Origin of the sequence: Luteibacter sp. UNCMF366Tsu5.1, from assembly GCF_900119235.1 — a bacterium.
Taxonomy (GTDB): domain Bacteria; phylum Pseudomonadota; class Gammaproteobacteria; order Xanthomonadales; family Rhodanobacteraceae; genus Luteibacter; species Luteibacter flocculans.
In genome coordinates this window covers 399,244-456,914 of record NZ_FPIS01000001.1, presented here as the reverse complement: position 1 = coordinate 456,914, position 57,671 = coordinate 399,244, and the positions used below count along the sequence as shown (strand labels likewise).

39 protein-coding genes (2 of these 39 only partly in view) are annotated in these 57,671 nt (G+C 65.5%); 17 read left to right on the top strand and 22 right to left on the bottom strand.

Annotated elements, in window-relative coordinates:
- Positions 1-625, bottom strand: partial view of a universal stress protein gene (locus BT115_RS01950; protein WP_072320864.1) — the 5' portion only. Its footprint begins 275 nt before the window's first position; only the first 625 of its 900 coding nucleotides appear in the window; its start codon is at positions 623-625; its stop codon lies beyond the left edge, outside the window.
- A 150-nt stretch (positions 626-775) separates the two neighbouring features.
- On the opposite strand from BT115_RS01950, the gene BT115_RS01945 reads away from it, so the two are divergent.
- A complete protein-coding gene (locus BT115_RS01945) occupies positions 776-1,198 on the top strand; it encodes a universal stress protein (RefSeq protein WP_072320863.1) in 423 nt (140 codons plus the stop codon).
- 4 nt (positions 1,199-1,202) lie between these two features.
- Here BT115_RS01945 and nhaA read toward each other — a convergent pair whose 3' ends face one another.
- Entirely contained in the window at positions 1,203-2,393 is a 1,191-nt protein-coding gene (gene nhaA, locus BT115_RS01940) for a Na+/H+ antiporter NhaA (RefSeq protein ID WP_255369339.1), read from the bottom strand.
- A gap of 279 nt (positions 2,394-2,672) precedes the next feature.
- On the opposite strand from nhaA, the gene BT115_RS01935 reads away from it, so the two are divergent.
- Complete coding sequence (locus BT115_RS01935; protein WP_143144433.1) at positions 2,673-5,306, top strand: bifunctional diguanylate cyclase/phosphodiesterase; 2,634 nt, start codon at positions 2,673-2,675, stop codon at positions 5,304-5,306.
- Between the two features lie 65 nt (positions 5,307-5,371).
- Here BT115_RS01935 and BT115_RS01930 read toward each other — a convergent pair whose 3' ends face one another.
- The 8 genes from BT115_RS01930 to BT115_RS01895 form a co-directional block, all read right to left on the bottom strand.
- Positions 5,372-5,830: a cupin domain-containing protein gene (locus BT115_RS01930; RefSeq protein WP_083527245.1), complete on the bottom strand. Its 459-nt coding sequence runs from the start codon at positions 5,828-5,830 to the stop codon at positions 5,372-5,374.
- Positions 5,831-5,957: 127 nt separating this feature from the next.
- On the bottom strand, positions 5,958-6,536 hold the full coding sequence (locus BT115_RS01925; RefSeq protein WP_072320861.1) for a DUF4142 domain-containing protein: 579 nt from the start codon (positions 6,534-6,536) through the stop codon (positions 5,958-5,960).
- Complete coding sequence (locus BT115_RS18340) at positions 6,529-6,855, bottom strand: hypothetical protein (protein WP_072320860.1); 327 nt, start codon at positions 6,853-6,855, stop codon at positions 6,529-6,531. Before BT115_RS18340 ends, BT115_RS01925 begins: the two co-directional genes overlap by 8 nt.
- 83 nt (positions 6,856-6,938) lie before the next feature.
- Positions 6,939-7,247, bottom strand: a complete 309-nt coding sequence (locus tag BT115_RS01915; protein ID WP_072320859.1) for a DUF3247 family protein — start codon at positions 7,245-7,247, stop codon at positions 6,939-6,941.
- Positions 7,248-7,315: 68 nt separating this feature from the next.
- Positions 7,316-7,822: a YciE/YciF ferroxidase family protein gene (locus tag BT115_RS01910; protein WP_072320858.1), complete on the bottom strand. Its 507-nt coding sequence runs from the start codon at positions 7,820-7,822 to the stop codon at positions 7,316-7,318.
- Between the two features lie 118 nt (positions 7,823-7,940).
- Positions 7,941-8,198, bottom strand: a complete 258-nt coding sequence (locus BT115_RS01905) for a hypothetical protein (protein ID WP_072320857.1) — start codon at positions 8,196-8,198, stop codon at positions 7,941-7,943.
- A 344-nt stretch (positions 8,199-8,542) separates the two neighbouring features.
- The gene (locus tag BT115_RS01900; RefSeq protein ID WP_255369338.1) at positions 8,543-8,950 is read right to left on the bottom strand and encodes a hypothetical protein; all 408 of its coding nucleotides are present in this window, start codon (positions 8,948-8,950) and stop codon (positions 8,543-8,545) included.
- A 10-nt stretch (positions 8,951-8,960) separates the two neighbouring features.
- Complete coding sequence (locus BT115_RS01895; protein ID WP_072322197.1) at positions 8,961-10,151, bottom strand: zinc-dependent alcohol dehydrogenase; 1,191 nt, start codon at positions 10,149-10,151, stop codon at positions 8,961-8,963.
- 229 nt (positions 10,152-10,380) lie between these two features.
- Between BT115_RS01895 and BT115_RS01890 the strand changes: the two genes are divergently transcribed.
- Positions 10,381-11,220, top strand: coding sequence for an SDR family NAD(P)-dependent oxidoreductase (locus BT115_RS01890; RefSeq protein ID WP_072320856.1), 840 nt, complete (start codon positions 10,381-10,383; stop codon positions 11,218-11,220).
- Positions 11,221-11,229: 9 nt separating this feature from the next.
- Here BT115_RS01890 and BT115_RS01885 read toward each other — a convergent pair whose 3' ends face one another.
- Entirely contained in the window at positions 11,230-11,739 is a 510-nt protein-coding gene (locus BT115_RS01885) for a ferritin-like domain-containing protein (protein ID WP_072320855.1), read from the bottom strand.
- Positions 11,740-11,938: 199 nt separating this feature from the next.
- Between BT115_RS01885 and BT115_RS01880 the strand changes: the two genes are divergently transcribed.
- From BT115_RS01880 to BT115_RS01870, 3 genes are all read left to right on the top strand, one after another.
- Entirely contained in the window at positions 11,939-12,829 is an 891-nt protein-coding gene (locus BT115_RS01880; protein ID WP_072320854.1) for a manganese catalase family protein, read from the top strand.
- A gap of 115 nt (positions 12,830-12,944) precedes the next feature.
- Complete coding sequence (locus tag BT115_RS01875; RefSeq protein WP_072320853.1) at positions 12,945-14,255, top strand: sigma-54-dependent transcriptional regulator; 1,311 nt, start codon at positions 12,945-12,947, stop codon at positions 14,253-14,255.
- 77 nt (positions 14,256-14,332) lie between these two features.
- On the top strand, positions 14,333-18,481 hold the full coding sequence (locus BT115_RS01870) for a CheR family methyltransferase (protein ID WP_083527242.1): 4,149 nt from the start codon (positions 14,333-14,335) through the stop codon (positions 18,479-18,481).
- 3 nt (positions 18,482-18,484) lie between these two features.
- Here the strand turns inward: BT115_RS01870 and BT115_RS01865 are convergent, their stop codons facing one another.
- On the bottom strand, positions 18,485-19,135 hold the full coding sequence (locus BT115_RS01865; protein WP_072320852.1) for a hypothetical protein: 651 nt from the start codon (positions 19,133-19,135) through the stop codon (positions 18,485-18,487).
- A 515-nt stretch (positions 19,136-19,650) separates the two neighbouring features.
- Between BT115_RS01865 and BT115_RS01860 the strand changes: the two genes are divergently transcribed.
- Positions 19,651-20,472 (top strand): alpha/beta fold hydrolase, encoded by an 822-nt coding sequence (locus tag BT115_RS01860; protein WP_083527363.1) that lies wholly within the window; start codon positions 19,651-19,653, stop codon positions 20,470-20,472.
- Positions 20,473-21,102: 630 nt separating this feature from the next.
- Here the strand turns inward: BT115_RS01860 and BT115_RS01855 are convergent.
- The 5 genes from BT115_RS01855 to BT115_RS01835 are packed head-to-tail and all read right to left on the bottom strand — an operon-like array spanning position 21,103 to position 29,457.
- On the bottom strand, positions 21,103-22,518 hold the full coding sequence (locus BT115_RS01855; RefSeq protein ID WP_072320850.1) for a family 4 glycosyl hydrolase: 1,416 nt from the start codon (positions 22,516-22,518) through the stop codon (positions 21,103-21,105).
- Positions 22,496-23,440 (bottom strand): carbohydrate kinase family protein, encoded by a 945-nt coding sequence (locus BT115_RS01850; RefSeq protein ID WP_255369337.1) that lies wholly within the window; start codon positions 23,438-23,440, stop codon positions 22,496-22,498. Before BT115_RS01850 ends, BT115_RS01855 begins: the two co-directional genes overlap by 23 nt.
- The gene (locus tag BT115_RS01845; RefSeq protein WP_177257351.1) at positions 23,419-24,783 is read right to left on the bottom strand and encodes an APC family permease; all 1,365 of its coding nucleotides are present in this window, start codon (positions 24,781-24,783) and stop codon (positions 23,419-23,421) included. Before BT115_RS01845 ends, BT115_RS01850 begins: the two co-directional genes overlap by 22 nt.
- Complete coding sequence (locus BT115_RS01840) at positions 24,764-26,647, bottom strand: glycoside hydrolase family 35 protein (protein WP_072320848.1); 1,884 nt, start codon at positions 26,645-26,647, stop codon at positions 24,764-24,766. The genes BT115_RS01845 and BT115_RS01840 overlap by 20 nt, the downstream gene beginning before the upstream one ends.
- A gap of 2 nt (positions 26,648-26,649) precedes the next feature.
- Complete coding sequence (locus tag BT115_RS01835; RefSeq protein ID WP_072320847.1) at positions 26,650-29,457, bottom strand: TonB-dependent receptor; 2,808 nt, start codon at positions 29,455-29,457, stop codon at positions 26,650-26,652.
- A 650-nt stretch (positions 29,458-30,107) separates the two neighbouring features.
- On the opposite strand from BT115_RS01835, the gene BT115_RS01830 reads away from it, so the two are divergent.
- The gene (locus BT115_RS01830) at positions 30,108-33,026 is read left to right on the top strand and encodes a TonB-dependent receptor (protein WP_255369336.1); all 2,919 of its coding nucleotides are present in this window, start codon (positions 30,108-30,110) and stop codon (positions 33,024-33,026) included.
- On the opposite strand, the gene BT115_RS18610 is transcribed toward BT115_RS01830, so the two are convergent.
- A complete protein-coding gene (locus BT115_RS18610; RefSeq protein WP_177257350.1) occupies positions 33,014-33,160 on the bottom strand; it encodes a hypothetical protein in 147 nt (48 codons plus the stop codon). The two genes, BT115_RS01830 and BT115_RS18610, sit on opposite strands and share 13 nt — an antisense overlap.
- A 238-nt stretch (positions 33,161-33,398) precedes the next feature.
- Here BT115_RS18610 and BT115_RS01825 point away from each other — a divergent pair, with 238 nt between their 5' ends.
- A complete protein-coding gene (locus BT115_RS01825; protein WP_072320845.1) occupies positions 33,399-34,700 on the top strand; it encodes an NAD(P)/FAD-dependent oxidoreductase in 1,302 nt (433 codons plus the stop codon).
- 58 nt (positions 34,701-34,758) lie between these two features.
- Here BT115_RS01825 and BT115_RS01820 read toward each other — a convergent pair whose 3' ends face one another.
- The 3 genes from BT115_RS01820 to BT115_RS01810 all read right to left on the bottom strand — a co-directional run bounded on the left by BT115_RS01820 (position 34,759) and on the right by BT115_RS01810 (position 38,811).
- Positions 34,759-35,619, bottom strand: a complete 861-nt coding sequence (locus BT115_RS01820; protein ID WP_072320844.1) for an aldo/keto reductase — start codon at positions 35,617-35,619, stop codon at positions 34,759-34,761.
- Positions 35,620-35,722: 103 nt separating this feature from the next.
- The gene (locus tag BT115_RS01815; RefSeq protein WP_072320843.1) at positions 35,723-38,011 is read right to left on the bottom strand and encodes a hybrid sensor histidine kinase/response regulator; all 2,289 of its coding nucleotides are present in this window, start codon (positions 38,009-38,011) and stop codon (positions 35,723-35,725) included.
- Positions 38,008-38,811 carry a response regulator transcription factor gene (locus BT115_RS01810; protein ID WP_218184705.1) on the bottom strand — a complete coding sequence of 268 codons (804 nt, stop codon included), beginning with the start codon at positions 38,809-38,811 and terminating at the stop codon, positions 38,008-38,010. Before BT115_RS01810 ends, BT115_RS01815 begins: the two co-directional genes overlap by 4 nt.
- A 148-nt stretch (positions 38,812-38,959) precedes the next feature.
- On the opposite strand from BT115_RS01810, the gene tviB reads away from it, so the two are divergent.
- The 4 genes from tviB to BT115_RS01790 all read left to right on the top strand — a co-directional run bounded on the left by tviB (position 38,960) and on the right by BT115_RS01790 (position 44,615).
- Positions 38,960-40,291: a Vi polysaccharide biosynthesis UDP-N-acetylglucosamine C-6 dehydrogenase TviB gene (gene tviB, locus BT115_RS01805; protein WP_083527360.1), complete on the top strand. Its 1,332-nt coding sequence runs from the start codon at positions 38,960-38,962 to the stop codon at positions 40,289-40,291.
- A gap of 14 nt (positions 40,292-40,305) precedes the next feature.
- On the top strand, positions 40,306-41,352 hold the full coding sequence (locus BT115_RS01800; RefSeq protein ID WP_072320841.1) for an NAD-dependent epimerase: 1,047 nt from the start codon (positions 40,306-40,308) through the stop codon (positions 41,350-41,352).
- A gap of 18 nt (positions 41,353-41,370) precedes the next feature.
- The gene (locus tag BT115_RS01795; RefSeq protein ID WP_072320840.1) at positions 41,371-43,032 is read left to right on the top strand and encodes a GMC oxidoreductase; all 1,662 of its coding nucleotides are present in this window, start codon (positions 41,371-41,373) and stop codon (positions 43,030-43,032) included.
- 182 nt (positions 43,033-43,214) lie between these two features.
- Positions 43,215-44,615, top strand: a complete 1,401-nt coding sequence (locus BT115_RS01790; protein WP_072320839.1) for a TIGR03013 family XrtA/PEP-CTERM system glycosyltransferase — start codon at positions 43,215-43,217, stop codon at positions 44,613-44,615.
- A 25-nt stretch (positions 44,616-44,640) separates the two neighbouring features.
- Here the strand turns inward: BT115_RS01790 and BT115_RS01785 are convergent, their stop codons facing one another.
- A complete protein-coding gene (locus tag BT115_RS01785; protein ID WP_072320838.1) occupies positions 44,641-45,306 on the bottom strand; it encodes a J domain-containing protein in 666 nt (221 codons plus the stop codon).
- 92 nt (positions 45,307-45,398) lie between these two features.
- Here BT115_RS01785 and BT115_RS01780 point away from each other — a divergent pair, with 92 nt between their 5' ends.
- From BT115_RS01780 to BT115_RS01765, 4 genes are all read left to right on the top strand, one after another.
- A complete protein-coding gene (locus BT115_RS01780; RefSeq protein WP_072320837.1) occupies positions 45,399-46,121 on the top strand; it encodes a hypothetical protein in 723 nt (240 codons plus the stop codon).
- 115 nt (positions 46,122-46,236) lie between these two features.
- Positions 46,237-46,488 carry a hypothetical protein gene (locus BT115_RS01775; RefSeq protein ID WP_177257349.1) on the top strand — a complete coding sequence of 84 codons (252 nt, stop codon included), beginning with the start codon at positions 46,237-46,239 and terminating at the stop codon, positions 46,486-46,488.
- Between the two features lie 541 nt (positions 46,489-47,029).
- Positions 47,030-53,683: a type I polyketide synthase gene (locus BT115_RS01770; protein ID WP_072320835.1), complete on the top strand. Its 6,654-nt coding sequence runs from the start codon at positions 47,030-47,032 to the stop codon at positions 53,681-53,683.
- Positions 53,680-57,671, top strand: the 5' portion of a protein-coding gene (locus tag BT115_RS01765; RefSeq protein WP_072320834.1) for a non-ribosomal peptide synthetase. The gene runs 2,359 nt beyond the window's last position; 3,992 of the gene's 6,351 nt are visible here — the first part of the coding sequence; the start codon lies at positions 53,680-53,682; its stop codon lies off the right edge, out of view. The genes BT115_RS01770 and BT115_RS01765 overlap by 4 nt, the downstream gene beginning before the upstream one ends.

Here is a 57,671-nt window from a genome sequence, read left to right as displayed (position 1 = left end):
CCATGACGATGTCCACGGTTTCCGCCGTCTGCAGCAGCGGCATGGCGTCGTGCACGGCGCGTGCGGCTTCGCTCGTGTCCGCCCATGCGATCACCACGTGTCGCGGCGGCAGGGTCGATGCCTCGGTCGTGCTCGGCACCATCAGTACCGGTCGCCCCGATTCCAGGAGAAGCGAACTGAAATAGCCGTGCGCGCGCGACGCATCCGCGGGCGCATCGGCTGGCCGCGCGATGACGCTCAGATCGGCATGGCGCGCTGCCGCCGCCGCAACGCCCGTCGGCGCATCGTAGAAGGATTCCACCACGCGCACGTGTCCCGCCACGCCCAGGGAGTCCAGGCGTCGCTGGAGTTCGACGCTCTGTCGCGCCGCCTGCTCGCGTAGCTCCACATACCATTCCATGCAGGCCGGGTCGGGCACGAACGACCAAGCGTCGGCCACGGGCAGGGGCAATGGCAGTACCTGGACCACATCGAGCTCCGCACCGTATCGGCGCGCAAGCGATGCGGCCACCGTCAACGAGGTCAGATCGGCCGGCAACCGGCTGACGACAACGGCGATATCGCGGAGAGCCTGGTGGCTCCCGGCCGGAGAGGTATGGGAAGGCGCGGTGGCGAGGCTGGACATGGCGAACTCCATCGGGTGAACGCGAGGTGCCACTGCGTTCTAACGCGGAGATCCCACGGGGTTCTTGATGCACGTCAACTGCCACCCGAACGACTGCGGGCACGCTATCGCCATGCCGGACGGCCGGCCCGTACTTCGTCAGGAGCCACCATGTTCGAGAACGTATTGCTGGTCACCGATGGCTCGCCCGGCGCCGCGCGCTGCGCGGAGCAGTGCGCGCAGTTGGCGGCGACGCTGCGTTGCCACCTGCAGATACTCCACGTCACCGCCCCTCTACCCGCGGTGCAGCTCGCTGCCGACCTGATCGAAGGTGGCGAGGTTGAACGACGGGCGAGCGAGCGAGCGGCGGAGTGCCTCGACAGCGCCGCTCGGATCGCTGCCGGGCACGGCATACGCGTCAGTACCCACCACGTCGTCGACGCGCGTTCCGCGATCGCGATCGTGGAAGAAGCGCGCCGCCTCGGCTGTCATCTGATCGTGATGCACGGTCACGCGGGCGAGGCCCGTTCCTTGCGCAACGTGGCCCGGGACGTGATCCTCGAAGGCGACACGCCGGTGATGGTGTTCCCGTAAGCGCTCACCCCGCCCGTCTCGAAGCGCTACGCAGCACCAGCCACCCTGCCAGCCCGGCCAGCACGGAGCCGGCCAGGATGCCGAGTTTCGCCTCGTCCTGGAGTTCCGGGTGCGTGGGAAACGCGAGCATGCCGATGAACAGGCTCATCGTGAAACCGATACCGCACAGCAAGGCGGTACCCAGCAATTGCACGGTGGAGGCCTCTCGGGGCATTTCTGCCCAGCCCAGGCGGATGGCGAGCCACGAGGTACCGAACACGCCGACCAGTTTGCCCACGGCCAGACCGAGACCGACACCCAAGGTCGTGTTCGCGAGCCATGCATCCACGCCGAGACCGGCAAAGGAAATGCCCGCATTGGCGAAGCCGAAAAGCGGCAGCACCGTGATCGGCACCAGACGATGGAGAGCATGCTCCAACCGGAGCAAGGGCGAATGCGTGCAGTCGCCGTCGGACGGAAGGCGACCCTCGCCATCGCGAAGCGGAATGCACAGAGCGGTGGCGACGCCCGCCAGCGTGGCATGCACCCCCGACGCGTGGACGCATATCCAGAGCACCACGCCCAACGTCAGATACGGCCAAAGGCTGCGAACGCCGAGACGGTTCGCGACGGCCATCGCAGCGACGACGGCTGCAGAGAGACCGAGATATAGAAGATCGAGCCCAGGCGTGTAGAACACCGCGATGATGATGACGGCACCAAGGTCGTCGATGATCGCCAACGCGGCAAGGAAGGCCTTGAGCGACGCCGGCACGCGGCTTCCCAGCAGTGCCGCGACCCCAAGCGCAAAGGCGATGTCGGTCGCCGATGGGATGGCCCAGCCCTTGGCGGCGTCGCCGCTGTTCCAGTTGATCGCGAGATAGATCAGCGCCGGTGCTGCCATGCCACCGAAGGCGGCGAGCCCAGGCAGGATGCGCAAACGGTTGGACGCCAGCTCGCCATCGATGAATTCGCGCTTGATTTCGAGCCCGACGAGCAGGAAGAAAATGGCCATGAGGCCATCGTTGATCCAGTGCAGCACGCTGAGCGGCCCCAGTTCGACGTGCAACGCATCGAAATAGGCAGGCCCGAGCGGGGAGTTCGCGACCACCATGGCGAGGGCCGCCGTGCCCATGAGCACAAGCCCGCCCGTGGCGGAGCCGGACATGAAGTCGATAAGGCGCTGCAGGGGGCGCCAGACGAGAGTCTTGATCAAAACGGAATATCCAAAAACGCGCGGAAGAACGCATGGTTCCATCCCCGCGTCGGCAGGTAAAGGAAAACCCGCCCCGGTAGCGGGAACGCGCGTCGATCCGGCCCGTTCGAGAGCTCGCGCATCCTCGAGGAACGAGCCGTCTTTTGAGCCCTGGATGAGGACATTCGGAGCGACGGCCAACCGGCCCGACTGGGGGTGGCGCAGTACGTCGTCACGCGCCCTTCACGCCCTGAAAAACGAGCTATTGCCGGGCGTTGGGGAGGTTGCTAGCGTGCGCTGGTGAATCGCCCTCCGCCGCCAGCGACCGTCACGGCCCGTGACGCGCCCTACCGCTCCGCGCGGTTGATCCGCGTGGTCGGCGGCCTTCTGGCGTTGATGTTCGGCCTGGGCATGGCGTTCGTCATCGCGAGCGATCACGAACGGCGCGTGCAAGTGGCGAAGAGCCAGGATCAGGCGGTCGCCGATGGCGGCCAGCGCATCATCACCGCGCTGTTGTGGGACATCCAGCGTGCCATGGTGGACCTGGCCGAGGAGAGCGCGCCCCTCGCGGTGAATTACTCCGACGCCGAACTGCTGGCCATCTCGCACGACCTCGATCGCGTCGCCCATCATTACGGCGAGCTAGCCAACCTGGTGCTGATGGATTCCGACGGCAAAGCGCTCACACCTGGCGTGGACGACCCGACGCTCGCCACGTGGGTCGCCTCCTCGCCCATCGGGCGCGGTGCGTTGCGGATCGGCCCGCTGCAACCCTGGCACGGCGGCTGGGTGGTCCCGCTTGCGGTTCCCGTCGTGAACGGTCGCTGGCTCGTCGCGCGACTCAAGCAAAGCCGCCTGCAGGCGATTGCCGACGACCTCGGCAAGAGCCGCCACGGCGTCGCAGCGATCACCGACCGATTCGAAACCATCCTGGCCCGCAGCGGAGATTGGCGCAACGTGATCGGCAAACCCGTCACTACCTTGTTCGAGCCCGGTTCGAACCGCGAGGAGCGACAGGTAAGCCACATCGATGGGGTGGATCGCGTGGTTGCGGTGGCCCCTCCGGGTGATTATCCGTTCTGGGTCGGCGTAGGCGTTCCCGCCGCCGACGTGCTCGCGCCCTGGTATCGCTTCACGTTCTACAGCGTGCTTCTCTACCTTGTGTACTGGGCCGGCATGATCTTCCTGTATCGCCGCCTGCACGCGAGCGAGTCCGCACAGGTCGCCTATCTCGCCGAGATCACGGCTACGTCGGATCGGCTGGCCGACGCCGAGGCGCGCTTCCGCCTGGCCTTCGACAGGAATCCCCTGCCCTCGTGGGTCTTCGACACCGGCACCCTCGCCTTTCTCGAAGTGAACGAGGCGGCCGTGCGCAATTACGGCTACTCGCGCGAGGAGTTCCTCGCCATGCGCATCACTGACATTCGCCCACCCGCCGACCAGGGAGCGCTCAGGGAAACCATCGAGGCGCTGCGTCAGGGCGGCGACGGCGAACCCGATCGCCTTTGGGTGCATCGACGCAAGGATGGCAGCACGTTGGACGTGCGCATCCACGCGGCAGACATCGACCTCTCCGGCCGCACCGCGCGGCTGGTCCTGGCCGAAGACGTCACCGAACGCATCCGCTTCGAACGTGCCCTCACCTATCGCGCGACCCATGACGTGACGACAGGGCTACCCAATACCGAGGCCTTGGTCGACTATCTCGATCATGGTCTGGGCAAGGATGCGTGGTACGAAGTGTTCTACGTTCACCTGCGCGGCATGGACCGGGTCAGCGACACCTTCGGGCTCGAGGTCGGACGGAACGTGCTGCGCAAGGTGGCCGCGCGCTTCGGCGAGCTCGCCGCGGCGTACGGCATGGTCGCCCACCGTCCAGGCGATCGTTTTCTTCTCGCCATCGACGACCCAGGCCGTCGTGCCGCCGCGATGGCGGCGCTACTGGCAGCGGTGAACGAACCCGTGATGCTGGACGATACCTCGCACACGCTCGACCCACAGTTGGGCGTCGCATCGCATCCGACCGATGGCGCCAAGGCGCATCAGGTAATCGCGAACGCCGCGCTTGCGGCGCACGTGCGGACCGACGTCGGACCCGACGGTCCGAAGGTGTTCGAACCGGCCATGGCGCGGCATTCCGTGGAGCGCCTCACGCTCGCCTCGCGCATGCGCCAAGCCATCGAGGGCGGCGAGTTGGACATGCACTTTCAACCGATCGTGGACGCTCGCACTGGCGCGGTGCGCAAGCTCGAAGCCCTCGCACGCTGGCCTCAGGCCGACGGAAGTTTCATCCCGCCCGATGTCTTCATTCCCCTCTGCGAGGAAACGGGTCTTATCGTGCCGCTGGGCCAGTGGGTGATCGAGACGGCCGCACGGGCACACGTCGCGCTGGACAGCCATGGGTTCGAGCTGCCAATCGCCATCAATATCTCCGCCCTGCAATTCCAGCGCGCCGATGTGGCCGCTCAGTTGCAGGCGACGGCGCAAGCTTATGGTCTGGCACCGGATGCACTTCAGGTCGAGCTGACCGAAAGCAGCCTCATGGATCGCCAGCATGCGGTGCCTACGCTGAAGAAGCTCGGCATCGAGGGCATCCATGTATCGCTCGACGACTTTGGCACGGGGTTCTCGAACATGGCCTACCTGCGCGATCTGCCGATCGATGCGCTGAAAATCGATCGCTCGTTCATCGTCGACATCGATGCGGACGAGCGTGCTGCGTCGATCTGCCGATCCATGATTGTGCTGGCCCGCACGCTCGGCATGACCGTCGTGGCCGAAGGGGTGGAACGCGAGCGTCAGTATGCGTGGTTGCGCGAGAACGGGTGCGACCAGCTTCAGGGCTATTACTTCAGCGTACCGATGCCCATGCCGGTGCTTGTGGCACACCTCCGCGACAAAGCTACCCCGTTCCAAGCCGCTCCTATGGTGTGAGCCACGCACAAGGCCTCGCACAGGCATGGGCTGTGCGAGGCCGCAAGGTACGCGACGCGTACCGATCAGTTCGCCGTTTTCAGCGGCACCATGTCGAAATGGTCGTCCTGATACTGGAACAGCAGACAATCCTCGCTGCTGCTGCAACCGCTGTAATGGGCAAGTTTCGCCGGCAGCCGGTAGAAGGAGCCCGCCGGATACTCCGTACGCTTGCCGTCGATGATGGCGTAGAACGTTCCCTTCAGCACCACGGTGGGAAGGGCCTGCGTGTGGTGATGGAACGGGTTGGCCTTGCCGCCGGGGAAGTGAACGAACGCTTCGTAGGTTCCCTTGCCGGTGAGGTCGCCGCTGACATTGGCGTATTTGATGCCGCCGGTATCGGGGATCTCGACCCAGTGGAGGTCGTTCGCGGGAAACGAGATCGTCTCAGCGGACGTCGAGGTGGCGTCGGGCTGCGCCGAAAGCGCAGTAGAGGCAAAGGCAATGACGCAGAACGCGCAGGCGCGCGCGGTGGAAAAAACCATGCGATGTCTCCTTACAGATGGAAATCCAAAGAGTGTTCCGACGCCCGCATGCGGCGTCGGACACTGAGTATAGATAGCGCGCGCCGACTTTTGAAGGCGCGCAGTCACGAAACTGCGCGCTTCTCGCTCATGATCTCGGCGCAACGCCGCGCTTGTCCAACGCGCGAGCCTGATGCAATCGGTTCTCGATCGTGGGAAGCAGCTTCTGCGCTACGGGTTTTACCTGCGGATCGCGCCCCTTTTCGATCTCGGTAGACAGCGCGGCATGAAGTTTCTCCAGCAGGGCAACGAACTGTACGGGCACTGCCTCGTCGAACGACTTGCCCTGCATACGCTCTAGCGCGCCAAGAATCTTGCTGTCCTCGGGCGCGGGCTGCTCCGCCCATTGATAGCCCTTTTCGCCACTGGCAGCCGGCTTCAACGCGTCACTGAGTGCAATGAAATCCTTCACCATGGCTGTCCCGAAGTCTTTCACCGCAGGATCGCTCGTTCGGGTGGCCGTCAGCGTGGCGAGTCGACTTCCCATCTGATAAGCGTCGCTGGCACCGCGTACGAAGCCTTCATCCGTCGGCGTTATCTGTGCTTTCCGATTGCCCGTGGACTGCGGCTGGTCGACCCCGCCGCGTTGCTGCGCCCACGTTGCGCCACTGCCCATCGCCAGTAGCCCCAAGAAGGCGATACCGAGAGCTTTACCGGCTTTACTCATCGTCGTGCTCCTTCGGCGCAAGCTTGTCTTTCGGGATTCCCCCTGCATTGTTCGTGCCCTGGCCCTTGGGCGGGGTCACCTTAGGCGTACCGTATTCGTCGCGCCGACCGGGATCGGGCGCGCGCTTGGTATTCATACCGTCGTCCCAGTGCTGGCTGCGCGCTTTCGAACCCGCACGCGGCGTATCTCCAATCCGCTGGGGACGCCCACCGTTGACGCTCTGGCCCTGAGCCGTGCCGGCGTGTGCAGGGGTGGCGTCCTGGGGCATTGCAGACGCCAGGGCACTCGTGCCCAGCGCGAAAACCATCGTCATCATCATCTCGGGTCACCTCGCCCCACAGACTGCCTCCGCGGATGTGACCGGAACGTCGCGACCGACAGGTCCGCGTCGGCCGCCGTACGCTAGGCCCGCGTCGCTCCCTTCGTCACCGAGTCAAGGTGTTCGACACGCACGATGTCGCCCAGCCACACCACGCCGCTCCAGCCGGGCCGCTGTGCATCTTCCAACTTGACGGTGCCGTTGATGCCTTCGACGTCGTCCGCATTCTTGAACACCTGGACCGTCGGAGTCACGGCAACCACGCCCTCTGCCGGCGGCCCCTCGACCGTGTGAATGCGCACGCGGGCATTGATGGCCAGCTCCTCGACCCAACGCTCCATCTGCGCGATGTCCGCTGGTTCGGTAAATACGGTTTGTGCGATACGCCCCATGGCGAGATTCCTCTTCCGATGACATTGGGAGTGTGGGAGCCGCCATGGCGGCTCCCACGGCAGCGGGATCAGGCCGCCGATTGCTTCTGTGCGGCCCGCTGATTGCCCGCCTGCTCAGCAAGCATCGTCAGTTTCTCGTCAGTGGACTTTTCCTCCTTCAGCGTGGCCTGAAGTAGTGTGACCGCGTCTTTGTAACCCAGTTGCTTCGCGATAGCAGATAGCGTGCCGTACGACGCAATCTCGTAATGCTCCACCTTCTGAGCGCCGCCGATCAGGGCCGCGTCACGCAGCGGACCGGCGTCGATCGCATCGATGACTTCCTTGCTCTCTTCGACGAGGCCTTCCATCGCGGCGCACTTCATCCGCTTCAGGCGGATGCCCAGGGTCTCCACAATCTGGTCGATACGCTCGACCTGCCCCTGTGTCTCTTCCAAATGCATTTCGAAGGCTTCTTTGAGTTCAGGCAACTCCGCTGCGCGGGCGAGGCGCGGCAGTGCGCGGGTAAGCTGCTTTTCGGCGCTGTAGATGTCCGAGAGCTCGTGGATGAAAAGATCTTCGATCGTCTTTACTGCCATGGTGGGTTCTCCGTGGTGGACTCCGAAGACGTAACGCTACGCCCGAGCTTGTCGTGCATGCAGATGGATGGCGTGAACGACGGTCCACATCTTCGAAGAAATCATTAGGCGGCTGTCGTCACGCCTCCATGCCGTCCGGCTCGAACGCGTCTACGGTCTCCCAGGTGCCGTCGTCGTTCTCGATCTTCAATCGCACGCTGCGCCCTGTGCGGCGTCCGATGCTCTCGGCAAGGCGGAGTCCATGGCGGAAACATTCGTCCTGGGTCGCGAAGGCGCCCATGCGATGCGTGTCGTGGAAGACCTCCCAGGGGAAAGCGTCGTTCCGCTGGGCGAGGGGGAGATAAAGCATGATGGGCGAAGCGATGTCTTGAGTCATGCGCCTGTCCATTCAAGGCGCGTGCCAACGCCGCAAACCGTTCTACGATGCGGACTCTGCGCGCTCACACCGCGCGACCGGCCTCGGCGGGAGGAAAAAATTGCCGTCAAGTAGGTATATTTTGCGAGACGTCCGTAGTGTCCCCACCACGCTCGTTCAGTCAGCTGACGACGCCTCTACACAGCGCGGCATGCTGCGCGATGCTCAGATGCCAATTCTGGCAAATCCAAACGAGGACAATACCGTGAACCACCACCCCCTCATCCTCACGCGGCTGGTGTTGCTGTCGTGGCGATCCTGTCCGTGCTTTCGGTAATCAGGATCGCCGTGGGACGATAACGCGGTCAGGGCGAGCGGCGCAGCAACCAGGCGGCAACAAGCGTGGCGCCGACGATCGCCGCCGCCGAGCGAACCCCGCGCGAGCGGCGCCCGTCGGATAACACGCCTTCAACCACGTCCACGCGATCTGCGAACAGCAGCATCAGCCAGTGGCGCAGATCGTTCTCACTGTGGCGGAAGGCGCGTCGACGAATCCACCCGCTCACACCTCGCGGCGGTACGCTCGTGCCGAACACCGGCGGCATCTTGAGGTGTTCGGTGGACTTCAGTATCTCCACGTCGGATTGCTGCGCGGGCGGCGGATCGCTCCAGTGCACGCCTTCGAGCCGCGGCGGGCGCCGCTCCATGGGCACGGCGGGACGCTGGGAGCGGTCGAGGTCTGCGCCCCAACCCGGAATGTGTTCGTGATTCATGCGCTGGACCTCAAGGCGTAGTGATAGGGGCGGCGGTAGTCGAGGTAGCCACATCGGCACCGGGCGGAATCAGTACCGTCTTGATGCACTGATCCTTCTTGCCGGAGAACATCTCGTACGCGTCGCTCACTTCCTCCAGCGGCACGCGATGCGTGATGATCTCGCGCGGATTGAGGCGACCCGCCTGAATATGCTCGATGAGCCGAGGGAGATGCCGCTTCACGCTGGCCTGGTTCATGCGCAGCGTCAGTCCCTTGTTGATCGCGTTTCCGATCGGTACGGCGTTGAAGGTAGGGCCGTAGACGCCCACGATGGATACATTGCCGCCCTTGCGTACCGAATTGATCGCCCAGTGCAGAACCGTGGCTGCGCCCGCCTGGAGCTTCATGGTGACGCCGGTCACCCTCTGCATCACGCTGCCTGACGCCTCGCACCCGACGGCGTCGATGCAGACATCCGCGCCGAGACCGTCGGTCATCTTCTTGATGTGAATCGCCATGTCGCCCACCGAGCGGAAATCCACGGTCTCACAGTGCGCAAAGCGCCGAGCGAAGTCGAGCCGGTAGTCCACGTGGTCCACTACGATCACCCTGCCCGCCCCCATCAGCCATGCGCTGCGCGCGGCAAGCAGACCGATGGGACCGGCACCGAAGATCACCACGGTATCGTTCTCGCGGATATCGCCCATCTCGGCAGCCTGGTATCCCGTAGGCACCACGTCGGTCAGCAGTACCGCATCCTCGATGTGGATGTCCGGCGGAATCACCGTCGGACCGATATCCGCAAAGGGCACGCGCACGTATTCCGCCTGACCGCCGTCGTATCCGCCCGTGGTATGCGAGTAACCGTAGATGCCGCCGACCGCCGTGGCCTCCGGATTCACGTTGTGGCAGTTGCTGTACAGCTCGCGCTGGCAGAAATAGCAAGTGCCGCAGAAGATGTTGAACGGCACGAGCACGCGGTCGCCCACTTTCAGGTTTCGCACGCCGCTCCCCACATCCACCACTTCGCCGACGAATTCGTGGCCGAAGATCGAGCCGACGCGCGTGTCGGGGACCAGCCCGTGGTAGAGATGCAGATCCGATCCGCATATGCAACTGCGCAGTACACGCACGATGGCGTCGAAAGGGTGCTCGATCACCGGGTCGGGGACGTGCCTCGCGCTGACCCGGTAGGGGCGCCGGTAGGTGGTAGCTAGCATCGTGATCTCCATCGCGTCGGGACAGGTGGATCGTTCGCTGCCGCACGTCGCGAGCGCGGCAAGACCGCGTGTCCGTGCAGGCACATCGGTACGTATGCGTGCGCAATATCGCCGCGTTCACTCACGTGCATACGCCTTCATCGGCAGGCAACACGTCGTTGAGGGCCGCACGCCCAGGTTGCTCACAGCGCTGCGTCCAGCGCCCCCCGTCCCAGTCAGGAGCCTGCCCATGAACATTCGCAGCACCGATCGCGTCCTCATTACCGGCGCGAGCAGCGGCATCGGCTTGCACCTCGCCCATCGCTTCGCCGCGCATGGGCATCCGGTCTGCCTTGTCGCGCCCGACGCTTCCGAACTGGAGCGCATCGCCATCGATATCGAACAGCGTCACGGCGTGGATACCCTCGTGGTCGCCGTCGACCTGGAAGACAAGGACGCGATGACCGTCATCGACGAAGCCGTCCTGAGCGCCGGGTGGACGGTAGACATCCTCGTCAACAATGCGGGTCACGGATTCAAGGGCAACTATGCGGACGTACCCATCGCGACCCATCTGTCGATCGTGCGCCTCAACGTGGAGGCGGTGCTGCGCATGACCTCGCTGTTTCTTCCGCGGATGGTCGCCCAACGCCACGGGCGCCTGCTCAACACTGCCTCGATCGCGGGTTTCGAGCCGGGCCCGACGATGTCGGTCTACCACGCGAGCAAGGCCTTCGTACTCTCGTGGAGTGAGGCCATCGCTACGGAGTTGGAGGACTCCGGCGTGTCGGTGACCGCGCTGTGCCCGGGTCCGACGGATACCGATTTCTTTCCGAAAGGCGATCTCGAAGAAAGCTTCGCCTTCCAGAAAGCCAATCTGATGGACCCGGAAGAAGTGGCCCAGGTCGGCTACGAGGCAGTCATGAGCGGCGAGCGCGTTGCCGTAGTCGGTGCGGTGAACAAGGCCATGGTGTTCTCGCGCCGCTTCATGTCGGAACAGCTGCAAGCGCGTATGAATGAAAAGATGTACGAAGACGTCGACGATCCACGAAGGGCGCGGGGCGACAAAGAGTCGCCGCCGCGTCCCTGATGCGCTTGGTCAGCGCTTGGCTTCCACGTCCGGGGTAGCGTCCCGGACGAGGAACTCTTCGGTCAACTCCGGCAGGTGTTCGAGAATCCACGCGGCCATGGCCTGTTCCTGGGGCAGGATCTGCTCGCAGGTGCGCTGGGTCTCGACATCGCCTACTGTCTTCGCTGCGGCGATGAGTGACGTATAGGTCGCGATCTCCAGGTTCTCGAATACGTAGCTGGCGATGGCACCCTTCACGATCTCGTCCGAGTTCGCCATGCCACCCGCCGCCTGGCCAAATGCCATCATGCGGCCCAGCGTGTCCTTCATGACGGAGGTCGATCCGCCCAGGCGCTCGATGCATGCCTTCAACAACGCCTGCTGGCCAAGCGTTTCATCGAGATGCTGCTCGATCCGCGCCTTCACGATGGGATAGTGCTCGATACGGGACGCCTGCGCACGAAGCATCTGCTCCGCTTGCTGTTCCATCGCATGTGCATCGCGAAGCCAGTCCAGAAGGTTCTCGCGCAATTCGGCCATGCTCGTGTTCCTATGTCACGTTGGGGAGCGGCCATCGTCATGGAGCACACGTGCAGTGCGAAGCGAAAGCATGTGACGACGCGATGATGCATGATGCACCGCAGTTCAGCAGTGTGTATGGGTCCTCACTGATGTTGCCCCCCACCTGCACCTGGCTTTGGAAATGATGACGTCTCAGCCAGCCGCCAGGAGCAAGCCAGTGTTCAACCACAACAAGCGATTGCAATACACCGTGCGCGTGGGGGAGTCCAATCCGGGCCTAGCCAACCTCATGCTCGAGCAGTTCGGTGGACCGCAAGGTGAGCTAGCCGCTGCCATGCGCTATTTCACTCAGGCCCTCGCCGAGGAAGATCCGGGCCGGAAGGACATGCTGCTGGACATCGCCACCGAGGAACTCAGCCACCTGGAAGTCATCGGTTCCATCATCGCCATGCTGAACCGTGGCGCGAAGGGATTGCTGGCCGAGACCACCGATCAGCAGGCGGAGATGTACCGCGCACTGCAAGGCGCGGGCAACGACAGTCACGTGACGCAGATTCTCTATGGCGGCGGCCCTGCCCTCGTCAATTCGGCTGGCCAGTTGTGGAACGCCGGCTACATCGACACGATCGGCGAACCGACCGCGGATCTTCGTTCGAACATCGCCGCCGAAGCGCGTGCCAAGATCGTGTACGAGCGCCTCATCAACGTCACCGACGATCCGGGTGTGCGCGATGCGCTGACGTTCCTGATGACGCGCGAGATCGCTCACCAGAAGTCGTTCGAGAAGGCGCTCTACTCGATGGACAAGAGCTTCCCGCCGGGCAAGCTGCCGGGCGATCCTCGTTTCACGGATACCTATGTGAATACGTCGCGTGGCGAAGGCGATAGCACAGGACCATGGGCCGAGGGCAAGGGCTTCAGTGAGGTCATGGTGCCCAACGAGAAGAATATCCCTGTGGACGGAGGCGACGGTCATGCAGACGTCGCGCTGACCGCCAAGGAAAAGGCAGCGGTGGAGGCGTTCGCACTACGCGGCCAATCCGACCCCGAACGCGACCCGGTCACTGGCGCGGACCTCGGGACGCTTCAGCAGGAATCGAAAAGCTGACGGTGCAAGGGACGCGGCACACTGCCGCGTCCCGGCCGTGCCGAGCCATGACCTTGCGTTGACCCTGTCCTCACGGCGGGCGACGCAGCCTCCGAAGTCCCCGGAGTTTTTCGTCATGCCCACGATGCCTGCCAGCACGTTGCTCGTCCTCGACGATGATCGCCCCTTTGCAGAGACGGCCGTTCGATTTGCCCGCGAGGTGGGTTTCGAAGCGCACCCGGTCACGACCCTTGGCGAGGCCGTGGAAGCCGCGGCCACACGTCGTTTCGATTGCGCTCTCGTGGACATCGGGTTACCCGATGGCTGCGGCCTGGAGTTGCTGTCGGAGCCTCGCTTTGCCAGCACGCGGAAGATCGTGATGAGTGGCGACGCCGCGCTTGCGCATTGGGCGGGCAAATGCGTCCCCGGCACACTCGGCGTACTGACGAAGCCGTTCCGTTTTGCGACGTTTCAGGCGTTGCTGGCCCGTACGCCGCGGAGCACCAGCGGAGCCCAAAAGGGGCGCTTGCTCGGCGAGTCTGAGGCGATGCGCGCGGTGCTGGGAGAACTGCACGCCGTGGCACCGAGCAAGATTCCCGTGCTCATTTACGGCGAAAGCGGCACGGGAAAGGAGCTGGCCGCACGTCTCGTCCACACGCGCAGCGAACGGGATGGGCCCTTCCACGCCATTAATTGCGCGACGCTGTCGCCCGACCTGCTCGCGAGCCAGTTATTCGGTCACCAGCGCGGCAGCTTCACCGGCGCCGTGGAGCATCAGGCAGGCCTCATCGCCGAGGCGGATCGCGGCACGCTGTTCCTCGATGAATTGGCCGAAGCGCCTCTCGGCGTTCAGGCCGCGCTGCTCCGATTCCTTGAAAGCGGGGAGATCACGCCACTGGGCAGCCGCATGCCACGCCGCGTAGACGTGCGCATCGTAGCGGCCACCAATCGCGTTCCCCGTGAGGCGATAGCCGAAGGACGGCTGCGCGCCGACCTATATTTCCGCGTCGCCGGCTATGAGGTACGCATGCCGTCATTGCGTGAGCGTCCCGGCGATCTCATACCGATTGCGCAGTCCATCCTGGATGGGCTCAATGCGGAGTACGGGACGTTGCGTCGTTTTGCGGCGGACGCCTTCGATGCCCTTCGCGGCCATGCATGGACCGGCAATGTACGCGAACTGAGGCAGGTCGTGCAGCGAGCCTACCTGCAAGGTGGCGAACGGCTCGTATTGCAGCGCCCGACGGATGCGCAGGCTGCTCTTCCGCCGCCAAGGCCGGTAACGCTCGCGGACGTCGAACGAACGGCGATCCTCGAAGCGCTGGCCGCCTGTGGCGGCGACCGCACGATGGCCGCCAGGCAACTCGGGATAAGCACCAAGACTATCTACAACAAGCTCATCCGCTACCGCCAGGCTGCGTTTTCGCCGATCGCCACCGATGTCTGATGCGGCTCCCCCTGGCGAATCGCCCACGTCGGCCATGACTGGGTGACAATCACGCATTCGTCCCCGAAGGTCTTTCGATGTCTCTGCCGATGCCCCCACCCGATCCGGAAACCGACCCCACCGTCAAGGTGAGCGACCTCACCTTCCCGGTCGTCGGCATCGGCACATCCGCGGGCGGCCTGGCGGCGCTGGCCCGCTTCTTCGAAGGCATGCCTGCGGCACCCGGCATGGCTTTCGTCGTGGTGATGCACCTCTCGCCCAAACACGACAGCGTGGCCGACCGCATCCTCCAGCGGTCCACGTCCATGCGAGTGACCCAAGTGACTCAGCCCGTTCCCTTGCGCATGAACGAGGTCTACGTCATTTCGCCGCGCAAGGCACTGTCAATGAATGACGGTTACCTGCGGGTAACGGATATGGAGAAGATCCGCGGCAAGCATGTCGCCATCGATTTCTTCTTCCGCACACTGGCACAGGTACATCGCGAACGCGCACTCGCGGTCATTCTTACGGGTACGGGTGCCGACGGTTCCGTGGGGATCGCGCGCATCAGGGAGCGCGGCGGGATCACACTTGCCCAGCACCCCCTCGACGCAGAGTACGACCAGATGCCGCGTGCCGCGATCGCCACGGGCGCCGTGGACATCGTGCTGCCGGTAGCCGAATTGCCCGAGCGCATCCTCTCCCTGACGCGCGAGGCCGCGCACATCCGCGTACCGGAGGACGCATCGGAGGTGGACAACGAATCCGGCGAGCCCCAGGCCCAGGGGAAACTTCCGGATCAGGACGCCTTCCGCGACATCATGCTGATACTCCGGGCCAAGACCGGCCACGACTTCAGCGCCTACAAGCGCGCCACGGTCCTGCGACGCATCGAGCGTCGCATGCAGGTCAACGGATTGCACACGCTCGAGGACTATCGCCACTTTCTGCATGACCATCCGAACGAGCGCCCCGCGCTGCTCAAGGACATGCTGATCAGCGTCACCAACTTCTTCCGCGACCGCGAAGCCTTCGAGGCACTCGAGCGCGAGGTCATTCCGCAATTGGTGGCCGACCTGGGCGAACGGGGCCGTCTTCGCGCGTGGAGTGCCGGCTGCGCCACGGGCGAGGAACCCTATTCCCTTGCCATGCTGCTTACGGAGGCCGCTCCGGCAGACGCATCCGTGCAGGTGTTCGCTACCGACATCGACGACGATGCGATTGCGCAGGCCCGGCAGGGCAGCTATCCGGCAGCCGTCGTGACCGACATCGCACCCAGCCGGGTCAACCGGTTTCTGACGCGCAACGACAACTTCTATCGCGTACCGAAGCATCTTCGGGAGAAGGTGCTGTTCGCACGGCACAACGTGTTGCAGGATCCGCCCTTCTCGAAGCTCGACCTCATCAGTTGCCGCAATCTTCTGATCTACCTCACGCGAGACGTTCAGGTACAGATCCTCGAAATGTTCCACTTCGCGCTTCGTCCCGGGGGTTACCTTTTCCTCGGGAGTTCGGAATCGGCCGACGCCGCATCGAAGCTTTTCATCCCGGTGGACAAGAAGAACCGCATCTACCGGGCGGCGCCGGGCGGGCATGTGGCGCATTATCTGAAGGGCCCCACTCGCGAAATGCCGGCCCAGGTCGCCATCGAGGCTGCTACGGCCGCCGCCGCGTCGCACGAACGCCGGCTCCGCTCGCTCAGCGAAGTGCATCGCAAGGCGCTGGAGGACAACGCACCCCCGAGCGTGCTCGTCGATCGCGAGGGGCACATCGCGCACATGTCGGAGGACGCGGCGCCGTACCTGCGGATGATCGGCGGTGCGCCCTCCTATCAACTCACGGCGCTGATCGTGCCCGAGCTTCGGCTCGAGTTGCGCACCTCGCTTTTCCAGGCCGCCCAGGAGAACAAGCCCGCACGCTCACGCGCCGTCGTACTGGACCGGGACGGGGTACCGGTAGCCGTGTCCATCGAAGTACGGCCTGTTCGCAGTCCCGATAGCGAGGCTGGGTATCAGCTCGTGCTGTTTCACGAGACAACGATCGAGGACAGCGCGACCCACGGCGAGATTCAGGCCGAGCAGACACCCATGCTGCTGCAGTTGGAAGAGGAACTGAAGCGTGCCAAGGAACGACTGCAGGCCACGGTGGAGGAATCGGAAAGCTCCAGCGAAGAATTGAAGGCCTCGAACGAGGAATTGCAGTCGATCAACGAGGAACTCCGTTCGGCTACGGAAGAACTCGAAACGAGCAAGGAAGAACTGCAGTCGATCAATGAAGAGTTGATTACGGTCAATCACGAGCTGAAGCTCAAGGTCGAGGAAACCGCCAAGGTCAACGACGACCTGCACAATCTGGTCGCCTCGACCGACATTGCCACGGTCTTCGTCGATCGGGACATGTGCATCAAGCGTTTCACACCCCGCGCCGCGGACGTCTTCCGGCTCATTGCCGCCGACCTCGGCCGGCCTCTTCTGGACCTCAACCACAGCCTGGACTATCCGGCGTTGGCCGACGACGCGACCGAGGCCTTTCAGTCGCTGCGTACGGTGGAACGTGAAGTCGGCAGCCAGGACGGCCGCTGGTACATCGCGCGCATTCTTCCCTACCGCACGGCCGAAGACCGCATCGAAGGCGCCGTGCTCACGTTCATCGACATCACGCGTCGGCGCACCGCCGAGGAAGCCGCGCGCCACAGCGACGAGCGCATGCGACTCGTCGCGGACAGCGCTACCGATTTCGCCATCCTGACGACCGACACGAATGGCATCATCACGTCCTGGAGCAAGGGCGCGCAGCGGATCTTCGGCTATTCGGCGGACGACGCTATCGGCCACCACGGCGATCTCATCTTTACACCTGAGGATCGCGCACGCGGAGCGTTCCGCCGCGAGATGGAGCAGGCCCGCCATGAAGGACGCGCGCATGACGACCGCTGGCACGTGCGCAACGACGGGCAGCGAATCTTCTGCAGCGGCATCACTACGCCGCTCTACCGCGGGGGCTTCCATGGCTTTGCCAAGATCGCCCGCGACGTCACCACCGACAAGGAACGCGAGCGCCTGCGCGAGGAACTGCTGACGGCCGAGCAGGCATCCCGCCAGCAGGCACAGAGCACGATCGAGTTGAAGGACGAGTTCCTGGCGGTGATGTCGCACGAGTTGAAGCACCCGTTGAATCTCATTCTCATGAATGCGGAACTGGTGGCGCGCACAGCCGCCGCCAAGGACGATCCGCGCCTGCTGAAGGCCGCGGAAGCCATTCGGCGCACGGTGGAAGGCCAGGCACAGATCATCGACGACCTGCTCGACCTGTCGCGGATCAATACCGGCAAGCTCACCCTCAACGTCGCCACCGTGAACGTCTCCGACTGCATCCGCCGCATCGCCGACGGCATCGAAAAGGACCTCGCCGGTCGGGATATCCGTCTGGACGTGCAACTCCCCGCGGAAGACGTGACGCTGATGGCCGATGCCGTGCGCGTGGAACAGATCGTATGGAATCTGCTCAGCAACGCCGCAAAATTCTCCCGGCACGACGGCCATATCGAAGTGCGCCTGGATCGCGACGGCGACACGGTGTCGCTGCGCGTCACGGACGACGGCATAGGCATGCCTCCCAATGTGCTCGCCCGCGCCTTCGACATCTTCGAGCAGGGCAATCACCGACGGCATCTCGCCAGTGGCGGCCTGGGCATCGGTCTCGCCTTGGTCAAGCAACTGGTCGAACTGCATGGCGGCACGGTTGCCGCGCAGTCGGACGGCCCGGACAGGGGCGCGGTGTTCACGGTAACGCTTCCTCTGCGAGCCGTCGCCAGCGCCCACGGCTCGGTGCTGTCGTTGCCCAGCGGCAACCTCACCGGTTGCCGCGTCGTCCTCGTCGACGACTCGGAGGAACTTCTCGCGCCATTCTCCGAGCTGTTGGAACTGGAAGGTGCCACCGTCGCCGCGGTGCCGTCGGGCCAGCAGGCGCTGGAACGGCTCGCCACGGGCGAGTACGACATTCTGCTCTCGGACATCGGCATGCCCGAAATGGACGGTTTCGATCTTATCCGTCGCGTGCGTGAACTGGACAGCGCCCGCGGAGTGACCGCCATTGCCCTGACCGGCTTCGGGCGGCCCCAGGACGAACGCAAGGCACTGCAGGCCGGCTTCGACGCACACCTCAGCAAGCCCGTGTCGATGAGCGCCCTGCTGACCCTGCTCGGGCGCGTGGCCCGTGCGAAAACGCAGCGCCCAGGGAACTGACGCTCAGCCTTCTGCGCGCGGTGGCGCGAGCGGTAGGCTTACCACCAAGGTGCCAGGCCGATCGGTGCTCACATGACCACCGTGGCGCGCGGCGATCTCCCGCGCTACGGCAAGATGCAAGGCCTGGGGCGGATCGAGCGACAGGCGCTTGCCCGCTGTATCACCTCGCGCCGCCCCACCGAGCGAGACCACGTATTGGCCGTTTGCTGTGTCCGCCACGAGGGTGGCATCGGTCATGCCGGACTCGGTCGCGAGCATGGCAAGGCGACGCATGAGCGCGGTCAGCGCTGCCTCGGACAGGGCAAGCTGCGGCGAGGGTCCCCGATAGCTGGTCGGGATGCATTGCTCGCCGAGTTCCGCAAGCGCTGCCGCAAGACTGGAACGCGGATCGCCACGATCGGTACTTTCCTCGGCGATATCCGCCATGGCCGAAAAAGCGGATCGGAACTGGCTGCCGAATGTCTCGAAATCGTGCAACAGCGTTGCCATCGCCTCTCGCGCCTGAGGCAGTTTGGCCTGGCGCAGGTAGTGATCGATGAGTTCAGCCTGGAGCAACAGGCTGCCCAACGGCGTGCTGAGCGCGTGCGCCGTTTCGCGACGGAACCGGGATTCGCCCAGCGGCGCGGCGGTGTCGTCGTCCGTGGAGTGATTCATGTCGATGGGAGCGGAAGTGGGGACGCCTCGACCATAGGTGCCGCCGCGTGAAGAACTCAAACGCAGGACGTACCCGACGTGTCAACGTACCCGAACACACGGCCAGGGCGCGTCGTCTGCCCGCCGCGGAATGGGCCAACTATTGCCACGCCGGCATTCGCTGTACATACGGCCTCCCGAGGGGCGCGATACCCGTCGGAGGGGGATGCAGGGAAGCCGCAGCGCCATGCGACTTTCGTCACGCCGCCAGCCCGTCACCCCGCAATCGTTCAAAAACGAGGGCACGCGCGTCCTATCCCGCCGGAGGCCGAAGGCCAAGAATGTCCCGGGCCCACCAAGGAGACAGACCCGTGACCGAATCCATCGAACCGGCGCTCGACGCCACGCGCCGCAACTTCGTCCTCAACGCGGGCACGCTCGCCGCAGGCACGGTGCTCGGCGCCGGTGCACTCGCCGCCTCCGCGCCGGCCAGCGCTGCGAGCCCCTCCTCATCCAACAGCAAGAAGGAAAGCTCGATGTCGCTCTTCACCACGAAAGACGGTACCCAGATCTTCTACAAGGACTGGGGCAAGGGCCAGCCAGTATGGTTCCATCATGGATGGCCGCTGAGCTCGGACGACTGGGACGCCCAGCTCATGTACTTCCTCAACCACGGCTTCCGCGTCATCGCCCATGACCGTCGTGGCCATGGTCGCTCGACGCAGACCGACACCGGCAACGACATGGACACCTATGCCGCCGACGTCGCCGAGCTGGCCGCGCACCTCGACGTGCGCAACGCCGTGCACATCGGCCATTCCACGGGCGGCGGCGAAGTCGCTCGCTACGTGGCGCGTCACGGCAAGGGCCGCGTTGCCAAGGCCGTGCTGGTCAGTGCCGTGCCCCCGATCATGGTGAAGACGCCCGCCAATCCGGGCGGTCTGGACATCTCCGTGTTCGACGGCTTCCGCAAGTCGCTGGCAGAGAACCGCGCGCAGTTCTATCGCGAGGTGCCGATCCCCTTCTACGGCTTCAACCGCCCGGGCGTGAAGACCATCGAGGGCACCGTGGACAACTGGTGGCGTCAGGGCATGATCGGCGGCATCAAGGCGCACTACGATTGCATCAAGGCCTTCTCGGAAACCGATTTCACCGAAGACCTGAAGGCGATCGACGTGCCGACGCTGGTGATGCATGGCGATGACGACCAGATCGTTCCGTTTGCCGACTCAGCGCCGCTGAGCGCGAAGCTGCTGAAGAAGGGCGAGCTCAAGGTCTACAAGGGCTACCCGCACGGCATGCTCACGGTCCATGCGGACGTGCTGAACCCGGATCTGCTCGCCTTTATCAAGGCCTGATCCGTGAGGTAGAGGTCTCGCACCGCCGCAACGGACATCCCGTTGCGGCTTTTTTTTGCACTGTGGGAGCCTGCCGGTGGGAGCCAGCCTGCTGGCGATGGGAGCTTACCTCACCGCTAAACCGCTTCGTTGGCTTTTCGCCAGCAGGCTGGCTCCCACCTTTGCTTTTTCGCTTCTCGCACTGCCGCAACGGTATCTTGTTGCGGCGTTTTTTACTGTGCGAGCCGCCATGGCGGCGAGGGAAACTTGCCTTGAGGTCCCGTGACGCCGGTGGACCATGGGTTTTGGCTTCACCGCTCCGTTGGCCTCTCGCCGCCATGGCGGCTCCCACCTGTTTCATGGCATCTCCGAACCTGCCGGTGGGAGCCAGCCTGCTGGCGATGGGAACTTGCCTCGTCGCTACACCGCTTCGTTGGCTTTTCGCCAGCAGGCTGGCTCCCACCTTTGCTTTTTCGCTTCTCGCACTGCCGCAACGGTATCTTGTTGCGGCGTTTTTTACTGTGGGAGCCGCCATGGCGGCGAGGGAAACTTGCCTTGAGGGTCCGTGATGTTGGTGGGCCACGGGTGTTGGCTTCACCGCTTCGTTGGCTTCTCGCCGCCATGGCGGCTCCCACATGCTCCCAGATGCGCCTACGGGCGACGCAGCACGGGCCCGTGGCACAGGCATTCGCCATCGTCGCCCGCATGGCCGAGCAAGGCATCCAGAAGGTCGCCCGAAGGCGTCCATTCGCCGATCGCGGGGTGGATGAGCATGGCCTTGCGTGCCACCAAGCGCCGGTCGTCGAGCACCGATGCGATCGCCGCACGTTCATAGGCCTTCACGGAACGCACGAGGCCATGCACGGCATCCGGCAGCGGCGCGATCGGTCGTGGCACGATCGCATCCATTGAAATGTCCGAGGCGATCTCGACGATGTCCTCGTCGGGAAGATCGGGCAACGCACCGCGGTTGCGTGTATTGACGACGATGCGTGCCGGCTTGGCGCCGGTCAGCGCGCTCATCACGTCGATGGCGATGCGGTGGTAGCCCGTGGCGACGCGGAACGGATCGCCGTCGAGACTCACGCCGTGATCGAACGCGGATCCACCCTCGGCTTCCAGCTTCATATACGACCCCGACCGCTGATTGAGATACGCGGCATAGATGTCTACCGCCGCATCGCCATCTCCGGCGTCCAGCCGCGCAGTCAGCGCGGAAAGCAGGTCGTCGTTGAGCCGTTGGATCTCCGCACCGCGGCTGCCGCCCTGCCGACGCTGGTTGTCCAGCGCGCGGCGGCGCTCGTAGTAGAAGAACAGGTATTCGGTGGGGATGAGGCGCAATGTGCGGATCATCGCCAGGTCGAACAGCGGCGCCAGATAGAGCTGGCGCAACAGTTCGTCGCTTTCCAGCAGCCGGTCGAACACGTCTTCGCCACGCACGCGCACGCCGCGCACCCAACCCAGATGATTGAGTCCGACGTAGTCGCACTCGACCTCGTCCGCGGGTTCGCCCAGCGCGCGCGCGATGTTGTGGAACAGTTCCGTCGGCGTGTCGCAGATGCCGACGATGCGCGCCTTGCTGTGGTCGCTCACCGCCTGCGTGATGAGCCCCGCGGGATTGGTGAAGTTCACCAGCCATGCCGCCGGGCTCAGACGTTCCACGAGACGCGCTTGCTCGATGGCGACGGGGATCGTGCGCAAGGCCATCGCGACGCCGGCCGGCCCAGTGGTTTCCTGGCCCGGATAACCCTGCTCGATCGATACCCGTTCGTCTGCCGCCCTGCCCGCGATACCGCCGATGCGAATGCTGTTGAGCACGAAGTCGGCGCCTTCGATGGTCTCTTCCAGCGACGTCGCACCGCGCAGGCGGAGATCGCCGCCAAAGCGACGCACGATCGCGCGGCCGAGATCGACCATGATCCGAAGGCGCGCAGGGTCCGGATCGTAGAGCACCATCTCGGCCGCGCCGAGCGCTTCCGCGGCCTCGTTCACGCCGAACACCACCAGGGGCGAACGCACGCCGCCCCCTCCTATCAATGCGATCCTACGGTCCGTACGTACGCTCACGAAGTGTCCTCAATTGCGGGGGATGGGGAAGGGATTGCAGGGCGCCCGGCGCGGTGGCGCATAGCGCGCCGCAGACGCACGCACGTTCGACGCACCCGATCAGCGGATCGCCGTCGAGCAAGGCATCGATGAAACCGGCGTCGAAGGCGTCACCGGCGCCCGTGGTGTCCACGGCGTCCACGACGGGCGCCGGGAGATGGATGACAGCCGCGTCGGCCAGCCACGCGCCTTGCGCGCCGGCCTTGAGTACGGCGGTCGCCACGCCATGGCGGCGCGCCCAGTCGATGTAAGCCGTGGGATCGTCCGAGCCGGCCAGCAACGCCGCTTCCTTTGCGTTGGGCAGGAACACATCCACGTCGCGACAGGTTGCGTGATTGGCCGGGTCGCGCAGCCACTCCGGGCTGAAGCCGACATCGAGCGAAGTGGTGCAACCCGCGTGCTTCAACGGGGGAAGCACGCGCGTGGCAAGCTCGCGCGACAAGGGCATGGCGAAATGCACGTGCCGCGCCGCGGCGAGATCGGCCACTACCGCCTGGACGTCCAACAGGTCGTCCAGGCCGCGGTTGGCGCCGCGGTACGTGAAGAAGGAGCGGTCCTCCGGCGTGGAAAGGCTCACGGTGATGCCGGTCCCTTCGGCACCAAGACGGATACCGCCCATCTCGACACCGAATTCCGACAATCGCGATTCGAACCAGTCGAAGTCGGCATCGCCGATGAGCCCGACGAGGCGCACGCGACGGCCGAGCCGCGACAGGCCGCAAGCCGTGTTCACGCTGCCGCCGCCCAGTTCGCGCAGATAGCGCTCGGCGAACACTTCCTCGCCTGGCGCAGGCCAGGCAGGGAAGCCGCCGAACACGTGGTCGGCGTAGATCTCGCCGACCACGGCGACGTCCCACGGCTTCATGTCGAAGGAAACGGCCACGAGCGGGTTCTCCGTGCTTGCCAAAGAAATATAAGGGTGCCCACCACGACGGCGAGCACAGCCGTCACGATCGACGGCCAGCCACTGGTGGCAACGAGGTAGAGCCAACCCACCACGCTCACGACGATGGGCAAGGGATACAGCGGCATGCGGAACACGTCACCGGCAGAGTGACGCCGACGCAGCGCGACCACGGCGAAGCACTGGGCGATGTACTGGAACAGGATCTGCACCACCATCAATGTGGCGATGAGGCGCTCCAGCGACACAAAACAGGCCAGTGCGGATGTCGCCCCGACGAACAGCAGCGAGACGGTGGGAAAACCACCGCGCGGATGCAGCCGCGCGAATACACGGAAGAACTGACCGTCCGCAGCGGCGGCATACGGCACGCGCGAATAGCCGAGCAGCACGACCAGCGCCGAACCCCATGCGGCTAGCAGAATCAACAGCACCGCGAGCGTGCCGCCGATGCGGCCGTGGATGGCCTGCATGAAGTCCGCCACCACCGCCTTCGACTTCGCGGCTTCTTCCCAGGGCAGCACGCCGAGGATGCTCATGTTGAGGCCGAGATACAGCACGGCAACCAATGGAATCGAGACAAGCACGGCGAGGGGGATCGTGCGCCTCGGGCGCACGACTTCCCCGCCCAGCATGCACACGTTGTTGTAGCCGCCGTAGTCGTACACCGCGATCAAGGCGACGGCGCCGAGCCCCAGCCAGAAGCCATGCGTATCGTCGGCGCGTACGTGCAGGAAATGCGCCGCGTTGCGCATGTCGAAATGCGCGATGCCGCTGGCGACCACCCAGGCACACGCCACCACGACGACCGCACTGACCAGCATCGACAGCTTCTGTATCTCGCCGATGCGCCGGTACAGCACGGCCGTGTTGAACAGACACAGGCCAGCGGCGAGCAATACGCGACCGCCCTCCCCCAGCGATGGCACCAGATACCCGAAATACTGCGCGAAACCGACGGCCGCCGAGGCAATGGACAGCGGCGCGGTCAACAGCGTCTGCCACAGGTAGAGAAACCCGAACAATCGTCCTGCACGTTCCCGCCCATACGCCTCGCGCAGGTAATGGTACGGGCCGCCCGACTCGGGAATGGTCGAGCCCAGTTCGGCCCACACCAGCCCGTCGCAGAGACAGAGCACGGCACCGGCAATCCAGCCCAACAGCACGCCCGGCCCTGCCAACGCAGACAAGGCCAGTGGAATGGTCACGAACGGCCCGATGCCAATCATGTTCAGCACGTTTGCCGACAGGCCACCCCAGAAGCCGATGGCACGCGGCGGCACGTTGCGCGCCGTAGCGAGGTCAGTCGTGTCGGCTCGCATCGGCGCCTCCGTCATGCAATCGCTCTGCCGCATGGATCGACGCAGCCGCCGTGCGGTGCAGGTCGAGCACTTGCACCGTGTTGTCGCCATCGTGCAGCCATGGGCCGGGGCAGAACAATCGCTGCTGCGGACCGATGTGCCAGTACCGGCCGAGCAGTCGCCCGTTCACCCAGAGATAGCCCTTGGTCCACTCGCGCATGTCGAGGTAGACGTCGCCCGGGCGTTGCATACGGAAGGTACCGCGGAAGAACACACCCGGTCGTGACGGCGCCGCGCGCGCAGGTTTCAGATCTCGGAACCAGTCGCCGTCGAGCGGCAGCGGCCACACGTCGAAATCGTGCAGCATGTCGCCGTCCAGCGTGACCGGACCGACGAGGCCCTTGTGATCGCCGAGTCGCGGGCCGAAATTGATGTGCCCAAAGGCGTCGACCAGGACATCCACTGTGCCTGGCGCCGGCAACGCCACATCCGCCGTCGAGGAAAGCGCCGGATGGACCATGCGCGACACGTGGGCGATCTCGCGGCCGTCGAGGTGGACCACCGCGTAGTCGCGCACGCCTTCCAGGCGCAGGCGCGATCCGCGTTCGACATGCTTGCGATAGAGCACCAACCCTTGGTCCTGGCCGAACAGAATCTCGTTCGGTCCGGGCCGCGGTACACGCGCCGGTGTCGTTGGCAGGTTGTCCCACAGCGAGGCATAAGGGGCCAACACGGTCGACGCGAACGTGCCGGCCGGCTCGGCGCTCGGCACCGGCGGTGGCACAGCGCCCGTGGCTTCCGCAATCGCTGCACGCAAGCGGTAGTACTGCGCCGTCGGTACGCCACGCTCGTCGATCGGCGCGCCATAGTCATAGCTGGTGATGACGGGCTGGAACTGCGAGCCATCGTCCTCGGCATTGGCGCCGGCGGTGAGGCCGAAGTTGGTGCCGCCATGCACCACGTAGAGATTGAACGAATACCCGGCACGCATCACGTTACGCAACGTCTCCACATAGTCCTTCGCCGCGAAGACCGGCTCGCCCCAATGCGTGAGCCACCCCGGATAGCCCTCGCCCACCCACACGGGCGCCTCGCCCGCGACGGTCGCGCCCCTGGCGAGGGTCGCCGCATCCGCACCGTCCAGGCCGAGCGCCGCACCGGGAAGGTACGCTCGCCGCCGCTGCAGGTCGTCCCATCCGTCGGACACCGAAAACGGCCCGTCGATACCGTGCTCGCGCCACATCGCCTGGATGGCTTTCAGGTAACCCACGTCGGCGGCGAACATCGAATACTCGTTCTCCACCTGCAGCATGAGGATAGGCCCGCCCCGACCGACCATGAGCGGGGCGATGCGAGGTGCCAATTCGGCCACGTAGCGCCGCACGGCGGCCATGTAGCGGGGATCGTCCCGATCGCGCAGGCGTGTGTCGGGGTCGCGCAACAACCAGGCCGGAAGACCGCCGTTGGTCCATTCGGCGCATACGTAGGGACCGGGACGCAGATACACCCACAGGCCCTCTTCCTGACACAGGCGGATGAATCCCTCGATGTCGCGGTTCTCGCCCTCGAAGTCGAACACGCCCGGCTCGCGCTCGTGATGGTTCCACATGACGTAGAGCGCAATGGTGTTGAGCCCCATCGCGCGCGCCGTGCGAATGCGCGAGCGCCAATGCGCTTTCGCGATGCGCGCAGGATGCATCTCGCCGCTGTGGATGCGGAACGATTCGCCGTCGAGCAGAAAGGATCGGCGGCCGAGCGCGAAACGATGGGGGCGCCCGTCCGGCGCCACAGGACGAAACGGCGGTGCCGTTCGTCCCAGGGCAGGCCTCGCTACCCACGCCAGGGGCGCGAGCAGCGAGAACGCGAGGAAGTGCCTTCGCTGCACGATCAGAACGCGTACTTGACGGTGAGCAGCGTCGTCATGCCTGCATCGACGATGTCCGAATTGGCAAGGCTGTTCCTGCCGATGTGCGACCAGTACGAGTACTGCTTCGTGAGGTTGCTCACCTGCAGGTCGAGCTGAATGCCGTTCGGGAGCTGATATCCCGCATGCAGGTCGACGCGCCGGATCGGCCGGATCCACAGGTCGTCCCACGGGCTTCCCTGGTTGAGGAAGTCGTAGGTGGACAGGTAGGAACCGGTGTAGTGATAGCTGAGGTTCAACGAGAAGCCATTCTTTTCGTAGAACAGCTCGGCGTTCGCCATGCGCTGCGGTGCCGCCTGCAGACGCTCGTTACCGAAGCCGTCGCGACCGAGATCCACCTTCGAGTTCTGCCGCGTGGCATTCACGCTGAAGCCCAGCCCATCGAACGGCGCCGGAAGATCCTGGAACTTCTGCCGCCACGTCGCCTCCAGGCCGTAGACCTTGCCGTCGCCGCCATTGGTCGGGGTCTTGGTCAATACCGTGCCCTCACCCACCGTATCGGGGTTGGCCTGACCACCACCGCTGTCGTAGATGTAGTCGCGCAGCTTCTTGTAGAAGCTCGACAGCGACACATAGCCGCCGCGCTCCGTGGTCCACTCCGCGGCAAGATCCACGTTGGTGGACTTGATGGGTTTCAGATTGGGATTGCCGCGCGTGATCGTGGTCACGCCGTCGGACGTGTTGATCTGCGACCCGCCACCGAGCTGCACGAACGCGGGACGGGTATAGCTCTGCCAGATGGACGCGCGATAGACGACGTTGCCGCTCGGTCGATAGTTGATGAACAGGCTGCCCAGCGGCTCGTTGTAGATGGTGCGGTTGTTGTCGAAGTAGCCGGGCAGTTCGTTGCCGTTGGCATCCGTCGGCGTGGTCCAGAAGGTGTTGTGGATCGACGTGTGCTCGAAGCGCACCCCGGGAATGATCTCCAGCGGACCCTGCTCGATCGTTGCCATCGCGTACGCTGCCGTGACGGCCTCGGTACCGCGCATGGTGTCGCAGTTGTAGTTGTTGAAATCCAGCTGACTGCAGGTATCCAGATCGGAAGGCAACACGTGCTGGTCGATCAGCGCTGCGACCGCAGCGCGGCTCACGTCAGGTGCGCGCCAGTGGTACTTGTCCGGAAAAATCGAACTGTAGTAACCCTTGAAGATGCCGAGATCCTCCAACGTAGTCACACCGTCGTTGATGCCACCCGTGGACCAGTCGCGATTGGTGAACTCGCGTGAGCTGTCGCTGTACTTCACGCCGAACTTCACCGACGACACCGGACCGTTCTCGAAGTCGTAGCGCAGGTCCAGCTTCGCGCCACCGCGCTTCTGGCCGGAGCGGATCCGGGTGACCTCGCCATAGTCGTTGGCCCACATCGCCCCGATGTTGTTGACCGAACCGAGCAAACCAGGGGTGAGTTGCGGATACGGGAACCCGCCGTTGCCGTAGCGCAGTAGCGAGCTGCCGCTATAAGCGAAGTTGTCCTGCGAGTACTTGTCCTCCCGCCCGTCGATCTCGACGTGATTCGGTCGATCGTTGCGCCCGAAGCTCCAGAAGACGTTCGGCGAAATCGTCCAGCCGCCCGCCGTCTTGTCCGCGCCGAACTGAAAGGTGGCGAGGTCCGCGCGTTCCGGGTTGGTCTCGAACCAGAAGCGGTTGGCGATGCGCCCGATATTCGGCGCGTACACGCCAGGCGTGGCGGTCGGCACGTAGGTGACGTTGGACGGCAGCAACTGCGTGTACGTCGTGTTCTGTTCGGTCAGCGCATACGCGTAGGTCATCTTCGCGTAGGCCTTCAGCGTCGGATCGATGTTCCAGTCGAGGGAGATGTTGCCGCCATAGCGGCGCTCGAAACCGGACGCAATGCCGACGTTGGTACCGGTGCTGACAAGGTTGTGTGCGGGATCGTAGCCCGGCGCGTTGTCGCCCTCGGCGGTGGCATGCAGGAACGCCCACGACCCATCGTTCGATGCGCTTTCGGCCGCGCCGATCTCGCTGTTGGCAATGTTGCGATAGTCGTAGTAGCCGCTCACGTAGACGCCGAACTGCTTCTCCGCGCCGAATTTGGTCTGCAGTTCCGCCGCCAAGCCGCTACCGAGTCCGCTGCCGCCGTAGTCGCGCGCACGGCTTTCGGAACGACCGCTGGCCGTGACACTGCCGCTGAAATCCTTCTTGAAGTCGAACGCGCTCGGCGTGCGGAAATCGATCGTTCCGCCGATCGCATCGCCATCCATGTCCGCCATCGAGGTCTTGTTGAGCACGATGGTCTGCAAGCCCGAAGGGGGAAGCAGGCTCAACTGGACGCTGCGGCTGTACGGCATGCCCTGAGCGACGTTGCTGCCATTGATGAGGTTCACGTTGTACTCGGACGGCAGACCACGCACCGATGCGAACATGCCTTCGCCGCGCGCCGCACCATCGATGCCGCCGAAGTAACCGGTGCCCGTCGTCGTCACGTTCACGCCGGACATGAGGCCCAGCGCCTCGGCCACGTTGTGTACGGCCGTGTGTTGCAGATCGTTTGCGGAGAGCACCTCGACGGTGTTCACCGAGTCCATGCGCATATTGGTTGCGTCGTAGCGGTTGGCGACGACGCTCAGCGCCTTCATCTGCACCGCCTTGTCCTTGGTCGGCGGTTTGTTTGGCGCCGATGTCGCCGTGCTGCCGTCAGTCGGCGGCGTCTGCGCCGCTTGCTGCGCAAACGCCGGCACCGCCAGCGTACCCAGAGCGGCACACAGCGCCGCGACAAGCGTTTTCCTGCAAAGACCCTGTTCGTTACGCACAAGTCACCCCACCCCGAAAGTGTTCGATAGGCCGCCGCGCGTGCCCTCGCCGCGCATGGCGTCGTCCGCTGATCAGCGGGTTCGCTTTCGAGTTCCGCGCGACGCATAGCCACGGCACCTGCGAATGCAGGCGTGACGCGACGGGCCACCGGAACGGAGCAACGTGCCGATCAGTCGATCAGGAATCAGCGGACGCTGTGCGGGGGGGAGTAACCGGCAACGCACTTGCCGCGCGAGCGCAATGCACTCAACTTGGCGCGTGCGAGGATGGGAAGGCCATCGGCCATGACGTGTGGGAACGTGCGTCCCGTGAAGGCGCAGCTTGGATTCGCTTGGTTTGAATCGAGGCGACGCATCGTGGCTGTCCCGTCATTCATAGCGAGCTGCGCTGGCCGACATACCCCATGCATGTGGCCGCCGCGCGCGATGGACGTCCATTCGGAGGCATCGCGGCGAGCAAGGTATAGCGCACCGTCAAATCGCCGTCAACGGCCGAATTTGCATAGGTGACGGTATGTTGCGTTGCATCAGCGGTGAACGGACCGTCGCAACATTCTGCTGCGACGCAGGATGACAGTTGCGTGGCACTCCCTCATTCTCGCGGCCCACGGCGGAAGGGGTCGCCGGTATCTACGAACGCAGGGAACAACATGATGACTCGTCGCCACCCGACGCATGGCCGCGCCGTGCCCTCGCTCCGCCCGCGGCTTCTCGCGACCGCCTGCATCGCGGCGTTGATGACGCAGCCGGCGCCGGCCCAGGACGCATCGGCAGCGCCGCAGCAATCGTCCGCGTCATCGACGACGCAGCCACCGACGACGACGCAGTCGGCTACGCCCAAGGACAAGCGGACCGCGAATCCGGATGCGGCAAGCACGCTCGATGCCGTGATCGTCACGGGTATCCAGGGCAGCATCCAGAACGCGATCAAAGCCAAGCAGAATTCCGACAACATCATCGAGGCGATTTCGGCCGAGGACATCGGCAAGCTGCCGGACAGCAGCATCGCCGAAAGCCTGGCGCGCCTGTCGGGCCTCGCGACCCAGCGCGTCGACGGTCGTGCCAACCAGATCTCGATCCGCGGCCTGTCGCCCGACTTCGCCGGCACCACGCTGAATGGCCGCGAGCAGGCCACCATCGGCGAGAACCGCGGTGTCGACTTCGACCAATATCCCTCGGAGCTGATCAGCGGTGCAGCCGTCTACAAGACGCCGGACGCCAGCCTGATCGGCCAGGGTCTTTCGGGCACGGTGGACCTGCACACGATCAAGCCGCTTGACCTGCCGAAGCGTGCCTTTGCCGCCAATCTGCGCGGCGAGAACAACTCCAATGGCAGCCTCAATCACGGCACCGGCGTTGGCGACACGGGGCACCGTGCAAGCTTTTCGTACATCGATCAGTTCTTCGATCACACGCTGGGCCTGGCGGTCGGCTTCGCCCAGCTCGACTCTCCCGTGCAGGAGAAGCAGTACCAGGCATGGTGGTGGAGCCTCAACAACGGCTCGCAGGGTGCGGAGTCGAACTGGGGCGCACCGCATACGCCCGGCATGCCGGACAACGTGATCTCGCAGGAAGGCATGCAGCTTCGTGCGAAGTCGGAGAACCAGTTGCGCAACGGTCTGATGACCGTGCTGGAATGGGCGCCGAACGACAACTATCACTCCACGCTGGATCTGTATTACTCCACCTTCGACCAGAAGACCTATCTGAACGGCGTGCAGTGGTCGAGCAGCCCGTACGACAACGTGTCCTACAACAATGTCGGTTACGTGCCGGCGCTGCCCTATCCGATCGTCACCACGGGCCACATCGACGGCCTGAAGTCGATCCTGCAGAACGATTACACCAAGGAACGCGACCGGCTCTTCTCCGCCGGCTGGAACAACCAATACGACTTCGGCAATGGCTGGGTGATCACGGGCGATGCATCGTATTCCAGCGCGAAGAAGCGCCTTCACGACGCTTACCTTTTCGCGGGCCTGCCGGGCCAGGCGACCTCGTCGACGGACTTCGCGACCCCTGAGCACGAGGGCTTTCCCGACTTTCGCCCAGGCGTCAATTTTGCCGATCCCTCGGCCATGTTCTTTACCGACCCCAATGACTACGGTTACAACGGTCGCGAGGAATTCGACCACCAGAAGGACACCATCAAGGCATTCCGCCTCGAAGTCAGCCACCCGGTGGGCTGGATCTTCTCCGACGTGAACGTCGGCGTGAATTATTCGGACCGTCGCAAGACCAAGCAGGCGGACGTCTATTTCGCCTGGCTCAATGGCAACGGCTCGACGGCTGACGACTACCAGCCCGGGTTCGCGGCACCGATCGATCCGTCGTACCTGCGTGGTACCACCGACCTCAGCTACGGCGGTATCCCGGGCGTCGTGAACTACGACGTGCTGCGCGCGCTCGCGGGGCAGTTCTACCTCACCCAGCGCAACGGCCAGGCGGACTGGAGCCGGAACTACTCGGTGCGGGAGAAGGTTCCCGTCGCGTACGTGAAATTCAACATCGATACGACGCTGGGCGATGTACCGTTGCGCGGCAACGTCGGCGTACAGGCCGTGCGTACCGACCAATCCTCGGAAGCCCTGCAGACCAACGGCGACACGCTGGTCGGTCGCATTTCGGATGGCACCCGTTACACCAAAGTGCTGCCGAGCCTGAACCTCGCAGCCGAGATCGCTGACAAGCAGTTCCTTCGCTTCGGCCTCGCCAAGACCATGGCCCGCGGGCGTATCGACGACGAGAAGGTGGCGACGTCCGCCGGCGTGGCCCTGGTCAACGATGGCCCTGCCGCAGGCCAGGTACTGTGGTCCGGTAGCGGCGGCAATCCGAAACTGAAGCCATACATCGCCGTGGGCGCCGATCTGTCCTGGGAAAAATACTTCGGTACCGCCAGCTACGTCGCCGCCGCGGTGTTCAACAAGAACCTGCTCAACTACATCTACAACCAGACAACGCTCGACTACGACTTCTCTCGCTACGTCAATGACAACCCGACGCTCACGCCCACCAGCACGCGAGGCTCGTTCACGCGGCCCGAGAACGGTACCGGCGGCAAGATGCAGGGTCTGGAACTTTCGGGCGCGATCGAGGGCGGCCTGATCGCCCGCGCGCTGGATGGCTTCGGCGCCCAGGCGAATTTCTCGCTGACGAACAGCACCTTGCCCGTGAGCGCGGTGTCGAGCATTCCGGGCAGCCCGTCGACGCTGCCGGGTCTGTCGCGCAAGGTGGCGAACCTGGCGCTGTACTATGAAAAATACGGCTGGTCGGTGCGCATCGCCGAGCGCTACCGTTCCTCGTTCACTGGTGAGGCGGTGGCCTTGTTCGACCAGCTCGGCTACACCCGCGTACTGGCCGACAAGCAGACCGACTTCCAATTGGGCTACGCGTTCGAGCACGGCACGTGGGACGGCCTGTCGATCCTGTTGCAGGTGAACAACCTCACCAACTCGCCGATGAAGACCGAACAGATCTCGGGCTTGCCGAACAATGTGAAGGTCGCCCGACCTCTGGAATACGACACCTTCGGTCGCACGGTGATGTTCGGCGTCAACTACAAGCTCTGATCCTCGCGCGCCGTGCTGGGCGCGCACGCCCAGCACGGCAGCGCGACCTGGCAGCCGACCTCCTCGTCCACATGGAGCACGGTGCCCTCACCGTCGCAGATCGGGCAGACGGACGGGTTATCGGTGGAAGACATGGGCGTTTTCCTGACGGAACGCCCCCGTTATACGCCGCGTCGCGGTGGCAGGCACAGCCCCTCGTAGGAGCCGCCATGGCGGCGAGAGAAAGCTTGCAAGCGTGTGGCGAGGTTTCCTCGCCGCCACGGCGGCTCGCACAAGAGAAGGCGGTTCCGTGCACGGGATCGCAGGTCTTCGCAAGCCGGCTACGACGTGCTCCGTATGCTGTCCACCGAAGACTTTCGGAGGACCCACTCGATGACACTCCCTGACCACCGCGGCATGCATACCGTCGTTATCGTCGGAGGCGGTGCCGCCGGCATCGAACTCGCGACACGACTGGGCAAGCGCGGCGATCTCGACGTGGCGCTGGTGGATCGCGATGCCAGCCATTTCTGGAAGCCGCGCCTGCACGAACTGGCCGCGGGATTGCTGGGCGATGGCGAGGAAGCAGTGCCCTACCTTGCCCACGCCCAGTCCCACGGCTATCGCTACGAGCCCGGTGCCTTGCGCGGCCTCGACGTCGAGGCACGTCGCATCGACCTCGACGAGGTTCGCCTGCCCATGACGGACGAGTTGATCCTCCCGCCGCGCTCGCTGCGCTACGACACGCTGGTGCTCGCCATCGGCAGCCGCGTGAACGACTTCGGCACGCCCGGCGTCCTCGCTTACTGCGACATGCTGGACAGCCCCGCCCAGGCGATCGCGCTGCGTCGAAAGATCCTCGCACTCGCCCTGCGCAGCGCGGGCGATCCGGACCGTCGCATCCGCATCGGCATCGTGGGCGCAGGCGCCACCGGCGTCGAACTGGCGGCCGAGTTGCACCACGCCTTTGACGACATGCACCGCTACGGCGGGCTGGGCTCGGCGTCCAAGCTCGACATCACGTTGATGGACATGGCGCCACGCGTGCTGCCTGCGGTAGATCCGAGCACGTCGGCCTCTGCGCAGCGCACGTTGGAAGACATCGGCGTCGACGTGCGTCTCGGCGTCGGCGTAGATGCCGTGACACCCGAAGCCTTCCATCTGTCTGACGGCAGCACCGTGCCCTGCGACATTCGCGTCTGGGCAGCGGGCGTCACAGGCCATCCGATCGTGGCGGAGCTGGGGGTGTTCGAGCTATCGAAGGACCGGCGCATCGTCGTGGACGAACGCCTCGCAGCGAAGGGCGTGGCGAACGTGTACGCCATCGGCGATTGCGCCTATGCGCCGGCCGGCGCCGAGGGCGCCAGCGTGCCACCGACCGCCCAGGCGGCTCATCAGCAGGCGGGTTACCTGGCGGACGCCCTGCCCCGCGCGCTGCGCAGTGAGACCGTGCGCGCCTTCGTCTATCGATCGAAAGGCACGCTGGTGTCGTTGGGCGAACGCCAGGCGACCGGCGAACTCCCCGCCGTGCCACGCAAGACGCCCATTCCCATGCGCGGCCTGCTCGCCAAGGGACTCTACGTATGGCTGCAGCACATGCATCGCGTCGCGTTGCACGGATGGTTCCGCGCCTTGGCGCTGTGGCTGGCAGACGGCTTGCGCAACACGACACTGCCGCCCGTCAAATTGCATTGAGATGGCGAAGCGCGGGGAACGACGTGGCGTTCGTCGTCTCCCGCGCTTCGTCAATCCCTTACTTCACTGCGTGTTCGAGCGCCTCGAAATCTTCCTGGGACAGCTCGAGCGACGCGCCCTTGACGTTGTCCGCAAGGTGATGCGGGTTGCCGGTGCCCGGAATGGGCAGCATCACGGGCGAACGCTTCAGCAGCCACGCGAGCGCCACCTGTCCGTCGGTCGCCCCGAGCTTCTTCGCAATGGTGGAAAGCACCGAGCCCTCCTTGGCCAGTTCACCGGCAGCCAGCGGGAACCAGGGAATGAAGCCGATGTTGTGCTTGGTGGCGTAATCGAGCACAGCTTCGCTCTGCCGATTGCCCAGGTTGTACAGGTTCTGCACTGTGGCGACCTTGAAGAAAGGCTCGGCCGCCTGGATGTCCTCGACGCTCACCTCGGACAGTCCGACATGGCGAATGAGGCCTTCCTTCTGCATGTCGCGAATGACGCCGAACTGCTCGTCGCGCGGCACCTTGGTGTCGATGCGATGCAACTGCCACAGGTCGATCCGTTCCACGCCCAGACGGCGCAGGCTCATGAGCACGCACTGGCGCAGGTATTCGGGCCGACCGACGGGCGCCCAGATGTCCGGGCCATGGCGGGTGAGGCCGCCCTTGGTCGCAATGACCAGGCCCTTGTACGGATGCAGTACTTCGCGGATCAGATCCTCGCTGATGAACGGGCCGTAGCTATCGGCCGTGTCGATGAGGTTCACGCCGAGGCCTGGCAGCGCTGCCAGGGTGTCACGGGCGGCCTTGGGGTCCGCCGGCTCACCCCAGATGCCCTTGCCGGTGACGCGCATGGCACCAAAACCGAGCCGATTGACCTCGAGGTCGCCACCGATCTTGAACGTGCCGCTTGCGGATGCGTTGATGCTTGTCATGGGGGTGACTCCATTGCGTCGGATGAAAGGGGGTGCCAATGACATTGGGACGATGATGAACGTCTAAAGGTTCTCGTCGCCGCTCGCTTGCACGAAGCTACCCTTAAAGCCGATCCGCAATTTCCTGCAACAGCGCGCCAATGTCGCCACGCGCCACCGGACGCGCCAGCAGCAGCGCCTCCACCCGCTCCACATCTTCCGCCAGTTGCATGGCCCCGGAGACCAGCGCGGCGCCCTTCAGCCGATGGGTCACACGCAGGGCCCGCTCCGGGTCGGCGTCTTCCAGGGCGGCGTGGATCGCGGCGAGATCGCGCAGGCTTTCCTCACGCAGCGTGTGTTCGGCCAGGGTCGTGCCGGGCGCGCCGACCAGCGCGTCGCGTAGACGATCGAGCGACAGCGGCTTGCCGAGCACCGTGTCGATCCCGCTTTCGACGCAACGGCGCATATGCGTTTCGCCATCGTTGGCGGAGATGGCGATGAACCGCGTCGGTGCGATGCCGGCGGCCGCCTCGCGTGCGCGCAGCTCGGCGGCGATGTCGTAGCCCTGCATGTCGGGCAGTTCGCAATCCAGCAGCACGCCTGCGTAACGACCCGGGACGAAGGTGTCGATGGCAGCCTGTCCGTGATCCACCGCGTCCGTTTCGTATCCAAGGAACTTGAGCTGGGCGGCAATGATCTGCCGATTGGCCGGGTGATCCTCCACCAACAGCACCGTGCCGGCCGCCGCGGGCAATGCGTCGATGGCAGCCTCACCGGCGTCGTCGGTCGCCGGCACCACGGGCACCCGGCTGGTGGGCAGCTCGATACGTACGGCGGTGCCCACGCTGACGTCGCTGCTCAGTTCCAGGCGACCGCCCAGGTGGCGCACGATCTCGGCGCAGATGCCGAGGCCCAGGCCGGTACCGCCCATGCGCTTGGAGTGCGCGCCGTGCGCCTGCGAAAACGGTCGGAACAACTCGCGCTGCCGTTCGGGCGGCACGCCGATACCGGTATCGAACACTTCCACCACCAGATGACGCACCTCGCCGGTGGCTTCGCTGGCGGTCTGCCATAGCGCGATACCGACGTGTCCCTGCTCGGTGAACTTCACCGCGTTGGAGAGCAGGTTTTCCATGAGCTGGCGCAGCCGGGTCTCGTCGAGCAGCAACCACGGCAGTGCGCCCATGGGCAGATCGAGCCGAACGTCGAGGCCCTTCTGGTCGATGGCGGCGCGCTGCCCTTCGATCACGTTGCGTGCGATGCCCACGGCGTCGCACGCGAGCAGATCCGGGGTGAAGCCTTCGCTCTCGGAGCGGCTGTAATCGAGTGCACTCTTAAGAAGATTCTGAAGACTGCGACTGCTCGACTGCGCGATCGCCATGAGATCGCGCTGCGGTCCTTCGAGCGAGGTGCGCGACAACAGCTCGATCGACGAGACCACCGCGTTTACCGCATTGCGTACTTCGTGGCTCATGACGGCCAGCAGCATGGTCTTCTGCCGCTCGCCACGATGCGAGGCCAACTGTGCGCGGCGCAGCTGCCACAGCGCGAAGACCAACGCGAGAATCAACGCGACGCCAAGCCCGATCTCGATCCGATAGGCCGACGCCACCTGCGACAAGGTGGGCGCGCGCAGATACGCGGTTTCAAGCCAGCGCTCGATCACCGCCCGGTTCTCCTCCGGACCGATGCCGTGCAGGCTGTCGTCGATGATCGCCAGCAGTTCCGGCGCATTCTTGTGCACCGCCACCCGGGCAGCCACGGGCATTTCTGTGACGTTGCCCGCAATGCGCAGGCTCAGCGCGTAATCGCGCCGGACGATGGGATGGTAGGCCACGTCCACGCCGACGCCGGCATCGGCAATGCCGCTCTCCACGGCCGCCAGTACCTGGTGGATGTCCGCCAGGGGCAAGCGCGTGATCGCGGGGTGTTCCCGGCGGAGCCACGATTCATACGCGCCGCCGCCCTTGAACGCGACCGTGCGGCCTTCCAGCGCATGCATGTCGAGCGTGGCCGGGCCGACGGTGCGGCTGATGATGACGGTGCGACCGACGTAGAACGGCGAGGACACCAGCGCGCGGTCACCCACGTCCGCCGCAAGCAGGCGATCGCTGAGCGACGGCAACATGTCGATGCGCCCGTCGTCGAACGCACGTACGGCGTCCTCCCATGACTTCATACGCACGGTAACGAAGCGCAGCCCCGTATGCCGCGAAACAAGCTCCAGGTACTGGCTGACCAGCGGATTGCCCCAGCCCTCACCCGCCTCCGATCCCTGCTGCGGATCGATACCGATCCGCAGCGTCGGGTGGGCCGCGACCCACCGCTTGCGCGCTTCCGGACTCGGCGATTCGGTTCCTGCGACGACGGCGACGACGAACAGCCCCAGGATCAAGGCAAGGACGCGCCTCACTTCGGCGGTCCGCCGTCCAACGCGAAGATGTAGTCGCGCATCAGGTACAGCTCGTTGTCCGACGTGATGCGCAGCTTGCGGAAGGCGGCTGATTTCTGCGTGCTGATGGTCTTCAGGCTGCGCCCCGAACGGGCCGCGATCTGCCCCACGGTCATGCCTTCGAGCAACTGGCGGACCACTTCCCATTCGCGTGGCGACAGCGGCACCAGGTTCGGCCGTTCGGCCGCTTCGGCATCGCGCGACGGCAGGTACTCCCGCCCGGTCATCAGCGCGTCGATGGCACGGATCACCTCGTCCGGGTCCTGGCTCTTCGCCACAAAACCATCGGCGCCTGCCTGGCGCAGGCTGTGCACGACGAGGCCCTGTTCGTGCGCCGAGACGACCAGGATCTTCATTTTGGGGTAGGACGCCCGCAGGAGCTTGATCAGGGCTACGCCATCGATGTCGTCCAGCGCAAGCGAATAATCGATGATGGCGACGTCGACCGGCATGCTCGCCAGCATCGCGCGGAACGGCCGGCTGCTGGCGTGGCTACCCACAATCACGATGGAGGGAGATTTCTCAAGGTGCGCAGTCAGCCCCTTCAGGACGAGCGCGTGGTCGTCCAGCAAGGCCACGCGCACAGAGCCAAAATAGGATCGCGCGGACATGAGTGGACCATGAAGCCATAGTTGTAATCGAATGCCCACTTGCGTGGGCGATGCGGGACGAACCATATCTCGGAGCCGCCACCTTGTAAACGTTGCCATGCTCGGAGAAGCACTCGAGTCGACCTCGCACAGGTTGCCGATATCGGCCATTCGACCACCTCCGTAAGCCATACAGGCAATGCCCGCGCGCGTTGCTACGCTTTGGTGGCCCCCGTCAGACGGGGTTTGTGACGCCTTCCAAGGGGTAGACGCTGGCATGGACACTGAGAGCCGCAGAATGGCCGCCGGCACCGCTGGCATGGCCGAATCCGACGCGAGCGCGTCGCCGTGGACCCGGCAGGAGAGCTTCGCCGCTCCCTCGCTGGACACCGTGCGTATCGGCATCGTGGGCCTGGGCTACGTCGGCCTGCCGCTGGCGGTGGAGTTCGGCAAGCGATTCGCCACGCTGGGTTTCGACATTCGTTCCGAACGCGTCGACGCCTTGCGCGGCGGACACGATGCCACGCTCGAAGTGGAAACCGCCGAGCTTGCGGAAGCGAAGCGACTGCGCTTCTCGGCAGACGTGAGCGAACTGGCCGAATGCAACGTCTATATCGTGACCGTCCCCACCCCGATCGACGACGCGCGTCGACCCGATCTCACCCCGCTGGTACGCGCGAGCGAGATGCTGGCGAAGGTGTTGAAACGCGGCGACGTGGTGATCTACGAGTCCACCGTCTACCCCGGCTGTACCGAAGAGGTCTGCGTACCGTTGCTTGAGCGCGGTTCCGGCCTCGCCTTCAACGTGGACTTCTTTGCCGGCTACAGCCCCGAACGCATCAACCCGGGCGACAAGAGCCATCGGGTGAGCAGCATTCTCAAGGTGACATCGGGCTCGACGCCCGAGGTGGCCGACTTCGTGGACGCCCTGTATCGCTCCGTCATCACGGCGGGCACCCACCGAGCGAGTTCGCTCAAGGTAGCCGAGGCCGCCAAGGTCATCGAGAACACGCAGCGGGATCTCAACATCGCGCTGGTCAACGATCTGGCCATCCTCTTCAACAAGCTCGGCATCGATACGCTCGAGGTTCTCGAAGCCGCCGGCACCAAGTGGAATTTCCTGCCGTTCCGCCCGGGTCTCGTGGGCGGCCACTGCATCAGTGTCGATCCGTACTACTTGACGCACAAGGCGCAGCAGGTCGGTCACCACCCGGACGTCATCCTGGCCGGCCGCCGTACCAACGATGGCATGGGTCCGTACATCGCGGGTGAGGCGATCCGCCTGATGGTCCGCAAGGGCATCAATCCCGTCGACGCGCGGGTGCTCGTGCTCGGCCTGGCCTTCAAGGAGAACTGTCCCGACCTGCGTAATACGCGTGTCGTGGATATCCTTGGCGCACTCGCCGGCTACGGCGTGCGCGTGGACGTGCACGATCCCTGGGTGCATGCGGACGAAGCCCGCCACGAGTACGGCATCGACCCTGTAGCCGAACCCGTGCACGGCAGCTATGACGCCATCATCGTGGCTGTGGGGCATCACCAGTTCGTGACCTGGGGTGCGACCGGCATCCGCGCCTTCGGCAAGCCTACCTGCGTGATCTACGACGTGAAATACGTCCTGCCGCGCGACGTGGTGGACGGCAGGCTCTGAGTGGTCCAGGCGACATGAAGATCCTGGTCACCGGTACGGCCGGCTTCATCGGATACCACGTTGCCACGCGCCTGCTCCAGCGCGGCGACGAGGTGATCGGCCTCGACAATCTTTCGGACTACTACGACGTGAGCCTCAAGCAGGCACGGCTCGCGCACTTCGACGGCCACCCCGGCTATACGCACATCCATGCCGACCTGTCCGACCGGGACGCCATGGAGGCAGCGTTCGCCACGCACCGGCCACAGCGCGTGGTGCATCTGGCCGCGCAGGCCGGCGTGCGCTACGCCGCAGAGAATCCGCATGTGTATGTATCGAGCAACGTCACCGGTTTTCTGCATGTACTGGAGGGATGCCGTCGGCACGGTGTCGATCATCTCGTGTTCGCGTCGACCAGTTCGGTCTACGGTGCGAACACACGCATGCCGTTTTCGGAAACGCAATCGACGGAGCATCCGCTGACGCTGTACGCGGCGACGAAGAAAGCCAACGAGCAAATGGCGCATGCGTATGCGCATCTCTTCGGCCTGCCCTGCACCGGCCTGCGCTTCTTCACCGTCTACGGGCCCTGGGGCCGGCCCGACATGGCCTTGTTCCTGTTCACTCGGGCAATCCTCGCGGGCGAGCCGTTGCGGGTGTTCAACCATGGCCGGCACAAGCGCAGCTTCACCTACGTGGACGACATCGTCGAAGGAGTCGTGCGCATGCTCGACCGGCCACCGACGATCAACACACGTTGGTCGGGCGACGCGCCGGACCCGGGCACGAGCGGCGTGGCGCCGTATCGGATCTACAACATCGGTAACGAACGACCTGTGGAGCTGCTGCGCTATATCGACATACTCCAGCAGTGCCTCGGGCGTACTGCGCGGCTGGAAGGGTTGCCTCTGCAACCTGGCGACGTACCCGACACGGAGGCTGACGTCTCCGCGCTGGCCGAAGCGGCCGACTACGAACCAAAGATCGACGTGGCCGAGGGCGTGAGCCGCTTCGTCACGTGGTACCGAGGCTATTACGGGCACCAGGACGGTCCCGACCACGACACACACGGACGACGGTAACGCGCCCGGAGACACATCGTGATCATCGACTACCTCGACCCGTCGGCACCGTCCGACGTCTCGGCCGACCTGTGCATCGTCGGTGCCGGCCCCGCCGGTATCGCCATAGCGCACGCCTTCATCGGTACCTCGACCACGGTCTGCCTCATCGAGGGAGGCGGCCTATGCGGCGAAGACCGCAGCCAGTCGCTGTACGAGGGTAGCTCGGCAGGCGACCTGCCGTTGGATGCCGGCACGTCGCGCATGCGCGTGTTCGGCGGAAGCTGCACGTTGTGGGGCGGTGGCTGCATTCCGCTTGCCGACAGCGACTTCGAAGCCCGCGAATGGGTGCCGGACAGTGGCTGGCCGCTCCGCTATGCGGACCTGGCACCCTGGTACGAGCGCGCTCGTGAATTCTGCCGCATCGATCCGTCCTACGGTTTCGGCCCAGGGGCCTTCGACGGGCCGCCGCCCCGCCGCCCGCTCGATCTCGATCCGGAAACACTGGCGAACTTCGTCTTCGCACGCAGTCCGATCATGTTCGGCGATACCTACCGTGACTCCTTGCGCAGCGCCGCCAACATCACGGTGCTGCTGCATGCCAACCTAATGGAACTGGAAGCTGGCGACGGCGCGCGCAGCGTGACCGCCGCACGCATCGGCTCGCTCGATGGACGGCGGGGGCATGTGCGGGCGCGGCACTACGTGCTGGCGGCGGGAGGCATCGAGAATGCACGCATCCTGTTGCTGTCCGACAGCGTAGCCCCAGCGGGTCTGGGCAACGATCGCGACCTGGTCGGGCGTTACTTCATGGACCATCCCAGCGGCCGTATCGGCAGCGTCGTTTCCGACGAGCCCGACACGCTGTCTCGTCCCTACGAACGCACCATCGGCAAGGTACGCGCGCCGCTGTCTGCCGAGATCGGCCTGACCTTCGAGGCACAGCGTCGTCATCGCAGCCTCAACGCACGGGTTCATCCGTTCGCCGTCGAAGGCCAGGTACCCCATGGCATTCGCGCCCTGCGCGACGTGCGCGCGGCGCTGCGGTCGCCTCGTCGCCAGGACGAGGCGACGCTGCTCGAAGCGCGTCTGTGCGCCGCCCTGCAGAACGGACCGGACAGCACCATGGTGACCGTGCAGCAGAGCCTCGCCATCAGCGCCGTTCGCCTCGGTCTGCATTTGGGAGATGTGGTGAAAGCCGTGGCGCAGAAAGTGGCCGACCGGCCCACCGTACGCAGCGATCGCGTCGAACTGGTCGGCTTCTTCGAACAGGCACCGCAACGCGACAGCCGCATCACTCTGGGCGACGACCGCGATGCGCTCGGCTTGCGCCGCGTGCGCATCGACTGGCGCCTGAACGATCTCGACCGGCATACCTGGCACACCACGACCGTGCTGGCCGGTGAACGCCTCGCGGCTGCCTGCGGCGGGCGTTTCGAGCCCGCCCCCTGGACCCGCGGCGAGGCCGAGCCGGAGGTGCATGGCACGGCGCACCACATCGGTACCACGCGCATGGCAGACGATCCCTCGCAAGGCGTGGTCGACGCGCAGGGCAAGGTCCACGGCGTCGCCAACCTGCACGTAGCGGGCAGTTCGGTGTTCCCGACCGGAGGCTGGGCGTTCCCGACCTTCACCGTGATCGCGTTGAGCCTGCGCCTCGCCGAACAATTGCGCGTGCTGTTGGCAACCGGTCTGGCCTGAGCCCCTCAAGCATCGTCACGCACGATGTTACGGCGCACCGCTCCCGATGTGTATCGACTTTGATACAGGCGGCCATACGGCCTAGCCGCGTGCAGGCCGGAAGTGCAATCGACAGGGCGGCGGCACGTTCCTAGCCTTTGCGCGACGGCATGCAGCGCCTGCGTGCATGGAGGGGACTTCCGATGATTCGCCTGTTCAGACAGCCGATCGTGCGCTGGCTCACGCTGCTGGGTGCGTGCGAACTCGCACTGCTCGCGGCATCGATCAATGCGGCAACGTGGATACGCTTCGCGCCGTCGCCGGAGGACCTGGCTGCGTCGTCGCATTCGCTGGCGGCACGCGCAGCGATGTTCGCGATCGTCATCTTCCTGTGCATGGCCGCGCTCGGCGAATACCGGGCCACCCTGCGCATGAGCTGGCGCGGCCAACTGGCGCGGCACGCCATCGCCTTCGTCATCGGTGGCCTCGCGCTGGTGGTCGGCTACTACGTGATCCCGCAGGCCTACGTCGGCCGAGGCGTACTCGGCATGGCGCTGATCATCGGCTTTGTGGTCACGTCCGCGTTCCGCGCGTTGTTCATGCGCCTGGTGGAAATGGAATCGCTGAAGCGGCGCGTGCTCGTGCTGGGCGCGGGCGAACGCGCCGCGCAGATCCACAACCGCATGCGCCGCCGCTCCGATCGTCGCGGCTTCTGTCTGCTCGGCTACGTGCCGGGGCCCAGCGAAACCATCGCCATTCCGGAACCGCTGCTGGTGCGGCCCGGCGACGCGCTGGCCGCATTCGCCCGACGCGAGCGCCTGGACGAGATCGTGGTGGGTGTGGACGATCGCCGCGGTAGCCTGCCGATGGACGACCTGCTGGCCTGCCGGCAGCTTGGCGTGCAGATCACCGACTTGACCACGTTCGTGGAACGCGAGGCAGGACGCGTACAGCTGACCATGCTCGATCCGTCGTGGCTGGTCTTTTCCGGGGGGTTCAACGCGACGCCATTGGCCATCTTCGTCAAACGTGGCTTCGATCTTGCCGCGGCCTGCTGCATCGCCCTGCTCTGCTGGCCGATCATGCTCGCCGTGGTGCTCGCGATACGCATCGAATCGGGACGCGGCCAGCCCATCCTCTACCGGCAGGAGCGCGTGGGCGAACACGGCCGCACGTTCTGGCTGTATAAATTCCGCAGCATGCGCACCGATGCGGAGATGGACGGCATCGCGCGCTGGGCCAAGAGCAACGACGATCGCGTCACCCGCGTGGGCCGCATCTGCCGCAAGCTGCGCTTCGACGAACTGCCGCAACTATGGAACGTGATCCGCGGTGACATGAGCATCGTGGGACCGCGCCCCGAGCGCCCGCAGTTCGTGAACGACCTTGAGACGAAGATCCGCTACTACAACCTTCGCCACAGCATCAAACCAGGTCTCGCCGGCTGGGCCCAACTGAGCTATCCCTACGGTGCGTCCGAAGAAGACGCCGCCGAGAAGCTGAAGTACGACCTTTTCTATGTGAAGAACCACAACCTGTTTCTCGACATGGTGATCCTGATCGAGACCGTGGAGGTGGTGATCTTCGGTCGTGGCGCACGTTGATCGCGTGCCACGCGAGCGGCGCGATTCAATGCGCGCGCGTGGATGCCGTACGCAGGTTGCGCAGCGGCGAGCTGTACCAATCGGTTACCGCGCCGCCTTCGAAGCGCACCCATGACGGGCCGTACTCCCAGCGATCCGCACCGCGGCGTGTCGGCTCGCCTTCGATCGCTGCCACATCGGCGGGCGTCATACCCAGCGCAATGAAGCGGGCGGCCGGCCTGTCGTGCTCCACCATCGCCACCGGTTCGGCGACGCTTTCCGTCTCGACGGGCTCATCGTCGGGCCACATCCACACTGCGAGCGCACCAATGCCGAGCACCACGCCAGCAAGCCACCAGCGCATGGCCACGCGCGCGCGCGGCCTTGCAGACGGCGGCATCGAAGCGCGCAGAGGAGCGGCAGTCGACGCCTCGTCCCGCTCTGCCTCGACCCGTGGCCCCGCGCTGCGTGCGCCGATCGGTGCGCCTGGCAGGCGCCCATGGCGACGATGGAAATCCATGGCCGCCGCGTATTGCACGGTCAATCGTTGCAGGCGTGCCGCGGCAAGCGTGTCCGCCCGGGATCCACGGCGCCGATCGGGATGCCAGAGCGCGACATGACGACGATAGGCCTGCTTGAAGTCGTCCAACGTACAGCCGGGCTCCAGGCGCAGCTTTCGGTACAAATCGATGAAATCGGTCTCGTGCGCCACGTGACTTCCCTGGAGGCAACGCGTGTCGCCCTCTCCTGCGCAGCGTGGCGCAGCCCTTGCATACTGACAAGTACAACTTTTGGAGAAGGCCCATGCGCTTCCGTGCCTGTGTTGCCGCACTCGCCGCCGTGATGTCACCGCTCGCGTTGCTCGCCATGGACGCCGCCACGCCGCCTGCGCTGGGTGCCCACGTGTTTCTCGGCCAGGGTGAAGGCATCGGCGTCGATCCCGCCGTGACGCCGCCGATGGATACCCAGCCGTCCGGCAGCGTCTTCGTTGCATTCAATGCAGGCTACGCGAGCAACGACGACGCGCCGATCGACAGTTATCGCAATGCGTGGCGACCGCTGGGCCGATCCATGACCTATGCAAACTACGGCGATCGCTTCGCGGTACGCGCCTATGTGGCGCTCGGCGGCAAGGGCGGACCGGGACATACCGTATCGATCCGAAAACGCGGTGAGCCGACGGGAGAACTGTCGCTTCCGTTCGTCGAAGTACGCCGCGCCACTCGCGTACAGGCGATGGCGCAGTCCTACGCCGATCCCGCGCCCGTCGTCGCCAGCGATACGATCCATGTCGACGGGCCGGCGACGTTGCTGGCCTTCTGGTGGGGCGACGGCGGCGTGAAGCGGATGACGGTCACGCCAAGCGACGGCTTCCAGGTCATCGACACCTTCACCACGTTGCCGGACGAAAGCGGCGTGCAAGGCGTCGTCGCGTGGCGAGAAGTGAAAGAACCCGGCACATATCGCGTGCACTGGACCACCGAGCCGGTTCAAGGCGCGGCCCTATGGCTAATGGCGATTCGCTGAGTGTCCGGATTCGGACACTGTTGCATCCGTGCAACTCGCCACATACCGCGCCCTATCGGGCTCTGCGTTTCGAAGCGGACAGTTGATACATCCGACGGGCACGAGCCACAACAACGTGTTCTTCGTGGATCTGGCGGAACCGTGGGACGTGGTGCGTTTCATGATCACCTCGGTCAATCGCAACGTGACCGTATCGTTCAAGGATTCGAATCTGACCGTCATCAGTGGCGTCATCACTGTTCCCGGCGGAGACGTCACGAGGCAGCACGAGGTGCGTTACGACGATAAGGGACGCCGCCGCATCCGACACATGGAGATACGCGCCAACGACGTCGTGCGCTTCGATACGTTCAAGTTCCGCCGTTGAGTCACCGACAGCGCCTGGCGCCTCGCGAGAGGCGCCTTTTTTTTTGCGGTTCGCGGAAGCGATGATTCACCAACGAAGCAAAGGTGGGAGCCAACCTGTTGGCGATGGGGACATGACTCACGGCTACACCGCTTCGTTGGCTTTTCGCCAGCAGGCTGGCTCCCACCGGCAAGCCGCCACTCGCATGCCTCGCCGCCATGACCGCTCTGCAAGGGGTGTTTGCGATGAGCACAGCCGCGGCATGAGCCGTTAGCGACGACGGCAATCGGCCATTTGCCCAACCCCGGCTAGCGCGCCAGTTGTATATGCCCCCTCGGAGCCCGGGGCTATAAAAGATGCCACAGACGCGCAGGGCCTCCCGGCCCGCACGCGTGACAGGGGATCGCATGAAAGCCGAAGGCACGGCGGGGTGGATGAGCATGACCAGGGGCACGCACGTCGGTGAACGGCGTAACGACCGGGCCGGTCTGATCGTCCGGTGTGCCGCATCGACCATTCGGCCTATGCCTTCACGTGTTCCCCGCGGGTACGAGGCCAGATCATGAGCAACGCGCTTTCCCTCTCCGGGCACGACACGCCCACCGTCCACGCCCGCTTTGCCGCCGTTGCCCGCGCCTGCGCCGACCGCGTCGCACTTGTATCGGACGACGCACGGCTGACTTACGCCGAACTGGACGCGCGCAGCGATCGCGTAGCGCGCGGCCTGCTGGCCGCCGGCGTGGAACCCGGAAGCTACGTGGCGTTGCTGATGGATCGTTCGGTCGGGGCCGTCGTGGTCATCCTCGCCGTGTTGAAGGCCGGTGCGGCCTATCTTCCCATCGACACGCGCTGGCCTGCGGAGCGTGTGGCCTTCGCGCTGCGCGATGCCAACGTGGCCGCGCTCGTCGTCGACGACGCGGCGGAACAGGTCGATGCCAACGGAGCGCCCATCTTCACCTTGGCCGAATTGGATGCCGCGGGACGCACGGAGCGTGACGACGAACTGACGCTCGGTCACCAGGGGTCGGGCGACGACCTGGCCTACGCCATGTACACCTCCGGCTCGACCGGCACGCCGAAGGGCGTGGAGATCCGTCACCGCGCGATCCTTCGCCTCGTACTGCGTTCCGACTACATCGACTTCGATGCGCCGAACGTGCTGCATGCTGCACCGCTGGGCTTCGACGCCTCCACGTTCGAGATCTTTGCGCCCCTATTGAATGGCGGCACCTGCGTTGTTTACAGCGAACGCGTACCGACCGGCTGCGGCATCGCTCGCACGGTGGAGCGCCACGGTGCGGAAATCGCATGGCTGACGGCAGCCTTGTTCAACGCCATCGTCGACGACGATGCCTCTCGCCTGGCCGGCCTGCGCGTGGTGCTCACCGGCGGCGAAGCGCTATCGGTACCGCACGTACGCAAGGCATACGCCGCCCTGCCCGGCACCACGCTCATCAATGGCTACGGTCCCACCGAGTGCACGACGTTCGCCACGACGTACACGATCCCGCGCGAGCTGCCCGACGACCTGCGCGCGATTCCCATCGGCCGCGCGATCGGCGAAACCTCGCTACACGTGCTCGATGAGGCAGGACGCGACGTGCCCGCGGGCACCGTCGGCGAGCTGTACATCGGTGGCAGCGGCGTCGCACGCGGCTATCTCAACCGACCGGAATTGACGGCCGAGCGATTCGTCGCCAGCGGCTCGCGCTATCGCACGGGCGATCTCGTGCAGTGGTTGCCGGACGGCCATCTCGCCTTCGTCGGTCGCGTCGACGGACAGGTAAAGATTCGCGGTTACCGCATCGAGACCGGCGAGATCGACGTGGCCTTGCGCGCTCTGCCGGGTGTCACGGACGCCGTGGTCCTGGCACGTGAGGACGTGCCCGGCGAGAAGCGGCTCGTTGCCTATTACGTGAGCCGCGACCCCAGTGTCGGCGCGCGCACGTTGCGCGATGCACTGGCGCATGTGCTGCCCGACTACATGCTGCCAGCGGCCTGGGTACGCATGGAGGCCATGCCGATCAACGCGAACGGCAAGCTCGACCGCCAGTCCCTGCCCGCGCCCGAGCGCACACGACCGGAACTGGCTGCCGCCTATGTGGCACCGCGCGGCGCCGTCGAAACGCGACTCTGCGCGATCTTCGCCGACGTGCTTGGGGTGACCCAGGTCGGGCGCGACGACAACTTCTTCGACCTCGGCGGCACGTCGCTTCTCGCCACGCGAGCGATGAACCGCGTGCACGAGGAGCTTTCTCCTGTGCCCTCGCTGGTGGGCTTCTTCGCCGAACCGACGCCGGCCGCGCTCGCGGCCACCATCGAGGGGCGTACCGCCAACGAAGGCTTGGTGGAGCGCATGGCCTCGGCCGCGCGCGCGCCGGGCGAGCCGGTGGCGATCATTGCCATGGCCGGCCGTTTCCCAGGCGCTCCCGACGTGGAGACGTTCTGGGACAACCTGTGCGCGGGCCGCGAGTCGATCCGGTTCTTCGCCCCGGACGAACTCGATCCTGCCGTGAGCCAGGCCGAGCGCGACGAACCCGGCTATGTTGCCGCGCGCGGTGTCGTGGACGACGCGGACCAGTTCGACGCGGGCTTCTTCGGCATGTCCCCGCGCGAGGCCGAGCTGACCGATCCGCAGCAGCGGCTGTTCCTCGAACTGTGCTGGGAGTGCATGGAGCGCGCGGGTTACGTGCCCGACGGTCAGACGACGCCGGTCGGCGTCTTCGGTGGCATGCACAACGCCACTTACTACCAGAAGCACATCAGCGGCCGCCCCGATCTCGTCGAGAAGCTCGGCGCGTTCCAGGTGATGCTCGGTAACGAGAAGGATTACCTCGCCACGCGCGTGGCGCACAAGCTCAACCTTACCGGCCCGGCGATCAGCCTCAATACGGCATGTTCGACGTCGCTGGTGGCGATCGCGCAGGCGTTCGACGCCTTGCGCGCCGGACGCTGCGACATGGCGCTGGCTGGCGGATCGTCCATTGCCTGCCCGCCCAACAGCGGCTACCTCGCCCAGGAAGGCTCGATGCTTTCCCCGGACGGCCACACGCGCACCTTCGACGTCGACGCACAAGGCACCGTGTTCAGCGACGGCGCGGCGGTGGTACTGCTCAAGCGCCTCAGCGACGCCGTGCGCGACGGCGACACCATCCACGCCGTGATCCGCGGCGCAGCGGTGAACAACGACGGCGCGGTCAAAGCCAGTTTCACCGCGCCGAACGCGGCCGGCCAGGCGGCGGTGATCGCGATGGCGCTGGACGATGCCGGCGTGTCCGCTCGCGACATTTCCTACGTCGAGACCCACGGCACGGCCACGCCCCTGGGCGATCCGATCGAACTGGAAGGCCTCACCAAGGCGTTCCGCCGCAGCACCGCCGACAAGGGCTTCTGTGCCATCGGTTCGCTGAAGAGCAACGTGGGCCATCTGGTGATGGCGGCAGGTGCCGCCAGCGTCATCAAGACGGCGCTCGCACTGAGCGAGCGCCGTCTGCCGCCGTCCCTGCATTTCCATTCGCCGAACCCCCGTCTGGGACTCGATGATTCGCCCTTCGTCGTCAACGACACGCTGCGCTCGTGGCAGACCAACGGTGGCCCGCTGCGCGCTGGCGTGAGTTCGTTCGGCGTCGGCGGGACCAATGCTCACCTCGTGCTGGAAGAAGCACCGGAGCGCAGCCCGTCGGACGCAGCGAGTGGCCCGCAACTGTTGCTGCTGTCCGCGCGCACGCCCAACGCGCTCGGACAAGCCGCAGCGCGCCTCGCCGACCATCTTGCCGCGCATCCCGACGGCAGCCTGGCCGACGCGGCATGGACGTTGGCGAACGGGCGCAAGGCCTTCGCGCAACGCACGCACCTGGTCGCGCACACGACGACCGATGCGGTAGCGGGGTTGCGCGACATCGCCGCCGCTGCGATGTGTCGCGCGTGCGCCGACCCTGCGCCGCGCATGGTTTTCCTGTTTCCCGGCCAAGGCTCGCAATACGCGGGCATGGGCAGCGAACTGCACGCCACCGAGCCGGTGTTCCGTGCCGCACTCGACGAGGTCGCCTGCGCCCTGCGCGACGAACTCGGCTTCGACCTGCGTGAGCGCCTGTTCGCCCACGACGCCGAGGCGCTGCAAGCCACCGCCCTGACCCAACCCGCCACCTTCGCCATCGAATACGCGCTGGCGCGGCTCTGGATGAGCCTGGGCGTGGAACCCGTTGCCATGATCGGCCACAGCGTGGGCGAGTTCGCCGCCGCCGTGATTGCCGAGGTGATGACGCTGGCCGATGCCGCGCGCCTCGTGGCACGGCGCGGGCGCATGATGCAGGCGCTGCCAGCCGGAGCGATGCTCTCCGTTCGTCTGGGTGCCGCCGAGCTGCATGCGCGCCTTCCGGCCACGCTCTCCCTCGCCGCCGAGAACGCGCCCAACGCAAGCGTCGTCTCGGGGGCACGCGACGCGATCGAGGCGTTCCGCGCCACCTTGGAAACCGAAGGCGTCGCGTGCCGGTTGCTGCATACGTCGCACGCCTTCCACTCCGCGATGATGGACCCGGTGCTCGACGACTTCCTTGCTGAAGTGCAGGCCGTATCGCTCGCGAAGCCACACCTCCCCATCGTTTCCACGCTCACGGGCGCCACGCTTACCGACGAGGAAGCGATCTCGCCCGCGTACTGGGCACGTCACCTTCGCCATACCGTGCGCTTCTCGCCCGCGCTGCTGCATGCGCTCGACGACGGCACGCATGCGTTCCTCGAAGTCGGCCCACGTTCGACGCTCACATCACTGGCTCGCCAGCATGCGCAAAGCCGCGGTCGCACGATCGTCGCCAGCCTGAGCGACAGCCCAGCCGACGAGCGTGCCGCCTGGCTCGGTGCCGCCGGCACGCTGTGGTCGGCCGGCGCGCCGGTCACCGTCGCGGCGCTGGACCATCGCGAACATCGGCGCCGCGTGCGTTTGCCCACCTATCCCTTCGAACGCAAGCGGCACTGGATCGACGCCCGCCTGCCCGCCTCGGTCACCCCCATCGCCAACGCGGTGCCCACTGCCCCGCCCGCCCGTCCTTCCGCCGTTCCGGAGTCTCCCATGCCCATGCCGTCCGCCCCCAGTCATTCCGCCCGGACTCAGCGCCTTCTCGGCGAACTCGTGGCGCTGTTCGAGGACGTGTCCGGTAGCGACCTGGAAGGTGTCGACCCGTCGGCCAACTTCGTGGAACTGGGTCTCGATTCACTGTCGCTGACCCAGGTCGCCTTGCAGTTGCAGAAGACCTACGCGTTGAAGATCACCTTCCGCGAACTGATGGACGGCTGCGCCTCGTTCGAACGGCTCGCGGCACACATCGATCGCCTGTTGCCGGCCGAGGCCCAGCCGGCGGCGCCCGTGGCCGCGGCGGTCGCCGTGCCCGCCGCGGCGGCGGCACCGGTGGCAATCGCCGCCGGTGGCGGACTGGTCCAGGACGTGATCGCGCAGCAGATGCAGATCATGCGGGAACAGTTGGCGTTGCTGGCGGGAGCCGCCGCTCCCGCGCCGCTGCCGGCGGCGGCGGACCCTACCCCTGTAGGAGCCGCCATGGCGGCGAGAGAATCGATCGTAACCGATGGGGTTTCGCGAGCATCCCTCGCCGCCATGGCGGCTCCTACAAGTAGTGCGTTGTCGCCGGCCAACGACGAAGAAGCCGCCCTCGCGCACACTACGTACGACGTGAAGAAAGCCTTCGGTGCCATCGCGCGCATCCACTCCACGCATACCGATCTCTCCACGCGCCAGCGCGCACGCCTCGATGCCTTCATGCGTCGGTACATCGAACGCACCAAGGCGTCCAAGGCCTATACCGAGGAACATCGCCCGCATCTGGCCGATCCGCGCGTGGTCAACGGCTTCCGTCCGCTGCTCAAGGAAATCATCTACCAGATCGTGATCGAGCGTTCCAAGGGCTCGAAGGTCTGGGATCTCGACGGCAACGCGTATGTCGATGCACTCAACGGCTTCGGCATGAATCTGTTCGGCTGGCAGCCGGACTTCGTGCTCGATACCGTGCGCAAGCAGCTGGACGACGGCTACGAAATCGGTCCGCAGCATCCGCTCGCCGGCATCGTGGCAAAGCAGATCTGCGAACTGACCGGCTTCGACCGCGCCGCCCTGTGCAACACGGGTTCGGAAGCGGTGATGGGCTGCGTGCGCGTGGCGCGCACGGTCACCGGCCGCGACACGCTGGTGATCTTCACCGGCTCCTATCACGGCATCTTCGACGAAGTGATCGTGCGCGGCACGAAGAAACTGACCTCGATACCGGCCGCGCCCGGCATCCTGCGCAACACGTCCGAGCACGTGCTGGTGCTCGAGTACGGCACGCCCGAGTCGCTGGCGATCATCCGCGAGCGCGCCTCGACCATCGCTGCCGTGATGGTGGAACCCGTGCAGAGCCGCCGTCCGGACTTCCAGCCGATCGAGTTCCTGCAGGAACTGCGCGCGATTACCGAGGCGTCCGGTTCGCTGCTGATCTTCGACGAGGTGGTGACCGGCTTCCGTGCACACCCGCGCGGTGCGCAGGCCGTGCTCGGCATCGACGCCGACATGTGCTCCTACGGCAAGGTCGTCGGCGGTGGCTTCCCCATCGGCGTGATCGCCGGCAAGCGTCGCTTCATGGATGCGCTCGACGGTGGCCACTGGCAGTTCGGCGACGACTCCACGCCGACGGTCGGCGTGACTTATTTCGCCGGCACCTTCGTGCGTCACCCGCTCGCCCTCGCCGCCGCGCATGCGGTGCTCACGCATCTGAAGGAGCACGGCCCCGAGCTGCAGGCGTCGCTGAATGCGAAGGTCACGGCGATGGCCGAGGAACTGAACGCGTTCTGCGCGAGCGTCGGTGCGCCGGTGCAGATCGTGCACTTCGCCTCCGTGTGGAAGACCGTATTCACCGAAGACCATCCGCTGCAGGACCTGCTCTTCGCCATGATGCGCAGCCGCGGCATCCACATTCTCGACAATTTCCCGTGCTTCTTTACCACCGCGCACAGCGAGGCGGATTTCGCGGCGATCGCCCAGGCGTTCCGTGAGTCGATTCTCGAAATGCAGGAAGCCGAATTCCTGCCGCGGCGACGCGAGCCTGCCGCCTTCGACGCGGCGCAGCCGCCCGTGCCCGGCGCGCGGCTGGGCAAGGATCCGGAAGGCCGCCCCGCGTGGTTCGTACCCAACCCCGATGCACCGGGCAAATACCTGAGGGTGAGCGCATGACGCCGAACGACGTGACCGCCGCTACGGCCGTGGATTACGACCCGTTCGCGGGTGCGCCGCTCGCCCGACTCGTACCCACGACGCCGCCGCAGCGCGAAGTTTGGCTAGCCTCGCGTCTGGAGCCGGAAGCGTCGCTGGCTTATAACGAGGCGATCTCGCTGACGCTCAAGGGCGCGCTGGACGTGCCGGCGCTGGAATGGGCCCTGCAACGTCTCGTCGAACGTCACGAAGCGCTGCGCGCCACGTTCAGCGCCGACGGCGATGGTCTTTTCGTCGCCGAACGCAGCACGTTGCCACTGGCGTCCCACGACCTGTCGTTGCTCGCCCCCTTCGAAAGCGACGCACGCCTCCAGGCCGCGTTCTCGCGCATCGTCACGACGCCTTTCGATCTCGAACACGGCCCGCTGGTGCGCGCGGAACTGTTCCGCCTCGCCGCCGACCGCCACCTTGTGACCCTGGCTGCGCACCATATCGTGTGCGACGGCTGGTCGTTCGGCGTGATCGTTCGCGATCTCGCCGCCCTTTACGCGCAGCGTCTCGGTCTGGGCCCCGGTCCGGCCGAGGCGGGTGCGTTCTCGAACTTCGCGTTGGCCGAGGCAGCGCACGCCGGCAGCGGCGCGGCACGTGAGGACGAACGGTACTGGCTCGATCGGTTCGCCGGTCCGACCCCGGTGCTGGATCTTCCGACCGACCGCTCCCGCCCCCGTCGGCGGACGTTTGCCTCCCGGCGCGAAGACCGCACGCTCGACCCGCTCGAGGTCGCCGCGATCAAGCGACTGGGTGCGGCGCATGGCGCCAGCTTCTACGCGACGCTACTGAGTGCCTTCGCCGTCCTGCTCCGTCGCCTGGCGGGCCAGGACGATGTGGTCATCGGCATCCCGACGGCAGGACAAGCGGCCGAAGGCCAGGAGACGCTCGTCGGTCACTGCGTGAACGTGCTGCCGCTACGTGCCCGCGTGGACGACAGCGCCAGCTTCGCCAACGTGCTCGGCGAGGTTCGGAATCACCTGCTCGACGCCTTCGAGCACCAGCGTTACACCTTGGGCAGCCTGCTCGCACGGCTCTCGCTCGTACGCGATCCGTCGCGCCTGCCGCTGGTGTCGGTGCTGTTCAACCTCGATGCCACGCTCGACGAAAGCACGGTGACCTTTCCCGGCCTGCGCTTCGAGGTCGAAGCCGTACCGCGCGAATACGAGAATTTCGAACTGTTCGTCAATGCCGTGCAGGTCGATGGCGGTCTTCGCCTGGAGTGCCAGTACAACGCCGACCTGTTCGACGGTGCCACGATCCAGGGCTGGCTCGACGCGTATGCCACGCTGTTGCGCGAGGCCACGCAGCATCCGGAGCAGCCCGCCGTAACCTTGCCGGTGGTCTCTGCCGCCGTCTATCGCGAACTGGCTGCACTGCAACCTGCGCCGACGCCGTTTCCCGAATTGCGCCTCGCGCATGAATTCTTCGAGCAGCAGGTCGATCGCGCGCCCGAGCGCGCCGCCGTGCGCCATGCCGACCGGTCCTTGACCTATGCCGCGCTCGAGTCGCGCGCGAACCGTATCGGTAACGCATTGCGCGCGCGTGGCGTCGGCCACGGCGACCTTGTCGGGCTGTCCCTCGGTCGCGGCATCGACATGGTCGCTGCCGTGCTCGGCGTACTGAAGTCCGGCGCGGGCTACGTGCCCCTCGATCCCACGTTTCCCGCCGACCGTCTCGCCTTCATGGCGGAGGACGCCGCACTTGCCGCGCTGGTCGTCGACGACGACGCGCCGTTGTCTTTCGCCTTCGATCCGGCACGCGTCCTCGCGCTGCACAGCGACGAGGTCGTACGCGCATCGTTCGACCGACCCGAACGCGATCGTCGCGCCGCCACCCCGGATTCCGTGGCCTATGTGATCTTCACCTCGGGTTCCACGGGCCGCCCGAAGGGTGTGCGGGTGCCGCATCGCGCGGCGGCAAACTTCCTCACCAGCATGCAGCGTGTGCCCGGTATCGCGCCCGACGACCGCCTCGTTGCCGTCACGACCCTGTCGTTCGACATCGCCTTCATGGAACTGCTGCTGCCGCTGACCAGCGGTGCGGAGATCGTGATCGCCGGCCGTGACGACGTGCGCGATGGCGGCCAGTTGCGTCGCCTCATCGAGGACAGCGATGCCACGATGATGCAGGCGACGCCCGCCGGCTGGCGCCTGCTCGTGGACGCGGGCTGGCGGGGTCGGCCCGCCTTCCGCGCTGTCTCCGGCGGGGAACCGCTACCGGTGGATCTGGCGGAGGCGCTCCTCGACCGTTGCGGCGAAGTCTGGAACGGCTACGGTCCGACCGAGACCACGGTGTATTCCACCTACTGGCGCGTATCCGACCCGCGCGAAGGCATCTATATCGGCCGCCCGATCGCGAATACCACCGTGCACATCCTCGACGAGCGCGGCAACCACTGCCCGCTCGGCGTGCCCGGGGAGATCCACATCGGTGGTGCAGGCGTCACCCTGGGCTACCTCGATCGGCCCGAGCTGACGGCAGAGAAATTCGTCGTCGATCCGTGGTCGGAAACACCCGATTCGCGCATGTATCGCACGGGCGATCGCGGTCGCTGGCTGAGCAACGGGCTGCTGGAACACATGGGTCGCCTCGACTTTCAGGTGAAGGTGCGCGGCTATCGCATCGAACCGGGCGAGATCGAAAGCGTGCTTGCAGATGTGCCCGAGGTGGCACGCGCAGTGGCGATGGCGCGCGAAGACCGTCCGGGGGACGTGCGTCTCGTGGCCTACGTGGTGGGCCGCGGCGACGCCGTGCCCAGCGAAGATGCGCTGCGCGCGAGGCTGCGCGAGCGCCTGCCCGATTACATGGTGCCGCAGCACATTCTCGTGCTTGACGCCATTCCGATGCTGCCGAACGGCAAGATCGATCGGAAAGCGCTTCCACCGCCGCTTGCGCATTCCATCGCCACGGCCGGCGAACGCGTGGCACCGCGCAACGACGACGAACGTCGCGTGGCTGCGGCCATGGAGGCGGTGCTCTGTCTGCCCGATCTCGACGTACGCGACGATTTCTTCGCCCTGGGCGGTCATTCGCTGCTTGCCGCGCAGCTCACCGCGCGACTCAACCGCGAGTTCGGTGTCACGCTGTCCTTCCGCACACTGTTCGATGCGCCGACGATCGAACAACTGGCGGCAGCGATCGGGGCACAGGTCGCCAGCGGTGCCGCACCGCCCACCGACCCGATCGCCCACCGTGCCGATGCCGACCAAGACACGGCACCGCTGTCCCTGATGCAGCGCCGCCTGTGGGCACTCGAACGCATGCACCCGGGGCGCGTCACCTACAACGCGCCGTCCGCGCACCGTCTGCGTGGCCCGCTCGATGAACACGCGTTCGACATGGCCTTCCAGGCCCTGATCCAGCGTCAACCGATCATGCGCACGTCGTTTCGCGATCACCACGACGAGGTCGTCCAGGTCGTGCAACCACGGCTGACGTACCCGCTGTTTCCCGCGGAAGATCTGAGCCACCTTCCGGCCGAGGAACGCGAGGCGCACCTCATGCAGCGCCTGCAGGAGCTGACCGACACGCCGTTCGATCTCGGCACCGCCCCGTTGTTCAGCGCGCGCATGTTCCGCCTCGCCGACAACGAGCACGCGTTGTTCTTCATGCCGCACCACATCATCTGGGACGGCTGGTCGTTCGATATCCTCTACAACGAACTGTCGGCGCTGTACCGCGCCTTTGCAGCCGGCCAGCCCTCGCCCCTCGCCCCGCTGCCGGTGACCTACGGCGACTTCGCGCAGTGGCACGGCCAGTGGCTGGACTCGTGCGCGTTCGGCAAGCAGCTGACCTTCTGGCGCGAGCGCCTGGCGCAGATGGGCGACGTACGCGCGCTGCCGACCGATCACCCGCGCCGCCCCGGCATGTCGGGCCTCGGTCGCACGGAGTGGATCCGCGTGTCGCGGGAAGATACCGATGCCATGCACGAAGTGGCCCGGCAGGCCGACGCCACGCT

Excerpts from the sequence above, each read along its gene's own strand:
- BT115_RS01945 (WP_072320863.1), top strand. The coding sequence starts at position 776 with ATGTTCGAGAACGTATTGCTGGTCACCGATGGCTCGCCCGGCGCCGCG.
- BT115_RS01930 (WP_083527245.1), bottom strand. The coding sequence starts at position 5,830 with ATGGTTTTTTCCACCGCGCGCGCCTGCGCGTTCTGCGTCATTGCCTTT.
- BT115_RS01925 (WP_072320861.1), bottom strand. The coding sequence starts at position 6,536 with ATGAGTAAAGCCGGTAAAGCTCTCGGTATCGCCTTCTTGGGGCTACTG.
- BT115_RS18340 (WP_072320860.1), bottom strand. The coding sequence starts at position 6,855 with ATGATGATGACGATGGTTTTCGCGCTGGGCACGAGTGCCCTGGCGTCT.
- BT115_RS01915 (WP_072320859.1), bottom strand. The coding sequence starts at position 7,247 with ATGGGGCGTATCGCACAAACCGTATTTACCGAACCAGCGGACATCGCG.
- BT115_RS01910 (WP_072320858.1), bottom strand. The coding sequence starts at position 7,822 with ATGGCAGTAAAGACGATCGAAGATCTTTTCATCCACGAGCTCTCGGAC.
- BT115_RS01905 (WP_072320857.1), bottom strand. The coding sequence starts at position 8,198 with ATGACTCAAGACATCGCTTCGCCCATCATGCTTTATCTCCCCCTCGCC.
- BT115_RS01900 (WP_255369338.1), bottom strand. The coding sequence starts at position 8,950 with ATGAATCACGAACACATTCCGGGTTGGGGCGCAGACCTCGACCGCTCC.
- BT115_RS01895 (WP_072322197.1), bottom strand. The coding sequence starts at position 10,151 with ATGCTAGCTACCACCTACCGGCGCCCCTACCGGGTCAGCGCGAGGCAC.
- BT115_RS01890 (WP_072320856.1), top strand. The coding sequence starts at position 10,381 with ATGAACATTCGCAGCACCGATCGCGTCCTCATTACCGGCGCGAGCAGC.
- BT115_RS01885 (WP_072320855.1), bottom strand. The coding sequence starts at position 11,739 with ATGGCCGAATTGCGCGAGAACCTTCTGGACTGGCTTCGCGATGCACAT.
- BT115_RS01875 (WP_072320853.1), top strand. The coding sequence starts at position 12,945 with ATGCCCACGATGCCTGCCAGCACGTTGCTCGTCCTCGACGATGATCGC.
- BT115_RS01870 (WP_083527242.1), top strand. The coding sequence starts at position 14,333 with ATGTCTCTGCCGATGCCCCCACCCGATCCGGAAACCGACCCCACCGTC.
- BT115_RS01865 (WP_072320852.1), bottom strand. The coding sequence starts at position 19,135 with ATGAATCACTCCACGGACGACGACACCGCCGCGCCGCTGGGCGAATCC.
- BT115_RS01860 (WP_083527363.1), top strand. The coding sequence starts at position 19,651 with ATGTCGCTCTTCACCACGAAAGACGGTACCCAGATCTTCTACAAGGAC.
- BT115_RS01845 (WP_177257351.1), bottom strand. The coding sequence starts at position 24,783 with ATGCGAGCCGACACGACTGACCTCGCTACGGCGCGCAACGTGCCGCCG.
- BT115_RS01830 (WP_255369336.1), top strand. The coding sequence starts at position 30,108 with ATGATGACTCGTCGCCACCCGACGCATGGCCGCGCCGTGCCCTCGCTC.
- BT115_RS18610 (WP_177257350.1), bottom strand. The coding sequence starts at position 33,160 with ATGTCTTCCACCGATAACCCGTCCGTCTGCCCGATCTGCGACGGTGAG.
- BT115_RS01825 (WP_072320845.1), top strand. The coding sequence starts at position 33,399 with ATGACACTCCCTGACCACCGCGGCATGCATACCGTCGTTATCGTCGGA.
- BT115_RS01820 (WP_072320844.1), bottom strand. The coding sequence starts at position 35,619 with ATGACAAGCATCAACGCATCCGCAAGCGGCACGTTCAAGATCGGTGGC.
- BT115_RS01810 (WP_218184705.1), bottom strand. The coding sequence starts at position 38,811 with ATGGCCGATATCGGCAACCTGTGCGAGGTCGACTCGAGTGCTTCTCCG.
- tviB (WP_083527360.1), top strand. The coding sequence starts at position 38,960 with ATGGCCGAATCCGACGCGAGCGCGTCGCCGTGGACCCGGCAGGAGAGC.
- BT115_RS01800 (WP_072320841.1), top strand. The coding sequence starts at position 40,306 with ATGAAGATCCTGGTCACCGGTACGGCCGGCTTCATCGGATACCACGTT.
- BT115_RS01790 (WP_072320839.1), top strand. The coding sequence starts at position 43,215 with ATGATTCGCCTGTTCAGACAGCCGATCGTGCGCTGGCTCACGCTGCTG.
- BT115_RS01780 (WP_072320837.1), top strand. The coding sequence starts at position 45,399 with ATGCGCTTCCGTGCCTGTGTTGCCGCACTCGCCGCCGTGATGTCACCG.
- BT115_RS01770 (WP_072320835.1), top strand. The coding sequence starts at position 47,030 with ATGAGCAACGCGCTTTCCCTCTCCGGGCACGACACGCCCACCGTCCAC.